At 65.4% G+C, this 56,424-nt stretch carries 50 protein-coding genes and 1 tRNA gene (2 of these 51 only partly in view); 14 read left to right on the top strand and 37 right to left on the bottom strand.

Features of this window, described 5'->3' with window-relative positions; genetic code table 11:
* Positions 1–3,102: the 5' portion of a DUF3683 domain-containing protein gene (locus AC07WS_RS04370; protein ID WP_494727856.1), read on the bottom strand. It extends 906 nt beyond the left edge of the window; only the first 3,102 of its 4,008 coding nucleotides appear in the window; its start codon is at positions 3,100–3,102; its stop codon lies beyond the left edge, outside the window.
* Positions 3,103–3,326: 224 nt separating this feature from the next.
* A complete protein-coding gene (locus AC07WS_RS04365) occupies positions 3,327–3,818 on the bottom strand; it encodes a YqaA family protein (RefSeq protein WP_494727855.1) in 492 nt (163 codons plus the stop codon).
* 268 nt (positions 3,819–4,086) lie between these two features.
* Between AC07WS_RS04365 and ilvA the strand changes: the two genes are divergently transcribed.
* The 5 genes from ilvA to rapZ all read left to right on the top strand — a co-directional run bounded on the left by ilvA (position 4,087) and on the right by rapZ (position 9,388).
* Positions 4,087–5,622, top strand: a complete 1,536-nt coding sequence (gene ilvA / locus AC07WS_RS04360) for a threonine ammonia-lyase, biosynthetic (protein WP_494727854.1) — start codon at positions 4,087–4,089, stop codon at positions 5,620–5,622.
* A 62-nt stretch (positions 5,623–5,684) separates the two neighbouring features.
* Positions 5,685–6,518 (top strand): NADPH-dependent 7-cyano-7-deazaguanine reductase QueF, encoded by an 834-nt coding sequence (queF, locus tag AC07WS_RS04355; protein WP_494727853.1) that lies wholly within the window; start codon positions 5,685–5,687, stop codon positions 6,516–6,518.
* A gap of 330 nt (positions 6,519–6,848) precedes the next feature.
* On the top strand, positions 6,849–7,331 hold the full coding sequence (locus AC07WS_RS04350; protein WP_161087239.1) for a PTS sugar transporter subunit IIA: 483 nt from the start codon (positions 6,849–6,851) through the stop codon (positions 7,329–7,331).
* Positions 7,332–7,397: 66 nt separating this feature from the next.
* On the top strand, positions 7,398–8,333 hold the full coding sequence (gene hprK, locus AC07WS_RS04345; RefSeq protein ID WP_008444515.1) for an HPr(Ser) kinase/phosphatase: 936 nt from the start codon (positions 7,398–7,400) through the stop codon (positions 8,331–8,333).
* A 194-nt stretch (positions 8,334–8,527) separates the two neighbouring features.
* The gene (gene rapZ / locus AC07WS_RS04340) at positions 8,528–9,388 is read left to right on the top strand and encodes an RNase adapter RapZ (RefSeq protein WP_494727852.1); all 861 of its coding nucleotides are present in this window, start codon (positions 8,528–8,530) and stop codon (positions 9,386–9,388) included.
* A gap of 6 nt (positions 9,389–9,394) precedes the next feature.
* Here rapZ and AC07WS_RS04335 read toward each other — a convergent pair whose 3' ends face one another.
* The 10 genes from AC07WS_RS04335 to AC07WS_RS04290 all read right to left on the bottom strand — a co-directional run bounded on the left by AC07WS_RS04335 (position 9,395) and on the right by AC07WS_RS04290 (position 16,952).
* On the bottom strand, positions 9,395–9,769 hold the full coding sequence (locus AC07WS_RS04335) for a VOC family protein (RefSeq protein WP_494727851.1): 375 nt from the start codon (positions 9,767–9,769) through the stop codon (positions 9,395–9,397).
* A 96-nt stretch (positions 9,770–9,865) separates the two neighbouring features.
* Complete coding sequence (locus tag AC07WS_RS04330; protein ID WP_494727850.1) at positions 9,866–10,330, bottom strand: Lrp/AsnC family transcriptional regulator; 465 nt, start codon at positions 10,328–10,330, stop codon at positions 9,866–9,868.
* A 6-nt stretch (positions 10,331–10,336) separates the two neighbouring features.
* Positions 10,337–11,422: an enoyl-CoA hydratase/isomerase family protein gene (locus AC07WS_RS04325; RefSeq protein WP_494727849.1), complete on the bottom strand. Its 1,086-nt coding sequence runs from the start codon at positions 11,420–11,422 to the stop codon at positions 10,337–10,339.
* Between the two features lie 91 nt (positions 11,423–11,513).
* Positions 11,514–11,873 carry a ribosome hibernation-promoting factor, HPF/YfiA family gene (gene hpf, locus AC07WS_RS04320; protein WP_117014394.1) on the bottom strand — a complete coding sequence of 120 codons (360 nt, stop codon included), beginning with the start codon at positions 11,871–11,873 and terminating at the stop codon, positions 11,514–11,516.
* A gap of 77 nt (positions 11,874–11,950) precedes the next feature.
* Positions 11,951–13,429: an RNA polymerase factor sigma-54 gene (locus AC07WS_RS04315; protein ID WP_494727848.1), complete on the bottom strand. Its 1,479-nt coding sequence runs from the start codon at positions 13,427–13,429 to the stop codon at positions 11,951–11,953.
* 5 nt (positions 13,430–13,434) lie between these two features.
* The gene (gene lptB / locus AC07WS_RS04310) at positions 13,435–14,187 is read right to left on the bottom strand and encodes an LPS export ABC transporter ATP-binding protein (RefSeq protein ID WP_020704452.1); all 753 of its coding nucleotides are present in this window, start codon (positions 14,185–14,187) and stop codon (positions 13,435–13,437) included.
* 2 nt (positions 14,188–14,189) lie between these two features.
* Positions 14,190–14,789: a lipopolysaccharide transport periplasmic protein LptA gene (gene lptA, locus AC07WS_RS04305; protein WP_494727847.1), complete on the bottom strand. Its 600-nt coding sequence runs from the start codon at positions 14,787–14,789 to the stop codon at positions 14,190–14,192.
* A gap of 28 nt (positions 14,790–14,817) precedes the next feature.
* The gene (gene lptC, locus AC07WS_RS04300; protein WP_494727846.1) at positions 14,818–15,411 is read right to left on the bottom strand and encodes an LPS export ABC transporter periplasmic protein LptC; all 594 of its coding nucleotides are present in this window, start codon (positions 15,409–15,411) and stop codon (positions 14,818–14,820) included.
* A 12-nt stretch (positions 15,412–15,423) separates the two neighbouring features.
* Positions 15,424–15,954 (bottom strand): KdsC family phosphatase, encoded by a 531-nt coding sequence (locus AC07WS_RS04295; RefSeq protein WP_494727845.1) that lies wholly within the window; start codon positions 15,952–15,954, stop codon positions 15,424–15,426.
* Positions 15,954–16,952, bottom strand: a complete 999-nt coding sequence (locus AC07WS_RS04290; RefSeq protein ID WP_494727844.1) for a KpsF/GutQ family sugar-phosphate isomerase — start codon at positions 16,950–16,952, stop codon at positions 15,954–15,956. The genes AC07WS_RS04295 and AC07WS_RS04290 overlap by 1 nt, the downstream gene beginning before the upstream one ends.
* A gap of 127 nt (positions 16,953–17,079) precedes the next feature.
* Between AC07WS_RS04290 and AC07WS_RS04285 the strand changes: the two genes are divergently transcribed.
* Positions 17,080–19,062, top strand: coding sequence for a monovalent cation:proton antiporter family protein (locus AC07WS_RS04285; protein ID WP_494727843.1), 1,983 nt, complete (start codon positions 17,080–17,082; stop codon positions 19,060–19,062).
* A 188-nt stretch (positions 19,063–19,250) separates the two neighbouring features.
* Here AC07WS_RS04285 and AC07WS_RS04280 read toward each other — a convergent pair whose 3' ends face one another.
* The 6 genes from AC07WS_RS04280 to AC07WS_RS04255 all read right to left on the bottom strand — a co-directional run bounded on the left by AC07WS_RS04280 (position 19,251) and on the right by AC07WS_RS04255 (position 26,393).
* Complete coding sequence (locus AC07WS_RS04280; protein ID WP_494727842.1) at positions 19,251–20,432, bottom strand: GGDEF domain-containing protein; 1,182 nt, start codon at positions 20,430–20,432, stop codon at positions 19,251–19,253.
* 80 nt (positions 20,433–20,512) lie between these two features.
* Complete coding sequence (locus AC07WS_RS04275; RefSeq protein WP_494727841.1) at positions 20,513–21,364, bottom strand: MOSC domain-containing protein; 852 nt, start codon at positions 21,362–21,364, stop codon at positions 20,513–20,515.
* Positions 21,365–21,453: 89 nt separating this feature from the next.
* Positions 21,454–23,034 carry an NYN domain-containing protein gene (locus AC07WS_RS04270; protein WP_494727840.1) on the bottom strand — a complete coding sequence of 527 codons (1,581 nt, stop codon included), beginning with the start codon at positions 23,032–23,034 and terminating at the stop codon, positions 21,454–21,456.
* 109 nt (positions 23,035–23,143) lie between these two features.
* A complete protein-coding gene (locus AC07WS_RS04265; protein WP_494727839.1) occupies positions 23,144–23,953 on the bottom strand; it encodes a response regulator in 810 nt (269 codons plus the stop codon).
* Positions 23,950–25,668, bottom strand: a complete 1,719-nt coding sequence (locus tag AC07WS_RS04260; RefSeq protein WP_494727838.1) for a hybrid sensor histidine kinase/response regulator — start codon at positions 25,666–25,668, stop codon at positions 23,950–23,952. Before AC07WS_RS04260 ends, AC07WS_RS04265 begins: the two co-directional genes overlap by 4 nt.
* Positions 25,665–26,393: a Crp/Fnr family transcriptional regulator gene (locus AC07WS_RS04255; protein WP_494727837.1), complete on the bottom strand. Its 729-nt coding sequence runs from the start codon at positions 26,391–26,393 to the stop codon at positions 25,665–25,667. The genes AC07WS_RS04260 and AC07WS_RS04255 overlap by 4 nt, the downstream gene beginning before the upstream one ends.
* Before the next feature lie 214 nt (positions 26,394–26,607).
* On the opposite strand from AC07WS_RS04255, the gene AC07WS_RS04250 reads away from it, so the two are divergent.
* Positions 26,608–26,814, top strand: a complete 207-nt coding sequence (locus AC07WS_RS04250) for a hypothetical protein (protein ID WP_494727836.1) — start codon at positions 26,608–26,610, stop codon at positions 26,812–26,814.
* A gap of 297 nt (positions 26,815–27,111) precedes the next feature.
* On the opposite strand, the gene ychF is transcribed toward AC07WS_RS04250, so the two are convergent.
* Complete coding sequence (gene ychF, locus AC07WS_RS04245; protein WP_494727835.1) at positions 27,112–28,203, bottom strand: redox-regulated ATPase YchF; 1,092 nt, start codon at positions 28,201–28,203, stop codon at positions 27,112–27,114.
* Positions 28,204–28,430: 227 nt separating this feature from the next.
* Between ychF and AC07WS_RS04240 the strand changes: the two genes are divergently transcribed.
* Positions 28,431–29,561, top strand: coding sequence for a sensor histidine kinase (locus tag AC07WS_RS04240; RefSeq protein ID WP_494727834.1), 1,131 nt, complete (start codon positions 28,431–28,433; stop codon positions 29,559–29,561).
* Positions 29,558–30,304 carry a LytR/AlgR family response regulator transcription factor gene (locus AC07WS_RS04235; protein WP_494727833.1) on the top strand — a complete coding sequence of 249 codons (747 nt, stop codon included), beginning with the start codon at positions 29,558–29,560 and terminating at the stop codon, positions 30,302–30,304. The genes AC07WS_RS04240 and AC07WS_RS04235 overlap by 4 nt, the downstream gene beginning before the upstream one ends.
* Before the next feature lie 97 nt (positions 30,305–30,401).
* Here AC07WS_RS04235 and AC07WS_RS04230 read toward each other — a convergent pair whose 3' ends face one another.
* Positions 30,402–31,730, bottom strand: coding sequence for an MFS transporter (locus tag AC07WS_RS04230; RefSeq protein WP_494727832.1), 1,329 nt, complete (start codon positions 31,728–31,730; stop codon positions 30,402–30,404).
* A 142-nt stretch (positions 31,731–31,872) separates the two neighbouring features.
* Here AC07WS_RS04230 and AC07WS_RS04225 point away from each other — a divergent pair, with 142 nt between their 5' ends.
* Complete coding sequence (locus tag AC07WS_RS04225) at positions 31,873–33,693, top strand: DUF885 domain-containing protein (protein WP_494727831.1); 1,821 nt, start codon at positions 31,873–31,875, stop codon at positions 33,691–33,693.
* A gap of 94 nt (positions 33,694–33,787) precedes the next feature.
* Here AC07WS_RS04225 and AC07WS_RS04220 read toward each other — a convergent pair whose 3' ends face one another.
* The 8 genes from AC07WS_RS04220 to AC07WS_RS04185 all read right to left on the bottom strand — a co-directional run bounded on the left by AC07WS_RS04220 (position 33,788) and on the right by AC07WS_RS04185 (position 41,295).
* Positions 33,788–35,074, bottom strand: a complete 1,287-nt coding sequence (locus AC07WS_RS04220) for an amidohydrolase (protein WP_494727830.1) — start codon at positions 35,072–35,074, stop codon at positions 33,788–33,790.
* A 127-nt stretch (positions 35,075–35,201) separates the two neighbouring features.
* Complete coding sequence (pth, locus tag AC07WS_RS04215; protein ID WP_494727829.1) at positions 35,202–35,783, bottom strand: aminoacyl-tRNA hydrolase; 582 nt, start codon at positions 35,781–35,783, stop codon at positions 35,202–35,204.
* Positions 35,784–35,924: 141 nt separating this feature from the next.
* A complete protein-coding gene (locus tag AC07WS_RS04210) occupies positions 35,925–36,560 on the bottom strand; it encodes a 50S ribosomal protein L25/general stress protein Ctc (protein ID WP_494727828.1) in 636 nt (211 codons plus the stop codon).
* A 163-nt stretch (positions 36,561–36,723) separates the two neighbouring features.
* Positions 36,724–37,674 (bottom strand): ribose-phosphate pyrophosphokinase, encoded by a 951-nt coding sequence (locus tag AC07WS_RS04205; protein ID WP_494727827.1) that lies wholly within the window; start codon positions 37,672–37,674, stop codon positions 36,724–36,726.
* Positions 37,675–37,839: 165 nt separating this feature from the next.
* Positions 37,840–37,916 (bottom strand) — tRNA-Gln (locus AC07WS_RS04200).
* A gap of 76 nt (positions 37,917–37,992) precedes the next feature.
* Positions 37,993–38,871, bottom strand: a complete 879-nt coding sequence (gene ispE / locus AC07WS_RS04195) for a 4-(cytidine 5'-diphospho)-2-C-methyl-D-erythritol kinase (RefSeq protein ID WP_494727826.1) — start codon at positions 38,869–38,871, stop codon at positions 37,993–37,995.
* A gap of 8 nt (positions 38,872–38,879) precedes the next feature.
* Complete coding sequence (locus AC07WS_RS04190; protein WP_494727825.1) at positions 38,880–39,503, bottom strand: outer membrane lipoprotein LolB; 624 nt, start codon at positions 39,501–39,503, stop codon at positions 38,880–38,882.
* A 10-nt stretch (positions 39,504–39,513) separates the two neighbouring features.
* Positions 39,514–41,295, bottom strand: coding sequence for a tetratricopeptide repeat protein (locus tag AC07WS_RS04185; RefSeq protein WP_494727824.1), 1,782 nt, complete (start codon positions 41,293–41,295; stop codon positions 39,514–39,516).
* Positions 41,296–41,441: 146 nt separating this feature from the next.
* On the opposite strand from AC07WS_RS04185, the gene mutM reads away from it, so the two are divergent.
* From mutM to mutY, 3 genes are read left to right on the top strand one after another with little or no spacing between them, the layout of a single operon-like run.
* On the top strand, positions 41,442–42,275 hold the full coding sequence (mutM, locus tag AC07WS_RS04180; RefSeq protein WP_494727823.1) for a bifunctional DNA-formamidopyrimidine glycosylase/DNA-(apurinic or apyrimidinic site) lyase: 834 nt from the start codon (positions 41,442–41,444) through the stop codon (positions 42,273–42,275).
* Between the two features lie 12 nt (positions 42,276–42,287).
* The gene (locus AC07WS_RS04175) at positions 42,288–44,216 is read left to right on the top strand and encodes a dynamin family protein (RefSeq protein ID WP_494728047.1); all 1,929 of its coding nucleotides are present in this window, start codon (positions 42,288–42,290) and stop codon (positions 44,214–44,216) included.
* Between the two features lie 14 nt (positions 44,217–44,230).
* Complete coding sequence (gene mutY / locus AC07WS_RS04170; RefSeq protein WP_494727822.1) at positions 44,231–45,361, top strand: A/G-specific adenine glycosylase; 1,131 nt, start codon at positions 44,231–44,233, stop codon at positions 45,359–45,361.
* Here mutY and AC07WS_RS04165 read toward each other — a convergent pair.
* The 9 genes from AC07WS_RS04165 to AC07WS_RS04125 are packed head-to-tail and all read right to left on the bottom strand — an operon-like array spanning position 45,358 to position 55,983.
* The gene (locus AC07WS_RS04165; RefSeq protein WP_494727821.1) at positions 45,358–45,768 is read right to left on the bottom strand and encodes a hypothetical protein; all 411 of its coding nucleotides are present in this window, start codon (positions 45,766–45,768) and stop codon (positions 45,358–45,360) included. The two genes, mutY and AC07WS_RS04165, sit on opposite strands and share 4 nt — an antisense overlap.
* Positions 45,769–45,823: 55 nt before the next feature.
* Positions 45,824–46,960: a deoxyguanosinetriphosphate triphosphohydrolase gene (locus AC07WS_RS04160; protein ID WP_494727820.1), complete on the bottom strand. Its 1,137-nt coding sequence runs from the start codon at positions 46,958–46,960 to the stop codon at positions 45,824–45,826.
* Positions 46,961–46,972: 12 nt separating this feature from the next.
* Positions 46,973–48,616, bottom strand: coding sequence for a bifunctional shikimate kinase/3-dehydroquinate synthase AroKB (gene aroKB, locus AC07WS_RS04155; protein WP_494727819.1), 1,644 nt, complete (start codon positions 48,614–48,616; stop codon positions 46,973–46,975).
* 5 nt (positions 48,617–48,621) lie between these two features.
* Positions 48,622–50,811, bottom strand: coding sequence for a beta strand repeat-containing protein (locus tag AC07WS_RS04150; RefSeq protein WP_494727818.1), 2,190 nt, complete (start codon positions 50,809–50,811; stop codon positions 48,622–48,624).
* 53 nt (positions 50,812–50,864) lie between these two features.
* Positions 50,865–53,054 (bottom strand): type IV pilus secretin PilQ, encoded by a 2,190-nt coding sequence (locus AC07WS_RS04145; protein WP_494727817.1) that lies wholly within the window; start codon positions 53,052–53,054, stop codon positions 50,865–50,867.
* A complete protein-coding gene (locus tag AC07WS_RS04140) occupies positions 53,051–53,596 on the bottom strand; it encodes a pilus assembly protein PilP (RefSeq protein ID WP_494727816.1) in 546 nt (181 codons plus the stop codon). Before AC07WS_RS04140 ends, AC07WS_RS04145 begins: the two co-directional genes overlap by 4 nt.
* On the bottom strand, positions 53,593–54,261 hold the full coding sequence (locus tag AC07WS_RS04135; protein ID WP_494727815.1) for a type IV pilus inner membrane component PilO: 669 nt from the start codon (positions 54,259–54,261) through the stop codon (positions 53,593–53,595). The genes AC07WS_RS04140 and AC07WS_RS04135 overlap by 4 nt, the downstream gene beginning before the upstream one ends.
* Before the next feature lies 1 nt (position 54,262).
* On the bottom strand, positions 54,263–54,907 hold the full coding sequence (locus tag AC07WS_RS04130) for a PilN domain-containing protein (RefSeq protein WP_494727814.1): 645 nt from the start codon (positions 54,905–54,907) through the stop codon (positions 54,263–54,265).
* Entirely contained in the window at positions 54,907–55,983 is a 1,077-nt protein-coding gene (locus AC07WS_RS04125; RefSeq protein WP_494727813.1) for a pilus assembly protein PilM, read from the bottom strand. Before AC07WS_RS04125 ends, AC07WS_RS04130 begins: the two co-directional genes overlap by 1 nt.
* 338 nt (positions 55,984–56,321) lie before the next feature.
* Here AC07WS_RS04125 and AC07WS_RS04120 point away from each other — a divergent pair, with 338 nt between their 5' ends.
* Positions 56,322–56,424 carry the beginning of a penicillin-binding protein 1A gene (locus tag AC07WS_RS04120; protein WP_494727812.1) on the top strand. It continues 2,258 nt past the right edge of the window, so 103 of the gene's 2,361 nt are visible here — the first part of the coding sequence; the start codon lies at positions 56,322–56,324; its stop codon lies off the right edge, out of view.

Raw genomic sequence — 56,424 nt, 5'->3', positions numbered from 1 at the left:
CTTGTTGATGAAGTGGATCACCTGCTCGCGCACCTTGGGCTTGCCCACGCTCGGCGGCGGCGCCTTGGTCTGCTTCTTGGCGAACTTCTTCAGCAAGTCGTTGCCCAGGCGCTGGGCCTTGTAGCCAATGCCGACCATCGCCGCGCGGGTAGCGTTGATGGTGGCCGGATCGGTGGCGTTGAGGAAGAACATCGCCGCCGACTTGCCGGGATTGAAGCTCTTCTTGTCCATCTTGCGCAGCAGGTTGCGCATGTTCATCGACACGTCGCCGAAGTCGATGTTGACCGGACATGGGGTCACGCATTTATGGCAGATCGTGCAGTGGTCGGCCACGTCCTCGAATTCTTCCCAGTGCTTGATCGAGATGCCGCGGCGGGTCTGCTCTTCGTACAGGAAGGCTTCGATCAGCGACGAGGTCGCCAGGATCTTGTCGCGCGGCGAGTACAGCAGGTTGGCGCGCGGAACGTGGGTCGAGCACACGGGCTTGCACTTGCCGCAGCGCAGGCAGTCCTTGACGCTGTTGGCGATCTCGCCGATATCGCTTTGCTGCATGATCAGCGACTCGTGGCCCATCAGGCCGAACGACGGCGTGTAGGCGTTGGACAAGTCGGCTTCCATGCCGGCCAGGTTCAGCAGCTTGCCCTTGTTGAAGCGGCCTTCCGGGTCGACGCGCAGCTTGTAGTCGCGGAACGGGCCGATCTCTTCCTCGGTCAGGAACTCCAGCTTGGTGATGCCGATGCCGTGCTCGCCCGAGATCACGCCGTTGAGCGAACGCGCCAAGGTCATGATGCGGGCGACGGCCTGGTGCGCCAGTTGCAGCATCTCGTAGTGGTCCGAATTGACCGGCAGGTTGGTGTGGACGTTGCCGTCGCCGGCGTGCATGTGCAGCGCCACGAACACGCGGCCGCGCAGCACGCGCTTGTGGATGGCGGTCGCCTCGTCCAGGATCAGCTTGTAGGCTGCGCCGTTGAAGATCTGGCGCAGCTGGGCGCGGATTTCCTGCTTCCACGTGACGCGGATGGTGCGGTCCTGCACCACGTCGAACAAGGTCGCGTCCGGCTGGGTCTTCAGGCGCTCCTCGAACACCGGCAACAGGCGGTCCAGGCCCAGCTCGGCCAGTTGCGCGGTGACGGCAGTCAGCGGCTTGTCGAGCTCGGCCAGCAGGAAGGTCCAGCGCGCCTTCACCTGGGTCAGCAAGGCTTGCGCCTGCTGCTCGCGGTCGCCCAGCATTTCAGCGTCGCCGACGGCGTCGTCTGCGTCGTCGCTCTTGCCGATCGGCAGATTGCCGGCGGCGAAGAACTGCTGCAGCTCGTCGGTCAGCTGCAGCTTGTTCTTGATCGACAGTTCGATGTTGATGCGCTCGATGCCGTCGGTGTACTCGCCCATGCGGTTGAGCGGGATCACCACGTCCTCGTTGATCTTGAAGGCGTTGGTGTGCTTGGCGATGGCGGCGGTGCGGGCGCGGTCCAGCCAGAATTTCTTGCGCGCTTCCGGGCTGACGGCCACGAAGCCTTCACCCACGCGGGTGTTGGCGATGCGCACCACCTCGGAGGCGGCCATGGCGACGGCGTTCTCATCGTCGCCGACGATGTCGCCGAACAGCGCCATCTTCGGCAGCACGCCGCGCTTGGACTTGGTGGCGTAGCCGACCGCGCGCAGGTAGCGCTCGTCCAGATGCTCCAGGCCGGCCAGGCGCAGCGTGCTGAACTGCTCGCCCTTGGCCGGCAGGCCGTCCAGGTAGTCCTTGATCTCGACGATCGATGGAATCGCGTCGCGCGCCTGGCCGAAGAACTCCAGGCAAACGGTGCGAGCGAACTTCGGCATCTTGTGCAGGATCCAGCGGCCCGAGGTGATCAGGCCGTCGCAGCCCTCCTTCTGGATGCCCGGCAGGCCGGCCAGGAATTTGTCGGTGACGTCCTTGCCCAGGCCTTCCTTGCGGAACTTGCGGCCTTCGATTTCCAGCAGCTCGGTCTTGAACGGCTCGCCTTTCGACTCGCCGCGCGCGGTCGGATGGGTCCACTCCAGCTTGAAGCGGGCCAGCGGCGTGTCGTGGATCTTCGACAGGTTGTGGTCGAGGCGGGTCACTTCCAGCCAGTCGCCGTTCGGGTCGACCATGCGCCACGAGGCCAGGTTGTCCAGCGCCGTGCCCCACAGCACGGCCTTCTTGCCGCCCGCGTTCATCGCGATGTTGCCGCCGATGCAGGAGGCGTGAGCCGAGGTCGGATCGACCGCGAACACGAAGCCGGCCTTCTCGGCAGCCTCGGACACCTTGTTGGTGATGACGCCGGCGCCGGTGTGGATGGTCGCGTATTCGCGGTCCAGGCCGGGCAGCACCTTCATTTCCACCGGGCCCATGTTAAGCAGCTTCTCGGTGTTGATCACGGCCGACATCGGCGTCAGCGGGATCGCGCCGCCGGTGTAGCCGGTGCCGCCGCCGCGCGGGATGATGGTCAGCCCCAGCTCGATGCAGCCCTTGACCAGGCCGGCCATTTCTTCCTCGCTGTCCGGGGTCAGCACCACGAACGGGTACTCGACGCGCCAGTCGGTGGCGTCGGTCACGTGCGAGATCCGCTTCATGCCGTCGAAGCAGATGTTGTGCTTGTCGGTGTAGCGGCCCAGCACCTTGTAGGTGCGCTTGCGCAGATCGTAGACCTGCTTGAATTCCTCGCCGAAGTCGGCCACGGCCTTGCCGGCGGCGCGCAGCAGCTTGGCGACGTTGGTGCTGCGCTCGCGCGCGGCCTCATCGCCGGTGTCGTCGACCGTCAGGCGGCGCTTGTCCACCTCGGCCAGACGGTGATGCAGCGCGTCGATCAATTCCTGGCGGCGCTTGGGGTTGTCCAGCATGTCGTCCTGCAGGTAGGGATTGCGGCGGACGGCCCAGATATCGCCCAGCACCTCGTACAGCATGCGCGCCGAACGGCCGGTCTGGCGGGCGCCGCGCAAGGCATCCAGCAAGCTCCACGACTCCTCGCCCAGCAGCCGGATGACGATCTCGCGATCGGAAAACGACGTGTAGTTGTAAGGAATTTCACGAAGGCGCGTGGCCTCGGGACCGTGGGGCGTTTCCGCCAGCAAAGCTTGGATTTGTGCAGGGGCATTCATTGTGAGATTGGACTTGTAGACTGAACCCGGGAGGGTCATTTTAGCGTATTGCGGCGCACCACGCCGGAACAGCCTTAGACGGCCAAGGGGCTATCGAGCTGTCGACAACCCACCAAAAATTTGCAAATTCCGGATTTTCTTGGCAATAACGGATAAATAGCCGGTATAAAACTGAACGAAATTCACACGCCGAGGCTTATGGCAATATGATAGCTTGCACCAAATTAGCCGAGCAATTGGCCGATCCGGTGCCAAACCCCGTCCGGCACGTACAACAGCAGCGAGGTCATGGTCAGGTAGCGCAGCAGTTTCCCGACCGCCATGTAGGCGATGCTGGGCCAAAACGGCAGCTTGAGCCAGCCGCCCAGCGTGCACAGCGGATCGCCGATACCGGGCAGCCAGGCCAGCAGCATGGTCTTGGCGCCGTAGCGTTCCAGCCAGTGGAACCAGCGGCTCTTGCGTTCCCTGGCGAAGGATTGCTTGGCCTGGTAGCCCATCCAGTAATCGATGGCGCCGCCCAGCGTGTTGCCGATGGTGGCGACGCCGATCACGCTCCAGAACATGGCCGGGTTGGCCTTGACGACGGCAAACACCGCCGGTTCCGATCCCAGCGGGACCAAGGTGGCCGAGACCAGGCTGATGATGAAGACCGATGTCAGGCCCACTTCCGGCGCCGCCAACAGGTGCAGCAGCCAGGCGATTGCAGATTCGATCATCGGTTTCTTTGAGCGGAAGGAAAGGTGTCCATTATAATGAGTCGCACACCGCATGATTGAACAGTCCGGTCGCCCGCCCATCCGCGCGCGGCCCGCGCCCCTGCTTCACCCGGTCACACGCCGGATAGTTAGCACTGAATGAGCAAAGCTTGTGGGGTCAAGTCTGACATTCGGACACGGGCTCTTCCGTAACGTTCCCGTTACAGAAGAGCCCGTGTCCGAATGTCAGACTTGACCCCAGCCCCCGGAATGACTACGTTTGCAGACCATGACTATCGACTATCTGAAGAAAATCCTGACCGCGCGCGTCTATGACGTCGCTACTGAAACCCCGCTGGAACTCGCGCCGACGCTGTCGCAGCGCTTCGAGAACCGAATTTACTTCAAGCGCGAGGACATGCAGAGCGTGTTCAGCTTCAAGATCCGCGGCGCCTACAACAAGATGGCCCACCTGAGCGAGGCCCAGCGCAAGCGCGGCGTGATCTGCGCTTCGGCCGGCAACCACGCCCAGGGCGTGGCGCTGTCGGCGGCCCGCATGGGCTGCCGCGCGGTCATCGTGATGCCCACCACCACCCCGCAGGTGAAGGTGGAGGCGGTCAAGGCGCGCGGCGGCGCCGATGTCGAGGTGGTGCTGCACGGCGAGTCCTATACCGATGCCTACAACCACGCGCTGCTGCTGGAGCAGGAACAGAAACTGACCTTCGTCCATCCGTTCGACGATCCCGATGTGATCGCCGGCCAGGGCACCATCGGCATGGAAATCCTGCGCCAGCATTCCGGCCCCATCCACGCGATCTTCGTGCCGATCGGCGGCGGCGGCCTGATCTCGGGCATCGCCGCCTACGTCAAGCAGATCCGCCCGGACATCAAGATCATCGGCGTGCAGAGCCTGGACTCCGACGCCATGGCGCGCAGCGTCAAGGCCGGCGAGCGCGTGACGCTGGCCGACGTCGGCCTGTTCGCCGACGGCACGGCGGTGCGCCTGGCCGGCGAGGAAACCTTCCGCCTGGTGCAGCAGTATGTGGACGACATCATCCTGGTCGACACCGACGCCATCAGCGCGGCCATCAAGGATGTGTTCAGCGACACCCGCTCCATCCTGGAGCCGTCCGGCGCGCTGGCCATCGCCGGCGCCAAGGCCTATGTCGAGCGCGCTGCGCTGACCAAGGATCCGGTCAAGAACGAGACGCTGATCACCATCGCCAGCGGCGCCAATATGAACTTCGACCGCCTGCGCTTCGTGGCCGAGCGCGCCGAGCTGGGAGAGGCGCGCGAGGCGGTGTTCGCCGTCACGCTGCCGGAACAGCGCGGCAGCTTCAAGCGCTTCTGCGCGCTGGTCGGCCCGCGCAACGTCACCGAGTTCAACTACCGCATCAGCGACAAGGACGAGGCCCATGTGTTCTGCGGCGTGCAGATCGCCGACCGCGGCGAGTCGGGCGCGCTGGCGCGCACCTTCGAACAGCACGATTTCAAGACGCTGGACCTGACCCACGACGAGCTGGCCAAGGCCCACATCCGCCATCTGGTGGGCGGCAAGAGCGCGCTGGCCAAGGACGAGTTGCTGTATCGTTTCGAATTCCCCGAGCGTCCGGGCGCGCTGATGCGCTTCCTCAATTCGATGGCGCCGAACTGGAACATCTCGCTGTGCCACTACCGCAGCCAGGGCGGCGACGTCGGCCGCATCCTGATCGGCCTGCAGGTGCCGCCGGAGGAAATGGACCAGTTCGCGCAATTCCTCACCACGCTGGGCTACCGCTACTGGGACGAGAGCGCCAATCCCGTGTACAAGCTGTTCCTGGGCTAAGCGCAGCACGACGGCATGGTTTGCGCTACCATGCCGTCCTTCACCGAATCACACAGACCGCCATGACCAACACCGTCGACTTGTCCCCGCTGGGAAAAACCTCCGCCTACCGCACCGACTACGCGCCGGAGCTGCTGTTCCCGATCGCGCGCCAGGGCAAGCGCGACGAACTGGGCCTGACCGGCACCCTGCCCTTCTTCGGCGTCGACATCTGGAACGCCTACGAAATCTCGTGGCTCAACGCGCGCGGCAAGCCGCAGGTGGCGATCGCCCGCATCACGGTGCCGGCCGATTCGCCCAACATCATCGAGTCGAAGTCCTTCAAGCTGTATCTGAACTCCTTCAACCAAACCCGCCTCGACAGCGTGGTCGCGCTGAAGAGCCTGCTGCAGCAGGATTTGTCGAACGGCTTCGGCGCCACCGTCCACCTGTCGCTGACCCAGCCGGAGGAATTCGGCATGGTGGAGATGGGCGAGCTCGACGGCCTGCTGCTGGACCGGCTGGACATCGACGTCGACCACTACAGCCCGGCGCCCGAGCTGCTCAAGGCGGCGCTGGACGAGGAGCCGGTCGAGGAGAAGCTGATCTCGCACCTGCTCAAGTCGAACTGCCTGGTCACCGGCCAGCCGGACTGGGCCAGCGTGCAGATCCACTACGCCGGCCCGCAGATCGACCAGGAAAGCCTGCTGCGCTACCTGATCGGCTTCCGCGAGCACAACGAGTTCCACGAGCAGTGCGTCGAGCGCATCTTCACCGACATCCTGCGCCAGTGCCAGCCCCAGCAGCTGTCGGTGTACGCCCGCTACACGCGGCGCGGCGGGCTCGACATCAACCCCTGGCGCAGCAACTTCAGCAGCGCCCAGAAGCCGTCCAATCTTCGTGGCGCACGTCAATAGGTCTGGCACTTTTTCCAATCAAACCGGAAAAATCAGGCGTATGATATACAGATGGCGTCCGGTCTGGCGCCATACGGCCACACCGGCCTGAAAACGCGCAAATAATCGGAAATTCGCCCCAGACCCTGGCGAAAAACCGGCGTTTTCCGTGATTTCTATTCAGAAATAGCGATTCCTTTCTTTGCTGCAAATACAGCCCAGCCCGCGCGCCGGCTGGCTGACATAAACACAACGACCGGCGCGAGCGATTTCATGTTACATGGCGCAGAAACAAGCCTATAATTCTGCTCGCATGCCACCTTTGTGCGTTGCAACATTTTATGTCGCGTTATGAATAACCTTAGCAAAATACTCTCACTGGAAAACGTGCAGCTCGATCTGGAAGTGTCCAGCAAGAAGCGCGCTTTCGAGCAGGCCGGCCTGATCTTCGAAAACAACTGCGGCATCGCCCGCTCCACCGTGTCGGACAACCTGTTCGCGCGCGAGCGCCTGGGTTCGACCGGACTGGGCCATGGCGTCGCCGTGCCGCACGGCCGCATCAAGGGCATGAAGAGCCTGAAGACGCCGCTGGCCGCCTTCGTGCGCCTGGCCGAGCCGATTCCGTTCGAATCGCCCGACGGCAAGCCGGTCAACCTGCTGTTCTTCCTGCTGATCCCGGACCACGTCACCCAGCAGCACCTGGAGATCCTGTCCGAGATCGCCGAGATGTTCTCCGACGACGCCTTCCGCACCGCGCTGAGCACGGATGCCGATCCGAAATCGGTGCATGCGCGCATCATCAACTGGGTGCCCAGCCTGCAAGCGGCAGGTTGAGATTTTCTTGGTCGTCAGACAATAGGTTAAACTAAGCTCCAGTTCATCCTCCTGTAAAGACGACCCATGCTGCAAACTCCGCTGACGATACAACGCCTCTACGACGACAATCGCGAAAGTTTGCAGCTAGGCTGGTTCGCCGGCTTCCCCGGCGGCGAACGCCTGATCTCCGGCGACGTGGCCTCGGCCGCCGATCAGGTCGGCCACCTGAACACCATCCACCCGGGCCGCATCCAGGTCTTCGGGCACCAGGAAATCAACTACTACCAGCGCCTGAAGTCGCTCACGCGCGCCCACGTCATCGGCGAGCTGATCGCCGGCGGCCCGCCGGCGCTGATCATCGCCCAGGGGCTGGAGACGCCGCCCGACATCCTCGCCATCTGCGACGAGAAAAACATCCCGCTGTTCTCCACGCCGCTGCCGGCCGCGCAGGTGATCGACTTCCTGCGCGTCTACCTGTCCAAGAAGCTGGCCCAGCGCATCATCATGCACGGCGTGTTCATGGACGTGCTGGGCGTGGGCGTGCTGATCACCGGCGACTCAGGCCTGGGCAAGAGCGAGCTGGGCCTGGAGCTGATCTCGCGTTCGCACGGCCTGGTGGCCGACGACGCGGTGGAGTTTTCGCGCATCGCGCCCAACATGATCGAGGGCCGCTGCCCGGCGCTGCTGCAGAACCTGCTGGAGGTGCGCGGGCTGGGGCTGCTGGACATCAAGGCCATCTTCGGCGAGACCGCCGTGCGCCGCAAGATGCGGCTGAAGCTGATCGTGCACCTGGTGCGGCGCGGCGCGGCCGACGAGGAGGTGGAGCGCCTGCCGTTCCAGTTCCCGACCGAGGACGTGCTGGGCCTGCCGATCCGCAAGGTGGTGATCCCGGTGGCGGCCGGCCGCAACATCGCGGTGCTGCTGGAGGCCGCCGTGCGCAACACCATCCTGCAACTGCGCGGCATCGACACGCTGCAGGAGTTCATGGAACGGCAACGGCAGGCCATGAGCGGCGATTGATGGCGCCAAGGAGCCTGCCCATGCATGGGCAGGCCGTTCCGCAGGCTCGGGGCGATGCCCCGCGAATTCCCTGCTCCACCGCCAGCGACAAGCGATGAGCGGCGACTAAGCCCCATGGCTTTTTCGCATCATTGCGAAAACTAAAAGCGCTCAGGATGGGCAAGCTTCGCCGGCCTGCGGTATCATCCCGGGCTATGCGCATCGTACTCATTACCGGTATTTCCGGCTCCGGCAAGTCCGTCGCCCTGAACGTCCTGGAGGACACGGGACACTATTGCGTCGACAACCTGCCGCCCGCCCTGCTCGCCAGCCTGGTGGACACCCTGGTCGAGGACGGCCTGGAGGCGCTGGCCGTGGCGGTCGATGCGCGCAGCGCCCAATCGCTGGCCACGCTGCCGGCCGCCGTCGAACGCCTGCGCGCACAGGGCCACGACGTCAAGGTCATGTTCCTTACCGCGAACACGCATTCGCTGGTGGCGCGCTTTTCGGAAACGCGGCGCAGCCATCCGCTGTCGCACGAGCTGCGGCCGGGGCAGAACCCGGCGGCGCGCCGCACGCTGATCGAGTGCATCTCGGAAGAGCGCGAGCGGCTCTCGGCCATCGAGCAGCTGGGCCATGTGATCGACACCTCGGAGCTGAGCGCCAACAAACTGCGCGCCTGGGTCAAGGACCTGGTGGCGATCGAGCGCGCGCCGCTGATCCTGTTCTTTGAATCGTTCGCCTTCAAGCTGGGCGTGCCGCTGGACGCGGACTTCGTGTTCGACGTGCGGGCGCTGCCCAACCCCTACTACGACCTGACCCTGCGCCCGCTGACCGGGCGCGACGCGCCGGTGATCGAGTTCCTCAACGCCCAGCCAAGCGCGCTGGACCTGATGAACGACATCCGCGTGTTCATCGAAAAATGGCTGCCGTCCTTCAAGACCGACAACCGCAGCTACCTGACGGTGGCGGTGGGCTGCACCGGCGGCCAGCACCGCTCGGTCTACATGGCCGAGCAGCTGGCGGCCTACTTCCAGCAATCCGAACGCGTCATCCTGCGCCACCGCGAGCAGTAGTCCTGGTCATCGGCTCCAGTGCACCACTTCGATGGTGTGGCCGTCCGGGTCTTTGATCATGGTGCCGAAATAGCGCTCGTTGATGTCCGGCCTCGGGCCGGGCTCGCGCAGTGCGGTCGCGCCCGATCCCATCGCCGCGTCGAAGAATTCCCGCGCAGCCTGCTGGCTGGGCGCCGTGACCGCGACATGGCTGCGGTCGCCGGCCAGCGCGCCCTCGCCTGCCGACGGGTACAGGCAGAAACTCCAGACGCCGTCTGCGCCGTAGATCACCTGCGTGGCGTCGCTGTGCTGCAAGGTATAGCCCAGCGGCGCGAAGCAGGCTGTATAGAAATCCGTGGCGCGCGGGAGTGCGCGGGTGCCGATGGAAACATGGTCGATCATGATGCGGTCCTCCTGAATTGGGAAGGCCCATCATACCCAGCGGCCGTGAGACAAAATTGCAAAATCGCCCGCTCCGGTGCAAGAATTATTCTATCTTCACAAAGGCACTTTGGTCTCGAACTTGGCGCAGTTCATGGCCAGCAAACTCTTGTAGTTGCTGACGTTGTTATTCGACGTGAACACGCGCCGTGTGAACGCCTGGAACGCTTCCATCGACACCGCCGTCACCACCAGCATGAAGTCGAACTCGCCCGCCACCTCGTAGCAGGCCATGACGTCGGCCTCCTCGCGCATCAGCGATTCGAACATCTTCAGCAGCGAGGTGTTCTGCTGCTCCAGCTGCACCGTGACGAAGGCGGTCAGCGGACGGCCGGCGCGCACGCGGTCCACCAGCGCCACCTCCTTGACCAGCACGCCGCTGGCGCGCAGCTGGGCGATGCGGCGCTGGCAGGTGGCGGCGGACGCGTGCACCTGCTCGGCGATGCGCCGCAGCGGGATCGCCGCATCCTCCTGCAGCAGGTTCAATATCTGGATATCGAGTCGGTCCAGTTCGACGGTCATCGGCGCTCAGTCCAGGTGGCGCAGCGGGTGGGCGTAGTCGGGCCACACCGGCTCGAAGAAACGCCGCACCATGGCGGCGTCCACCTCGTCCAGCGACGCCGGCTTCCACTGCGGCGCGTTGTCCTTGTCGATGACCAGCGCGCGCACGCCTTCGATCACTTCGCCGTCCTCGAAGTTGTGGCGCACCAGCGTGCGCTCCATGCGCAGACAGCCGGCGACGTCCAGCGCGGCGCCGCGCTCGATGAGCTCGTGGGTCACGCACATCATCAGCGGCGAGCGCGTGGCCATCACCTGCAGCGTTTTTTGCGCGAAGGCGCTGTCGTCCGTCTTGAGCGAGGCGACGATGGCCGGCACCGAGCCGGCGCCGAAGTGGCGGTCGATGGCGGCGCGTTCGGCGGCCAGCTTGCTGTCGCCCGCCGCGTCCTTGAACGGCGCGGCGAAGGCGGCGATGGCGGCCCGCAAGCCGGCGCCCGGCGTCGCGTCAAGCAGGGCCGACAGCGCCGCCATCTCACTGCCCGGCACGAAGTGGTCGGCCAGGCCCGCGTGCAGCGCGTCGGCCGCGCCGATGGTCACGCCGGTCACGCCCAGATAGCAGCCCAGCTTGCCCGGCGCGCGCGACAGGAAGTAGCTGCCGCCCACGTCCGGGAACAGGCCGATGTTCACTTCCGGCATGGCCATCTTGGTCCGCTCGGTGACGATGCGCACGCGGCAATCGGGGCCGCCCTGCGCCACGCCCATGCCGCCGCCCATGACCACGCCGTCCATCAGCGCGATGTAGGGCTTGGGATAAAAATGGATCAGGTGGTTGAGCGCGTACTCCTCGGTGAAGAAATCCTCCACCAGCGCGCTGCCGCCCTGCGGCGTGGCGCGGCCGGCGTCGTAGAAGAAGCGGATGTCGCCGCCGGCGCAGAAGGCCTTCTCGCTGCTGCTGCGGATGACGACGGCCGCGATGCCGCTGTCGTCGCGCCACGCCATCAGCGCCTGCGTGATATCGCGCACCATCGCCAGCGATAAAGAGTTCAAGGCCTTGGGCCGGTCCAGCGTGATGTAGCCGGTTCCGTTGCTGACGCTGGTGTGGACGTATTCGCTCATGAGGTCGCAGGATAGTGGTGAAAACCCTATTCTATGCGGGCGCAAAAAAGGGCGCCAGTGCGCCCTTAGTTTGATGGTGCCGAGGCCGTTGTTATAGGGCGGCGGCAGCGGGTTCGTAGCTATCCGGGAGATGCTTGATCGCATCGTGGCCGTGCTCTTGGACCTTGGCTTTGTACTTCATGACCTGCCGATCCAGCTTGTCGACCAAGGTGTCGATGGCGGCGTACAGGTCCTGGGACAGGCTTTCCACGTAGACGGTCTTGCCCGACATGCGCAGGTTGATTTCAGCCTTCTGGCGTTTCTCTTTCTCTTTAAGGTTATCTACAGTCAGGATGACAGCAATATCAATCACTTGATCAAAGTGGCGGGTGACGCGTTCCAGCTTGCTCTGCACGTATTCACGGATGGCCGAGGTCACTTCGAGATGATGTCCACTGATGGTGAGATTCATACACACTCCTAAAGATGATGTCGCTTCTTACGGTTAGTGCGGGGCCCATTGCTACCGGGCGCGCAGGAACCAAGGAACTACAAAGACTTGCGGAGACTGACTGGCGGGATCTTCAACGCTTCGCGATATTTGGCAACAGTTCGTCGCGCAATCACCATGCCTTGTTCTCCCAGCATGTCCGCAATCTTACTGTCGGATAAAGGATTTTTCGGGTCTTCTGCTCCTGTCAATTGCACAATGAGTGCGCGTATCGCCGTCGAACTTGCTTCCCCCCCCGCTTCGGTGGCGACATGGCTACCAAAGAAATATTTCAACTCAAACATGCCATGCGGGGTCAGCATATATTTTTGAGTTGTTACGCGAGAAATAGTGCTCTCGTGTAGACCCAGTGTATCAGCAATTTCGCGAAGCACAAGGGGGCGCATGGCAACCGCGCCATGGGAGAAAAAGTTCTTTTGTCGTTCTACTATCGCTTGTGCGACGCGCAAAATCGTGTCGAAACGCTGGCGCATATTCTTGATCAGCCACTTCGCTTCCTGCAGCTGCGCGCCCATCGCGCCCTCGCCTTTTCCCTGCTTGAGCAGGTTGGCGTACATGGCGTTCACGCGCAGGCGCGGCATGACGTCGTTGTTGAGGCTGACCTGCCAGCCGTTGCGCGCTTTTTTGACGATCACGTCCGGCACCACGTAGTCCGACACGTCCGACGCGAACGCCGAGCCCGGATGCGGATTACACTGGCGGATGACGGTTTGTGCTTCGCGCAAATCCTCGTCGTCGCACACCAACGCCTTCTTCAATTTGTTGAAGTCGCGCTGGGCGAACCAGGTCAAATGATTTTCCACGATGGCCAGCGCCATGCGCCGCGTCACCATCGGTATGCCCGGCAGGCGCTTGATCTGCAGCGCCAGGCATTCGGACGCGTTGCGCGCGCCCACGCCCATCGGGTCGAAGCTTTGCAGCAGCGACAAGGCGGTGCGCAGCTCGTCGAGGTCCACCTCCAGCTCCTCCGGCAGGCGGGCGTGGATCTCGTCCAGCGATTCCTCCAGGTAGCCGTTCTCGTCCAGCGCGTCGATGATCAGCTCGACCAGCGCGCGGTCGCGCATCTCCAGCACCGTCACGCGCATCTGCTCCATCAGGTGCTCGCGCAGCGTGCAGTGGCTGGCCTCCAGTTGCGGGCGCGAATCCTCGTCGTCGGGCGCCTTGCTGCGGCCGGCGTCGCTCCAGTCGACGTCGGCGTCGCTGCTGGTGCTTTCGGTGTCGGCGGCCGGGCCGTCGTAGTTGTCGGCGTCGGCGGCAGGGGCTTCCTGGGCGTTGGGCGGGCCTTCGGGCGGCGCGTCGCCGACCGGGGCTTGTTGGCTGATGGCGCCGTCCGACAGCAGCCGCAGCGAGCGGTCCAGCGGGTCGTCGAGGCGCTCCAGCAGCGGATTATCGGTCAGCAGCTGTTCCAGTTCCTGATGCAGCTCCAGCGTCGACAGTTGCAGCAGCCGGATCGACTGCTGCAGCTGAGGCGTCAGCGCGAGGTGCTGCGACGTGCGCAGTTGCAAAGACTGTTTCATGGGTTTTACATACGGAAGTGTTCACCCAGATACACGCGACGCACCGATTCGTTGGCGATGATGTCGTCTGGCCGGCCTGAAGCCAATACCGTGCCCTGGTTGATGATATATGCGCGGTCGCAGATGCCCAGCGTCTCGCGCACATTGTGATCGGTAATGAGGACGCCGATGCCGCGTTCCTTGAGGAAGCGCACGATGCGCTGGATCTCAATCACGGCGATCGGGTCGACCCCGGCGAATGGTTCGTCGAGCAGCACGAAGCGCGGGTTGGTCGCCAGTGCGCGCGCGATCTCCACGCGGCGGCGCTCGCCGCCCGAGAGCGACAGCGCCTGGTTCTCGCGCAGCTTTTCGATCTGCAAATCGGCCAGCAGGGTATTGAGCCGTTCATCAATGGCAGCCTTGGATAAAGGCTTGCCGTCCACTTTCTGGATTTCGAGGACGGCGCGGATATTTTCTTCCACCGTCAGCTTGCGGAACACCGACGCTTCCTGCGGCAGGTAGGACAAGCCGAGCGAGGCGCGGCGGTGGATGGGCAGCGAGGAGATGTCGGTGCCGCTGATGTCGATGCTGCCGGCGTCCGACGGCACCAGGCCGACGATCATGTAGAACGAGGTGGTCTTGCCGGCGCCGTTGGGGCCGAGCAGGCCCACCACTTCGCCGCATTCGACCTGCAGCGAGACGTCATGCACGACCTGGCGCTTGCCGTAGGTCTTTTGCAGGCCGCGTACGATCAGGGTGCTACCGCAGGATGGTTCCATGCTCACTTCTCCGTGGCCGGCGGCGTGGACGCGGCCGGCGTGCTTGCAGGCGCGGTGGCCGGCGCGGCCGGGCGGATGGTCGGCTGGATCACCATGGTGCCGCGGCCGGCGCCCGGCTTGCTCTCGCCGGTGACGGTGTTCTTCACGGCGAACTGTTCCTTGCGGCTGTCGTAGGAGATGAACTCGCCGTTGACCTCGTCGCTGAGGCGGCCCGCTTCGAGGCGGCGCACCTTGGCCTTGGAGAACAGTTTGACCAGGTCGGTCTTGTTGCTGTACTCGATACGTTCGGCCTCGCCCTCGACCCACTGGTCGCCGGCGCCGTCGCGCTTCTGGCGGAAGGTGGCGGGCGTGCCGGGCGTGCTGGTCAGCACGACGAAGTCGTAGCCTTCGGGGTCGGTGGTCATCACCGCCTTGGGCGACTTCAGCAGCAGCGTGCCGCGCGTCAGGATCACATTGCCGATCAGCGTCTTGACCTGCTTGACGTCGTCGATCTGCAGATCGTCGTACTGGATCGTGGTCGGCTTGGTGGAGTCGGCCTTTTCCGCGTGGGCGGCGCAGGCCGCCATCAGCAGCACGGCGGCCGAGAACATCAATTTTTTCATCATCATTCCATTCATCATCGTTGGTTCTTCAATGGCCGGGGCGCGGCGGCAGCACCAGCTGCCCGCGTCCGCCCAGCTGCACTTCGCGGGTGGCGTTGTTGGCCTTCATGCCGACGCCGTTGGCGGTGGCGTTGCCGATTTCCAGCGCCACCGGCGCGGTGGTTTCCATCCGTTCCTCGTCCGGGTACACCGTCAAGGTCGAGGTCGTCATGCGCAGCGCCTGCGCCTTCGGCGTGGCCGGGCGCACCACGTCCACATTACCATTGAGCTTGACGCGCGTATTGCCCTGGTCGACATGGGCGGTGTCGGCATGCATATTCATCGGCGGCTGGTCGGCGGACAGGCTGTGCACATAGGGCTTGTCGATGTCGGAGGCGTCGTCGATCGGCCGGTGGGTCAGCTTTTCGCCGGAGATGATGTAGGCCGGCTGGCCGGTCTTGTTCATGCGTACCAGGCTGAAGCGGTCGATGATGTAGTCCGGCTCGTTGCGGTGCTGGTCGGCCTGCGCTTCCTGGCCGGCCTGGTTGACCACCTGCACCAGCCAGAAGCTGCCGACGGCGACAAACACGCCGACCACCATCACGATGGTCAACTGCCAGCGGTGGGCTGTTCGCTTATGCATGCTCGCTCCCCGTCAAACCAGGAACTGCGCCATCACGCGCTCGTAGCTGCCCTGCGCGTGCAGCAGCAGCTCGCACACCTCGCGCACCGCGCCGCGGCCGCCGGCGGCCACCGTGGTGTGGTGGGCGCGCTCCAGCACCTCGGCGCGGCCGTTCGGCACGGCCACCGCGAAGCCGACGCGCGTGAGGATGGGCAGGTCGACCACGTCGTCGCCGATGAAACCGACCTGCTCGGCGGTGAGGCCGGTCTTTTCCAGCAGCGCGTTGAACGGCGTCAGCTTGTCGTGGCCGCCCTGGTGCAGGAAGCCGATGCCGAGGTCGGCCGCGCGCCTGATCACCTGCGGCGAGGTGCGCGCGCTGATGATGGCGGTCTGCACGCCGGACTCCTGCAGCAGCTTGATGCCCAGGCCGTCGTGCACGTTGAAGGTCTTGAGCGCCTCGCCGTCGGCGCCGTAGTGCAGGCTGCCGTCGGTCAGCACGCCGTCGACGTCGAAGATCATCAGCTTGACGCGCGCGGCGCGTTCCACATACGTTAAGTCCGTCATCAGATCACCTTGGCGCGGGTCAGGTCGTGGATGTGCAATGCGCCGACCAGCTTGCCGTCGGCGTCGGTCACCAGCATCTGGTTGATGCGGAACTGTTCCATGACGGCGACCGCGTCGACCGCCAGCTTTTCCGGCGAGATGCTGCGCGGGTTGGCGTGCATGACGTCGCGGATCACGACCTTGGTGAAGTCCTGAACCTTCTCGATCATGCGGCGCAGGTCGCCGTCGGTGAACACGCCGATCGGCTTGTCGTCGGCGTCGACCACGGCGGTCATGCCCATGCCCTTCTGCGTGATCTCCAGCAGCGCGTCGGTCAGCTTGACGTCGGCGGTAACCTTGGGCACGGCGTCGCCGCTGCGCATGACGTCGCGCACGTGGGTCAGCAGGCGGCGGCCCAGCGCGCCGCCAGGATGGGAGCGCGCGAAGTCCTCCTCCTTGAAGCCGCGCAGGTCCAGCAGCGCGACCGCGATGGCGTCGCCCAGCGCCAGCGTGACGGTGGTGGAGGTGGTCGGCGCCAGATTCATCGGGCAGGCTTCCTTGGCCACGGCCACGTTCAGGTGGACGTCGGCGATGTCGGCCAGGCTGGAGCCGGGCTTGCCGGTCATGGCGATGACCTTGCTGCCCATGCGCTTGACCACCGGCAGGATGGTCATCAGCTCGGCGCTTTCGCCGGAATAGGAAATGGCGATGAAGGCATCGTCGGCGGTGACCATGCCGAGGTCGCCGTGGGCGGCCTCGGCCGGATGCACGAACAGCGCCGGCGTGCCGGTCGAGGCCAGCGTGGCGGCGATCTTGCGGCCGATGTGGCCGGACTTGCCGATGCCGGACACGACCACGCGGCCCTTGCAGTTCAGCAGCAGCTCGATGGCTTGCACCACGCTGTCGTCGGCGTCCAGGCGGGCGTTGAGGGCGGCGATGGCCTCGGCCTCGTTCTGCAGGGTGTCGCGGGCAAGGCGCAACGCATGCGCGGCCATATTTGCGTCAAAAGCTTTCAGCATTGTTTTTTCATGGGTTACACTCATGCCCAAGTATAGCCGAATTGAGAAAGCAAAAAACTTGCCAGTAACAACATAAGGGCCGCTACAGCCCACAAACAACGAAATAATATTTTCTGGCTATGTTGATATGACGTTTACACCTTTGGAATTGACCTTGTTGCTGCTGGGCAGCGCGGTGCTGGGCGTGGTGGCCTTCCGCATGATGCATCTGCCGCCCATGCTGGGCTATCTGGCGGTCGGCATCCTGATCGGCCCGCACGCGCTGGGCCTGGCCGAGTCGAGCGAGGCCTTCCACTCGCTGGCCGAGTTCGGCGTGGTGTTCCTGATGTTCTCCATCGGGCTGGAATTCTCCCTGCCCAAACTCATGGCCATGCGCCGCATCGTGTTCGGGCTGGGCATGGCGCAGGTGGTGCTGACCATCGCCGCCACCATGGTGTTCGGCTGGGCCATCGCGACCCAGCTGCCGCCGGCCATCCACATCGGCTGGCAAGCCTCGTTCGCGCTGGGCGGCGCGCTGGCCATGTCGTCCACCGCCATCGTCTCCAAGATGCTGACCGAGCGGCTGGAGCTGGAAAGCGCGCACGGCCGCAAGATCATCGGCATCCTGCTGTTCCAGGACCTGGCCGTGGTGCCGCTGCTGATTTTGATCCCGTCGCTGGGCCAGCGGCCGGACGCGCTGGTCGAGACGCTGGCCTGGGCCGGCCTCAAGGCCGTGATCGTGCTGGCCTTGCTGCTGTTCTTCGGCCAAAAGCTGGTGCGCGGCTGGTTCACGGTGGTGGTCAAGCGGCGCTCGCAGGAACTGTTCATGCTCAACCTGCTGCTGATCACGCTGGGCGCGGCCTGGATCACCGAGCGCGCCGGCCTGTCGCTCGCGCTGGGCGCCTTCGTGGCCGGCATGCTGATCTCCGAGACCGAATACAAGCACCAGGTGGAGGAGGACATCAAGCCCTTCCGCGACGTGCTGCTGGGGCTGTTCTTCATCACCATCGGCATGCTGCTCAACGTGCGGCTGGTGATGACGCACTGGTGGCTGGTGCTGGTGCTGCTGGCGGGGCCGGTGCTGCTCAAGTTCGCGCTGATCGCCGGGCTGGCCAAGCTGTTCGGCGCCTCGGACGGCGTGTCGATGCGCACCGGCCTGGCGCTGGCGCAGGCCGGCGAGTTCGGCTTCGTGCTGCTGAACCTGGCGGGCGGCAGCCATCTGATGGATCCGCTCATCATCCAGGTGGTGCTGGCGTCGATGGTGCTGTCGATGCTGGTGGCGCCGTTCATCATCGCCAAGTCGGACCGGATCGTGATGAAGGTCTCCAGCAACGAATGGATGATGCAGTCGCTGGCGCTGACCAAGATCGCCAGCCGCACCATGTCCACCAACAAGCACGTGATCGTGTGCGGCTTCGGCCGCAGCGGGCAGAGCCTGGCGACCTTGCTGGCCGAGGAAAACATCGACTACCACGCGCTGGACCTGGATCCGGAGCGGGTGCAGGAGGCGCAGACGGCAGGCCGCAACGTCTCCTACGGCGACGCCGCGCGGCGCGAGAGCCTGGTGGCGGCCGGCATCTACCGCGCCAGCGCGGTGGTGATCACCTACGCCAGCACGCCGTCGGCGCTGAAGGTGCTGCACCTGGTGCACGAGCTGGCGCCGACCTTGCCGGTGATCGTGCGCTCGCACGACGATACCGACCTCGACCGCCTGAAGGCGGCCGGCGCGGCGGAGGTGGTGCCGGAGCTGATGGAGGGCAGCCTGATGCTGGCCTCGCACGCGCTGGTAATGCTGGGCGTGCCGTTGCGGCGGGTGGTGCACCGGGTGCAGACGGCGCGCGAGGAGCGCTACGCCTCGCTGCGCGGCTACTTCCACGGCGCCAGCGACGCCGGCGAGGAGGCGGATATGGAGCGGCTGCACTCGGTCACGCTGCGCGATAGCGCGGCCGGCGTGGGCAAGTCGCTGGGCGAGATCGACGTGGCCGGCGCGGGTGCCGAGGTGAGCGGCATCCGGCGCGGCAAGGGCCGGCTGGAGGTGGCGCCGGAGCTGGTGCTGGAGGCGGGCGACGTGGTGGTGCTGCGCGGCACGGCCGAGGCCGTCAACCGCGCCGAGCAGCGCCTGCTGCGCTAAAACAGTGGGGTCAAAACAGTGGGGTCAAGTCTGACATTCGGACACGGGCTCTGCCGTTGGCTGGGGGTCAAGTCTGACATTCGGACACGAGCTCTGCCCTAGCACAGCGCTACGGCAGAGCTCGTGTCCGAATGTCAGACTTGACCCCAGCTTTGTGGCGGCGCTACGGCAGAGGCCGTGTCCGAATGTCAGACTTGACCCCCGCCTTCGGCGCGGCTCACTACGCGGTTGCGGCCGGTTTCCTTGGCGACGTACAGCAGCGTGTCGGCCTGCGCCACCCAGGCGCGCGCGACGGCCGCCGGGTCGCCCTCGGCTTCGCCGGGATTCAGGCAGGCCACGCCGATCGATACCGTGACCGACAATTGCAATTCCTGCGACAGCGCGATCATGCTGCCGGCCACGCTGGCGCGGATGCGCTCGGCCACGAAGGCGGCGCTTTCAAGGTTGGCGTCGATCAGCAGCACGACGAACTCCTCGCCGCCGAAACGCGCCAGCGCGTCCGAGGTGCGCAGCTCGCTCTTGATGCGGGTCGCCACTTCGCGCAGCACGTCGTCGCCGCCGCCGTGGCCGACCGTGTCGTTGACGCGCTTGAAGTGGTCGATGTCGATGTACATGAACGAGATCGGATACTGCTGGCGCCGCGCACGGGCGATCTCTTCCAACAGACGCCGGTCGATGTAGCGCCGGTTGTACACCCCCGTCAGCGAATCGGTCAGGCCGATGTACTTGAGCATCTCGTTGCTGATGACGTTTTCCAGGCAGATGGCGATGATCGACGCCATGTGCTCGATGAAGTCCGTACCCAGGCTCGGCGTGAAACGGGTCGGGTCGCAGCTGCCCAGGTTCAGGCTGCCGATGATGCGCTTGTTGCGCAGCAGCGGCACCAGCGCCACGCTTTGCAGCCCGGCCGGCGGCTGCGGGAACGGCGTCGCATGGCGCTGCGCGTCGTACATGCCCAGCAGCGGCTTGGGCGCCGGCGTGTAGACGGTGCGCTGGCCCAGGTCGAAGCCGAGACCGTCCAGCGATTCCACAAAGATCAGCTCGGGGAATTCCTCGAACACCACGTCCAGCTTGAGCATGACGGTGCGGATGTCGGCGTCCTCGTCGACCAGGGTCAGGGTCACGCTGTCGAGCTCGGAGATCACCGGCAGCACGCGGAAGATGGTGCCTATCAGTTCGGGAAAATTGGCGGCGCTGACGATGTCCAGGTCGAAGGCCTGGTGGCGCGTCATGATGGAGTGGTTGCGCTCGGCCTGCTCCAGCAGGTAAGCCATGCGCGCCCGCAGGGCCTGGTTTTCGGCCGCCAGATCCACCGCGCGCGCGGCGTGGTCAGTCTGCGGCGATAACTTGCCTGTTGCAGTTTGCGTCATATTTACCCTTACCCATCAGCTGGTTTCATATCCATTGCCACATTACGCCAACTTTTGCTGATTGGGAATGCCTGGCCGCGTTAAAACGCCAGCGTGACGACGATTTCCTGCCCCACCCGCACCTGCTGGCCCTCGCCGGCGATCAGGATGCTGTTCATGCCGAAACACAGGGCGCCGTCCAGCTCGGCCTTGGCGCGGTAGCTTTGCATGATGTCCAGCGGATCGGGACCGAACTGGCCGGTGGCCTGGTCGACCGACGGCATCGGGCAGCGCGAGCAGGGCTTGACCGGTTTCAGCAAGGCGTCGCCCAGCTGGAACGATTCGACGTAGTCTTCCTCGAACGCTTCGATGCCGGCCACGACCAGGTTGGGGCGGAAGCGGTTCATCGGCAGGGGATCGCGGCCGGCGCGGCGCAGCTTGTCGTTCAGGTCGTCCAGCGAGGCGGCGCCGGCCACCAGCAGCGGGTAGCCGTCCGAGAACATGGTGGTGGCGGCCACGCCGTTGGTCCACTTCTGGCTGACGGCGCGCTCGGCCTTGGCGTGGAAGCGCGCCAGCCGGCACGGCACGCCGATCGCCTGGCTGAACCATTCGGCGGTCAGGTCGTCGCAGTCGTAGGCCAGCACGGTGTCGTCCCAGACCTGGGTGGTGAGGGTGGGCGCCAGATAGGGGTCGGGCAGGTCGAGCGGGATTTCCAGCCGCAGCATGCCGGGCGCGCGCAGTTCCAGCGTGCTGCCCTTGAGGCTGGGCGTGATCAGCGCCATGCGCGGATGGTCGCGCTGGGTCAGGCAGACGCCGGCGCCGTCGACCACCATCCATTCGCGGTCGTAGATTTGTCCGGTCATCAGGCCGGTGACGGTCAGCGTGGCCTCCTGCAGCGGGATGCCGGCGCAGGATTTGATCGGATACAGCGTGATTTCGGAGAGAATAGGCATGCTCGGCACCGTCGTTAGGCAGATGAAAACATTGCCATTATACGATCAGCCGGGGCGGGCCGCTGACGGCCCGCCCTGCCCGTCCGGGATTACTCCTCGGCCTTGGCTGCCGCGGCCTTGGGCGGACGCGGCGCGCGTGGCGCCGCCGGCTTGCGGGCCGGCTTGGCGGCCGCCTTGGCCTTGGCAGGCTTGGCGGCCGGCGCGGCTTCGGCGTCGGCCGGTGCCGGGGCTGGCGCCGGGGCTTCGACCGCCGCCGCCGCGGGCGCTGCCGGCTGCTCGCCGGCCGCCGCCACGCCCTTGCCGCCGCGCGCATTCTTGCCGCCCTTGGCGCCCTTGGCCGAAGCGGCCTCCTCGGCCTTCGGCTTGGCCGCCTCTTTCAGCTTGCGTGCAGGCGGTTTCTGGCCGCTTTTCTTCTTGGCCGGCGCCTCGATGGCGACCACCGGCTCGCTGGCCGCGACCGGCAACTCAACAGCCGCCTCGATGACCACCGGCGCCTCGGCGACAGGCTCGGCGCGCTCCTGGCGCTCAGCCTGCTTGCGTCCGCCACGATTGCCGCGTCCACGGCCACGGCCGCGCTCGGACTCTGCCGCCGGTTCCGCCGCCGCTTCCTGCTGACCAGCCACTTGTTCCGGCTCGACATAGGCCGGCGCTTCCTGTTCGGCCTCGTCCTCGGCAGGCTGGGCGACGCGCGCCTGCTGCGCCAGGCGCTCGGCCTGACGTTCGGCAAAGCGCTCGGCCGCCGTGCGGCCACGGCCACGGCTGCGGCGCGATTCCTGCTTGCCGCCATCCTGCGCCTCGCCCTGCGCGCCGTCCGCCGGCGCCTCGCTCACCTGCAGGCCCGGGGTCGGCACGCCGGTGCCGCGGTACACATACGCGCCGGACTTTTCATCGCGGCCGAATTCCAGCAGGCCGCGCGCCTTGCATTCCTCGATCAGGTTGCCGAAGGTGCGGAAGCCATAGTAGGACTCGCTGAAGTCCGGCTTGCGGCGCTTGATCGCCTCCTTCAGCACGGAGGCCCAGATCTTGCCGCTGTCGCCGCGCTCGGACACCAGCGCCTCGAAGGTGTTGGCGGCGATTTCCACCGCCTGGTTGCGGCGCTTGTCCATTTCTTCGCGGCGCATGCGCTCCTCTTCCGGCGAACGCTTGACCACCGGCTTGGCCTCGTTGTTCGCTTCGCGCTTGGCGCGGCGGCTCTCGCGCACCAGGTCGTCGTAGAAGATGAACTCGTCGCAGTTGGCCACCAGCAGGTCCGAGGTCGACTGCTTGACGCCGACGCCGATCACCTTCTTGGCGTTCTCGCGCAGCTTGGACACCAGCGGCGAGAAATCGGAATCGCCGGAAATGATGACGAAGGTGTCGACGTGCGACTTGGTGTAGCACAGGTCGAGCGCGTCGACCACCATGCGGATGTCGGCCGAGTTCTTGCCGGACTGGCGCACGTGCGGGATTTCGATCAGCTCGAAGTTGGCCTCGTGCATGGGCGCCTTGAACGCCTTGTAGCGGTCCCAGTCGCAGTACGCCTTCTTGACCACGATGCTGCCCTTGAGCAGCAAACGTTCCAGCACCGGCTTGATGTCGAACTTGTCGTAATTGGCGTCGCGCACACCGAGCGCCACGTTTTCAAAATCGCAGAACAGCGCCATGCTGACGTTATCGTTGGAAGATGCCATGAAGAGTATTTTTCTAGTGAGGAGTGAGGCGGGTGCGGAAGGCAGACGCTTGCAATCCGACGATTATACCCAACAAAGCCCCGCGCGCGACTAAGCGCACGGCCCGCGCCTATTTTCGGGTGAACATGGCCGCCATCGCGGTGACGTCGCGGCCGACGCCGCGGTAGCCGGCGAAGCGGCCCGTGTCGTCGAACATGGGTTCGCCGCTCACCTGCAGATATTGCACCACGCCGCCCAGGGTGCGGCTGTAGACGAAGTCCAGGAAGGCCTTGCGCTCGGCGATGTTCGACTCCAGCAGCGCGCGCTCGGCGACGTCCCAGCCGCCGGCATCGCCGCCGCCTATGCCCACCATGTCCGCCACCGGCCCGGCCCAGTGGCTGAGCACGCCGTCGGCGTCCTGTTCCCAGTACCAGTCGCTCGACAGTTCGGCAAAGCGCTGGAAGCGCGCCTCGCTGGCGCGCAGCTGCGCCGTGCGCTCCAGCACCGTGTATTCGAGCTGCTGGTTGTAGCGCTGCAGCTGGCGATGCAGCAGGCGCACTTCCAGCAGGTTGCGGATGCGCGTCTCCACCTCGACCAGCTCGAACGGCTTGCCGACGAAGTCCTTGGCGCCGGCCTGCAGCGCGCGCAGCTTGTGGTTGGGCTGGGCCGTCACCACCAGCACCGGCACGTAGCCGTCCGGCTCGACATCCTTGAGCGCCTCCAGCACGGCGAAGCCGTCCATGCCGGGCATTTGCAGGTCCAGCAGGATCAGGTCGTAGTGGTGCTGCTGGTGCAGCCCGCACACGGCGAACGGGTCCATCGTGCTGCTCACGCGGGTGTAGCCGGCGTTGGCCAGCATCCGTTCCAGCAGCAGCACGTTGGTTTCCTGGTCGTCGACGATCAGGATCTCGGCGCCAAGTATTTCAGAGGGGTCTATCATGATGCGCTTCCGTTGGTGCTGGGGTGATGGTGGCCGTGTTCGGTGGCAAACGCCAGCGCCAGGTCCAGCGCGCCCATGAACTCGACCACATTGATCGGCTTGGTCAGATAGCGGAAGAAGCCCGCTTCCACGCCTTTTTCTATGTCGCGCGGCATGGCGTTGGCAGACAGCGCCATCACCGGGATGTGCGCCGTGGCGGCGTCGTCCTGCAGGATCTTCAGGCAGCCGTAGCCGCTCACGCCGGGCAGGTTGATGTCCATCAGGATCACGTCCGGCTGGTAGGCGCGCGCCAGCTGGATGCCGCCGTGGCCGTCGATCGCGGTCAGCAGCTTGAGGTCGCTGCGGCGCTGGATCAGCTGCTCCACCAGGCTCAGGTTGGCCGGGTTGTCCTCGATGTACAGCAGCGTCTTCTGCGTCACGCCGTCCTGGCCGTCCAGCGCGGCCGACGCGCCGTAGGCCGCGGTCTCGAGCACCGGCTCGTTGCTGGCGGCCAGTTCGATCCAGAACGTGGTGCCGACGCCGATCTCGCTGTGCACGCCGATGGCCCCGCCCATCAGTTCCGTCAGCTGCTTGGTCACCACCAGGCCGATGCCGGTGCCCTCTTCCGCGCCGTCCTCCTGCCCCAGCCGGTTGAAAGGCTGGAACAGCTGCGCCATCTGTTCCGTGCTCAGGCCGGCCCCGGTATCGCTCACGCTGATGCGCACCATGCCCTCGCTGCCGGCCGCGCATTCCACCGTCACCTTGCCGCCGCGCCGGTTGTACTTGATGGCGTTGGACAGCAGGTTGATCATCACCTGCTTGACCCGCGTGCGATCCGCGTGCACGAAGAACGGCTCGCTGAGCGAGGCGAAGAACAGGCGGATGCCGCGCTTTTCCGCCTGCGGGCCGATCAGCGCCTGGCAATCCCGCAGCACCTCGGACAAGCCCATCGATTCCTGCGACATGGTCACCTTGCCCGATTCGATCATCGCCAGGTCGAGGATTTCATTGATCAGTTGCAGCAGGTACCAGCCGCCCTTGAGGATCTGGTCCAGCGAGCGCTGCTGCGAGGGGCTGGGCGGCGGCTTGTCCGACGCCAGCAGTTGCGCAAAGCCCAGCACCGCGTTGAGCGGCGTGCGCAGTTCATGGCTCATCGCCGACAGGAATTCCGACTTGGCGCGGTTGGCCGTTTCCGCCAGCGCGCGCGCGGCCTCCAGCTCCACATTGGTTTCCTGCAGCGCCAGCTGCTGCTCGCGCAGGCGCTGATCCAGCAGCGCCTGTTCGTGCTCGACCTGCTTGCGGGCCGTGTTGTCGGTCCCCATCAGCAGATAGCCGATGACTTTTTCCTCGGCGTCGCGCAGCGGGCTGACCGAGACGATGGCGGGAAAGCGGCTGCCATCCTTGCGGATATAGGTCAGCTCGTAAATATCCTCGATGCCGCGCGAGGCCTTGAACACCAGCGCCTCGAAGCCCGGCAGGATGGTCACGCCGGCCTCGATGCTGAGCGCGGCGGCGCGCGCGATCACTTCCTGCGCGTCGGAGATGCCGGCCGGCGTGATCTGGTTCACCACCTCGGCCGCGCTGTAGCCCAGCATGCGCTCGGCGCCGACGTTGAAGATCTGGATCACGCCCTGCGCGTCGGTGGCGATGCTGGAGAAATTGGCGCTGTTGTGGATCGCCATCTGCAGCGCGTCGGCCTTGAGCAGCGGGCCCTCGGAATGTGGGATGACGGTCATTGCGCCCCCTGGCGTTGGCGCACGTCCGACATCAGACGGGCGAATTCCTTTTTGACGACGTCATAGCATTCGCAGACGTCGCCTTCCAGGCCGATGCGGTCCAGCACCGAGATATGGCCGCGCCGGTTGCTGATGTAGCCCTTGGCCTGCAGGCGGCCGGCCGCCACCGTCACCCCTTCGCGCCGCACGCCCAGCATGGTGGCGATCAACTCCTGGGTCATGGTCAGCTCGCTGGTGGGCAGGCGGTCCAGCGTCAGCAGCAGCCAGCGGCACAGTTGCTGCTCCAGCGTGTGATGGCGGTTGCAGATCGCCGTCTGCGACATCTGCGTGATCAGCGCCTGGGTGTAGCGCAGCAGCAGGCGCATGACCGGGCCGGCGCGGTTGAACTCTTCCATCAGGATGTGCGACTTGAGGCGGTAGCCATGGCCCGCGGTCTGCACCACGGCACGGCTGGGCGTGGTGTTGCCGCCCATGAACAGGGAGATGCCGAGGATGCCCTCGTTGCCGACGCCGGCGATCTCGGACGAGCTGCCGTTCTCCAGCACATAGTGCAGCGAGACGATGGCCGAGGTCGGGAAATACACGTGATCGAGCTTGCCGCCGGATTCATACAGCACGTCGCCCAGCCGCATCATGATCGGTTCAAGGTAGGGCGACAGGCGGGCGAACTCCGCGTCCAGCAGCGCGGCCAGCAGGTGGTTCTGGTTGGGGTCGTTGAGACGCATGAAACGGTCCTTGTTCCAGTCGTCAACTAGGCGGGGGCGGGGACGGCTAACGAAGGCCGTCACACAGGGTAACACAGTAGGGCGAAAAACCCGGCCGGGCAGGCGATTCAATAGTGCCCGGCTATGCCGTCCGGGCTCACCGTAGAAAGCGGCTGCGGGGCGCGAACCGCAATCGTGCTAGTCTGAGGCCACCGACCCATTCGAAAAAGGCTATATGTCAACCTATCGTCCCGAGGGACTGGAAGCATTCCGCGACTACGAAGCCGCGCTGGCGGAAGAGCATGCGATGGCGCACGAACTGGCGCAATGCGCGAAGGTCGAGGTGTACAACCTGCTGGCCGCGGACCTGTTCGACCGCGTGACGGCGGCGCGCGCCAAGACGCAGGCGGCGTTCAAGATCGTCGAGGGATACAAGAGCTGAGGCGGATCGCCTCGGCGGAGGGTGCGCTGGATGCCGCGCTTGATGAACACCTGGGTAATCAGCCCTTCGCAGGGTGTGCGCGGTGTGCCGTCGGGATTCTTGTCGCCGCGCGGCCCCCACATTTGATGGTCAATGGCGACGTCCGGCCTGAGCAAGCGGATATCGCATGGCTACTCTCCGGCTATCGTTGCAAATAACGCTACATTGATAGCCTGGTCAGTATCTTGCGTTAGTCAAGCGCGATGAGTCGAAAAAAAGCCCTGTATCGACAGGGCTTCTTCAGATTGCTGCGGTAGCTTAGACGTTGAACAGGAAGTTCAGCACATCGCCATCCTTGACCACGTATTCCTTGCCCTCGGCGCGCATCTTGCCCGCTTCCTTGGCGCCGCTCTCGCCCTTGTAGTGGATGAAGTCGTCATACGCGATGGTTTGCGCGCGGATGAAGCCGCGCTCGAAGTCGGTGTGGATCACGCCGGCCGCTTGCGGCGCGGTGTCGCCCACGTGGATGGTCCAGGCGCGCACTTCCTTCACGCCGGCGGTGAAGTAGGTTTGCAGGCCCAGCAGCTTGTAGGCGGCGCGGATCAGACGGTCCAGGCCCGGCTCTTCCATGCCCATGTCGGCCAGGAAGGCGGTCTTGTCGGCGTCGTCCAGGTCGGCGATCTCAGCTTCGATCGACGCGCAGATGGCGACGATGGGTGCGTTCTGGGTGGCGGCGTAGGCGGTCAGCTGGTCCAGCAGCGGGTTGTCCTTGAAGCCGGAATCCGACACGTTGGCCACGTACATGGCCGGCTTGGCGGTGATCAGGCACAGCGGCTTGATCAGGGCCATTTCGTCGGCGTCCAGGCCCATGGCGCGCACCGGCTTGGCTTCGTTCAGGTGCGGCACGATGCGCTCCATGATGGCCAGCAGCTTGGCGGCGTCCTTGTCGCCGGAACGGGCTTTCTTGTTTTCGCGGTGGATGGCTTTCTCCACGGTGCCCAGGTCGGCCAGCGCCAGCTCGGTCTGGATCACTTCGATGTCGTCCAGCGGGCTGACCTTGCCGGCCACGTGGATCACGTTGTCGTCCTCGAAGCAGCGCACCACGTTGACGATGGCGTCGGTTTCGCGGATGTGCGACAGGAACTGGTTGCCCAGGCCCTCGCCCTGCGACGCGCCCGCCACCAGGCCGGCGATGTCGACGAACTCGACGATGGCGTTGACCATGCGTTCCGGCTTGACGATCTCGGCCAGGCCAGCCATGCGCGGATCCGGCACTTCGACCACGCCGACGTTAGGCTCGATGGTGCAGAACGGATAATTCTCGGCCGGGATGCCGGCCTTGGTCAGGGCGTTGAAGAGGGTGGACTTGCCGACGTTGGGCAGGCCGACGATGCCGCATTGGAGACTCATGAAAAACCTTTAATTATCAATTTCGCCGGCAAGCGGCTGATGAAAAACGGCCAGCGAGGGGCGTTTTCTGGATATTCGTGCTTTTTAAAGCGTTCAAGGGTCAATTGTACCTCCCTCGCACCGACTCTTCAAAAAAACCGGCCATGTACTGGCATTCCGTCGGCAATACCGTCGATCCATCGCATTCCCCTCCAGCCCGCGCCGTTCTCCCGGCTACAATGGCCGCCATGAATACCAGCTCCCCTTTCCAACTGGCCTGGCGCTCGTTCTGGACCTTTAAAAAGCAGCGCCCCGAACCGCTCTGGGCGCAACTGGCGGTCGGCGCCGCCCTGGCGCTGCCGATCGGCTTCTGCATGATGCTCATTAACGGCCTGCTGACCGGCCGGGTCGGCGACCCCGGCTGGTGGCGCGCCTCGCTGCCGTTCAACCTGTTCATCTGCCTGGCCGTGGCCTACAGCATGCTGGCCATCACCCGCGCCGTCGAAAAGCTGCTGCCGGCCGCCACCATCGAGCAACTAGCCAAGGCCGCCGACTGGCGCGCCGCGCTGGTGATCAACGCCATCGCCGTCGGTGGCGTGGTGTGCGGCGCCGCGTTCAGCCTGAGCCTGTATGCCCGCTTCACCGGCTGGGACGCCTGGGGCGCCTTCCTGGGCGCCAGCGTGGCCCAGACCGAGTTCCTGGCCTTCGTCATGGTGGTGGCTGCGGCCAACTGGTTCTGGTGGCGCCTGCGGGTCAGGCAGGACACGCTGCTGCGCCAGGCGATGGAGGCCCAGCTGCGCCTGCTGCAGGCGCAGATCGAGCCGCACTTCCTGTTCAACACGCTGGCCAATGTGCAAAGCCTGCTCGAGCGCGACACCCCGCGCGCCCGGCTGATGCTGGAAACCTTCACCGACTACCTGCGCGCCAGCCTGGGCCAGCTGCGCCACACCGACAGCACGCTGGCCGCCGAGCTGGCGATGGTGCGCGACTACCTGACCCTGCTCCAGATCCGCATGGAGGACCGGCTGCGCTTCGAGATCGACGCCAGCGACGAGGCGCTGGCGGCCACCCTGCCGACCCTGCTGCTGCAGCCGCTGGTGGAGAACGCCATCGAGCACGGGCTGGAACCGAAGATCGAAGGCGGCCGGGTGCTCGTGCGCGCCCGCGTGGCGGACGGCCAGCTCACCATCTGCGTCGACGACGACGGCCTCGGCCTCGACGCGCCGCGCCGCCCGCGCCAGCGCGCCGGCGGCATGGCCCTGCCCAACATCCGCGAGCGGCTGCGCACGCGCTACGGCGCCGAAGCCACGCTGACGCTGACGCCGCAGGCGGCCGGCGTGCTGGCCTCGCTGTCCCTGCCCTACCGGACGCTGGCATGACGCGCGCCCTGATCGCCGACGACGAGCCGCACCTGGCGCTGTACCTGAAGGAGCAGCTGGAGCTGCTATGGCCGGAACTGGAGATCGTCCACCTCGCCCGCAACGGCGTCGAGGCGGCCGCGCGCATCGAGGAGCTGGAGCCGGAGCTGGCCTTCCTCGACATCCAGATGCCGGGCCTGAGCGGGCTGGAAGTGGCGCAGGGCATCGAGGGCGACACCCGCGTGGTGTTCGTCACCGCTTACGACACCTACGCGGTGCAGGCCTTCGACCATTGCGCGCTGGACTACCTGCTCAAGCCGCTGAAGACGGAACGGCTGGCGCGCACGATCGAGCGCGTCAAGGCGACGCTGGCGGCGCCGCCGGACGCCCGCCTGTCGCAGGCGCTGCAGCAGTTGACGCGCGGGCCGGCCGCGCCGGCGCGGCTGCGCTTCGTGCGCGCCGGCCAGGGCGAGTTCGTGCACCAGATCGCCGTCGGCGACGTGCTGTACTTCCACGCCGACGACAAGTACACCGTGGTGCAGACCGCCGGCGCCGAACATTTGATCCGCACCACCATCGCCGAGCTGTCCGAGCAGCTTGATCCGGAACAGTTCTGGCAGGTGCACCGCTCGACGCTGGTCAACCTGGACTACCTGGCCGGCACCCGCCGCGACGAGGGCAGCCGCCTGTTCCTGCGCATCAAGGGGCACGGACGCGAGCTGCGCGTCAGCCGCGCCTACGTGCACCTGTTCCGGGCGATGTAGGCGGTTCGTCGCGTGGCGCGCGCCGCGCTCGCTGTGCCACGGGTCGCGCCGGAGCGGCCCTTCCTGGCGCTGCGCGACCGCGCGTCCGCCGCCGCGGTCACACCTCCTCCGACAACTCCTTGACGAACAAGGCCGCCACCATGCCGATGCCGCACACGGCGATGACATAGTAGGCCGGCGCCAGCGGATTATTCTTCAGCATCAGCGCCACCACCACCGGCGTCAGGCCGCCGAAGATGGCGTACGCCAGGTTGTACGAGAACGACAGTCCCGAGAAGCGCACCTGCGCCGGGAAGGCCTTGACCAGCACGCAAGGCACGGCGCCGACCACGCCGACGGTGAAGCCGACCAGCGCATACAGCGGCAGCAGCAGGTCCGGCCGCGCGTGCAGCGTGGTGTAGAACGCATAGGTGCTGATCGCCAGCAGCAAGGCGCCGCCGAACAGCGTGACGCGCGAGCCGATGCGGTCGGCCAGCACGCCGGCCACCACGCAGCCGACCGCCAGGCAGAAGGTCGCCACGGTGTTGGCCACCAGCGAGGTGTGCGGGTCGAAGCCGTAGATTTTCTGCAGCAGCGTCGGCGTCATCAGGATGACCACGACGATGCCGGCCGACAGCATCCACGTCAGCAGCATCGACACCACGACCGCGCCGCGATGGCTGCGCAGCACGCTCTTGAGCGGCATCTCGGCGGCCAGCGCCTTGCGCTGCTGCAGCTCGGCAAACACCGGCGTCTCGTGCAGCCAGCGGCGCAGGTACATCGCGCCCAGGCCGAACACGCCGCCCAGCAGGAACGGCAGGCGCCAGGCGCCGTCGGCCACCTGCTCCGGCGTGAAGGCGGTGTTGACGCCGGTCGCCACCACCGAGCCGAGCAGGATGCCGAAGGTCAGGCCGGCCGTCAGCGTGCCGCAGGCGTAGCCGATGTGGCGCGCCGGCACGTGCTCGGACACGAACACCCAGGCGCCCGGCACCTCGCCGCCCACCGCCGCGCCCTGCATCACGCGCAGCAGCAACAGCAGCAGCGGCGCGGCCAGGCCGATGCTGGCGTAGGTCGGCAGCGCGCCCATCAGCAGGGTCGGCACCGCCATCAGCAGGATGGACATGGTGAACATGCGCTTGCGGCCCAGCAGGTCGCCGAAGTGGGCCATGATGATGCCGCCCAGCGGACGCACCACATAGCCGGCGGCGAAAATGCCGAAGGTTTGCAGCATGCTCAGCCAGCCCGGCATCGAGGGCGGGAAGAACAGCTTGCCGATCACGGCGGTGAAGAACACAAAAATAACGAAGTCGTAGAACTCCAGCGCGCCGCCCAGCGCGGCCAGCGACAGGGTCTTGTAATCCTGGCGGGTGAGCGGGCGGGCCGGCGCGGCGCGGTGATCCATGCCGGGGCTGGGGGCGATGGCTGCTGCGTGTTCGTTTATCTGCATGTCTGGTCTCGCTTTTGTTGGCGTTTTTATGGGCTGCCGGTTCGCGGCATCCATAGAATACGCAATTTTTCCGGCGCTGAGTAAACCGGATCGACAAGTGCTAGACTGCTGGGCGAAATTCCATCTCAACCTCGAGGACACCATGCCATCTGCCCGCCCGCTCGCCGCGCTGACCACCACCACCCTGATTGCCGCATTGCTGATGGGAGCGCCGCCGGTGCTGGCGGCCGCCAGGCCCGCGTCCACGCAGCAGGCGGCGCAGGCGCAGAAGCAGCTGGCCAGGCTGGCGGCGGCCTTCCACACGGCGCGCTGCAAATACGACCCGCTGCTGTTCGCCACCGCCAACGGCGACGGCCGCTACGACGACCAGCTCGGCATGAGCATCTCGCCCAAGGTGCGCGCGCAGCAGTTCACGCTGTACCGCCAGATGCAGAAGCAGCTGATGACGGTGCGCCGCGACCAGCTCGGCCAGCAGGACCAGCTGACCTACGACCTGCTGTCGTACGAACTGAACAACGCGCTGCAGCTGGAGTCCTTCCCGGAACACCTGCTGCCGCTGAACCAGCTCGACAACGTGCCCAGCGTGCTGGCCAACTACGCCGACGGCACCGGCTCGCAGCCGCTGGGCACGGTCAAACAATACCAGGCCTACCTGAGCCGCCTGAACCAGTTGCCGGCGTGGATAGACCAGGCCATCGCCAACATGAAGCTGGGCATGCGCAGCGGCGTGGTGCAGCCGAAGGCGATCACGGTGGCGATGCTGCCGCAGTTCCAGAACCTGCGCAGCGCGACGCCGGAGACCAGCATCTACTACTCGCCGGTGACGCGCTTCCCGGCCGGCTTCTCCGACGCCGACAAGCAGAAGCTGAGCGCCGCCTACCTGCACACGGTGGAGGCGAAGATCGCGCCGGCGCTGAACCGCCTGGTCAGCTTCCTGGAGCACGAATACCTGCCGGCCAGCCGCGCCAGCAGCGGCTGGAGCGCGCTGCCGAACGGCGCCGCTTGGTACGCCGCGCGCATCAAGGACAGCACCAACCTGCCGCTGACGCCGGACGCGGTGCACGCGCTGGGCCTGAAGGAAGTGGCGCGCATCCAGCAGCAGCTGGCCGCGCTCGGTCCCAAGCTGGGCTACGACGGTCCCGAAAAGCAGTTGCCGCAATGGGTGGCGGCGCAGGAGAAGTTCAGGATCTTCACGACCGACGAGCAGGTGCTGGACGCCTACCGCGACATTTACGCCACCGTGCAAACCAAGCTGCCGACCTACTTCAGCCTGATCCCGAAAGCCAAGCTGGAGCTGCACCTGGAGCCCGAGCTGACGCGCGCCACCGCGTCCGACCACTACACGCCGTCGGCGGCGGACGGCTCGCATCCGGGCGTGTTCTGGCCGGTGGTGAACGATCCGAAGAAATACAGCCGGGTCGACATGGTCAGCCTGTTCCTGCACGAAGGCGTGCCCGGCCACCACCTGCACGCGGCGCTGCTGAAGGAACTGGACTTGCCGGACTTCCGCAAATTCAGCACCGAGAATCCGAACAGCGCGGCCTACACCGAAGGCTGGGCGCTGTATTCGGAGACGCTGGGGCGCGAGATGGGTTTGTATGAAGATCCGGTGGCCTACTACGGCCACCTGAACGCGGAGATGCTGCGCGCCGCGCGGCTGGTGGTCGACACCGGCATCCACGCCAAGGGCTGGAGCCGCGAGCAAGCCATCGCCTACCTGTCCGACACGCTGGGCTGGAGCGAAGCGCGCGCCCGGAACCAGATCGAGCGCTACATGGTGTGGCCGGCACAGGCGCTGAGCTACAAGATCGGCTCGTTGAAGATCCTGGAACTGCGTGCGCGCGCGCAGCAGGCGCTGGGCGACAAGTTCAGCTACCAGAAATTCCACGAAGTCGTCATCGGCGACGGCACGCTGCCGCTGCCCATCCTCGAAGCCCGCGTCGACCGCTGGATCGCCAAATAAAATTGGGGTCAAGTCTGACATTCGGACACGGCCTCTGCCGTAGCGGGCCGCTACGGCAGAGGCCGTGTCCGAATGTCAGACTTGACCCCCGTGTTTATTTGAGGACGTTCATGACGGCCAAGGTCATCGCCTGGGCGGCGGTCTTGATCGACGGTTCCGGCACCGGCGCGTAGTACGGCGAGTGGTTGAAGGCAATCGGCTTGCCGCCCGGCTTGGCCGCCTCGGCCACCGCCTTCGGATCGTACACGCCGGTGAAGAAGAACATGCCCGGCACGCCCTCGTTGACGTAGGCCGAGAAATCCTCGCTGGCCGTCATCGCCGGCATGCGCGCGACATTGGCGTCGCCGAAGGCTTTTTTCAGCACGCCCTCGGTGCGCTTGACCAGCGCGTCGCTGTTGTCGATGGCGGCGCCGCCTGCGATCAGCTCGACATCGGGCGCTGGCGCTTCGGCCATCGCGGCCGAGGCGTTGGCGACGCGGCGCACGCCGGCCAGCAGTTTCGCCCGTACTTCCGGGCTGTACGAGCGTATCGTGCCGCGCACGCGCACCGAGTCGGGGATGATGTTGCCGACCGTGCCGCCGTTGATCGCGCCGATGGTGACCACGCCGAATTCCTTGGGATCCTTCTCGCGGCTGATGACGGTCTGCACATCGACCACGAAGCGGGCGGCGATGGCGATCGGGTCGAGCGCCTTGTCCGGCGCCGAGCCGTGGCCGCCGCGGCCCTTGAAGGTGATCTCGAGCGAGTCCGAGTTCGACGACACCGGCCCGCTGTTGTAGCCGATGGTGCCGTAGGCCAGCGGCCAGCTGTGCAGCGCGAAGGCGTAGCCCGGCTTGGGGAAGCGTTTGAACAGGCCGTCGTCCAGCATGGCCTTGGCGCCGCTGACGGTTTCCTCGGCCGGCTGGCCGATGAACATCAGGGTGCCCTTCCACTGCGACTTGAGCGCCACCAGCGCGCGCGCCGCGCCCAGCCATGCGGTCATGTGGACGTCGTGGCCGCAGCTGTGGGCCACCATCGTATCCTTGCCGTCCAACAGCGCGTGCGCCTTGCTGGCATAGGCGTAGCCGGATTTCTCCTCCATCGGCAGGCCGTCGAGCTCGGTGCGCACCAGCACGGTCGGGCCGGCGCCGTTCTTGTAGAGCGCGACGATGCCGGTCTTGCCGACCTTCTCCGTCACCTCGAAGCCGATCGCGCGCATCTCGGCGGCCAGCTTGGCGGCCGTGCGTTCTTCCTGGAAGGCGATTTCGGGATGGGCGTGCAGATCCTTGTAGATCGCGTCGAGTTTGGGATACATGCCGTTGATCTGGCTGGAGACGGCGGAGGCGTCCTGCGCCTGGGCGGCGTGGACGAGCAGTAAGGCGGCAAGCGGGAGCAGCTTCATCGGCGGTTTCCTTGGTGGTTGGACTGGGGTCAAGTCTGACATTCGGACACGAGCTCAGCGGCGTCACGCGGGACCACGGCAGAGGCCGTGTCCGAATGTCAGACTTGACCCCAGAGTCTACACCGGCTCAGGCTGTATGCAACTTCATCGTGGCCGCTTCGAACTTGCCTTCGACGATATGCGGCATCACCAGCAGCGACTTGTCGATCGCTTGCTCGATCAGTTCCTGGTCTTCGCGCCGTGGACGGTGCAGCACGAAGTCCGCCACCTGCTGCTGCAGGCTCAAGGTGCGCGGGTGGCCGATGCCCAGCCGCAGCCGCCAATAATCCTGCGTGCCGAGCGCGGCGGTGATGTCCTTCAGGCCGTTGTGGCCGCCCGACGAGCCCCCTTTCTTCAGGCGCGCCGTGCCGGGCATCAGGTCCAGCTCGTCGTGCACGACCAGCACCTGGTCCGGCGTGATCTTGAAGAAGCGGCACAGCCCGCCCACCGACTGGCCGGAGCGGTTCATATACGTCTGCGGCTCCAGCAGGTAGACTTCCTGCCCGGCGATGACGCCCTTGGCCATCAGCGCGTTGTATTTGGTCTCGCGCTGCAGGCGCGCGCCGATGTCGTTGGCGAGATTGTCCACCAGCCAGAAGCCGGCGTTGTGGCGGGTTTGTTCGTATTCGGGGCCTGGATTGCCGAGGCCGACGATGAGACGTATAGGCATGACGTGTGGTCGGTAAAAGAGAGACTTGATTATCGCTGAAAACACTTGAAATAAAAAAACCCGCCTGCACTGAGCGCGATCTTGAGCGCGTTCAGGCTGGCGGGTTTTTGCCATGCTGCCGCCCGAAGGCGGCGTCAGTGATTACTTCTTGGCCTTGGCGGCTGGCTTGGCTTCAGCAGCTGGAGCTTCAGCGGTAGCAGCGGCTTCAGCAGCAACGTGGCCGGCCGGTACCGAAGCGGTAGCGATGGTCAGGTTGGCGCCGTGGGTCACAGCGGTCACGCCGGCTGGCAGGGTCAGTTCGCCGATGTGCAGCGAGTGGCCGACGTCGATGTTCGACAGGTCGACGGTGATGAACTCTGGCAGGTCTTTTGGCAGGCACGAAACTTCGATTTCGTTCAGCACGTGGCTGATGGTGGCGCCGTGCAGTTTGACTGCTGGGGACACGTCAGCGTTGGCGAAGTGCAGAGCCACTTTCATGTGCACTTTCTTCGAAGCGTCAACGCGCTGGAAGTCAGCGTGCAGAACCAGTTGCTTGTATGCGTGGACTTGGAAGTCGCGCAGCAGCACTTGCTGGGTCTTGCCGTCGATTTCCAGATCCAGGATCGACGAGTGGAAGGCTTCTTTTTTCAGCGCGTGGTACAGCGCGTTGTGGTCCAGCGAGATGGTCACTGGCGCTTCGGTACCGCCGTAGATGATGCCTGGGGTTTGGCCCGAATTGCGCAGGCGGCGGCTCGCTCCGGAACCTTGCAATTCGCGTTTGAATGCAACAACTTTCATGTGTAACTCCAAAAATAACAGGGCTCGCGCCCCGTGTTATGAAGCCCCCGCGACCAGGGTGCTTCGAAAATGAGCTGACTGCGCTCATGAAACCGGGAAGTACAACGGCGCGCAGGGCATTTTTCGCCCGGCGCGCCGTTAAAAACTAGCTAAATCGTTTATCTCAGTCGATAAACAGGGAGATCACGGAATCGCCCTTGATGATGCGTTTGAACGTCTCGGCCAGCAGCGGTGCGCAGGTCAGCTGGCGGATCTTGCCGCAAGCCTTGGCCGCGTCGGACAACGGGATCGTGTCGGTCACGACCAGCTCGTCCAGCGACGAATTGGTGATGCGCTCGATCGCCGGGCCGGACAGCACCGGGTGCGTGCAGTACGCGATGACTTTCTGTGCGCCGCGCTCTTTCAGCACTTCGGCGGCCTTGACCAGCGTGCCCGCGGTGTCGACCATGTCATCCATGATCACGCAGTTGCGGCCTTCGACTTCACCGATGATGTTCATCACTTCGGACACATTGGCCTTCGGACGGCGCTTGTCGATGATGGCCAGGTCGCAGCCCAGGCGTTTTGCCAGGGCGCGCGCGCGCACCACACCGCCGACGTCCGGCGACACCACCAGCAGATCCTGGTAGTTCTTCTTCTGCAGGTCGCCCAGCAGAATCGGCGAAGCGTAAATATTGTCAACCGGGATATCGAAGAAGCCCTGGATCTGGTCTGCGTGCAGATCCATGATCAGGACGCGCTCGACGCCCGCTTCTTCCAGCATGTTGGCGACCACCTTGGCCGAGATCGCGACGCGCGCCGAACGCGGGCGGCGGTCTTGACGGGCATAGCCGAAGTAAGGAATGGCAGCGGTGATACGGCCAGCGGACGCGCGTTTCAGGGCGTCGACCATCAGGATCAACTCCATCAGGCTGTCGTTGGTTGGAGCACAAGTCGATTGCAGAACGAAGACGTCTTTACCGCGGACGTTTTCGTTAATCTCAACCATCACTTCGCCGTCCGAGAATTTCGAAACGTTTGCCTTGCCGAGAGGGATGCCGAGATTTTTAGCGACCCCTTCTGCCAATGCAGGATTAGCGTTGCCGGTAAAAACCATCAGGTTTTCGAAAGCCATTGGGAGTCCCAGAGATAGTCGATGAAAATTTTTGAAAAGTCGCCAGCGGAAGCCGCGTGGCGCTGTACTTGAAACTTAGTTGAATGGTTCGCTCTGGGGCGATGCCATCTTTGCCTTATCCGGCCGGAGACAAACTACGCCTCGACGGGTCCAGATACAAACGAATGGCAGGGGAACAAGGATTCGAACCTTGGTATGCTGGAATCAAAATCCAGTGCCTTAACCAGCTTGGCGATTCCCCTACGCAACTGACTGCTTGTCGTTACATGGCCGGTATTTTACAGCCATTTTCACGCTAAGCCAAATTTTTTTACCGCCTCACAACTTTGCGATGATCGGGTGGCGATCCAGCGCTTTGGCCTTCCAGGATTTCCACTTCGCCGGCACTTTTTCAAGCACCGCATCCGCTTCTTCCTCGGTTGCCACCGCACTGAACACGCAAGCACCGGAGCCAGTCATCCTGGCATCACCGTAAGCACTGAGCCATTCTATCGCCTCTGCCACCGGCGGGAATAACTTCGTTGCTACCTGCTGCAAGTCGTTCTTTCCAAACCCTTTAAAACCGTTTCGTTTTTCGAGGTGGCTGGAAAAGTCCGTTATTATGACGACCGGAGTGTCCCTTGTCAAATGTTCTGAGCAAAAAATTGCAGCCGTCGGCACGGCGACGCCCGGTTCGATGACGACATACCAACAATCCGGCGCCCGCACCGGCCGCAGGGCCTCGCCCACGCCCTCGGCAAACGCGGTCTGGCCGAAGATGAAGAACGGGATGTCCGCGCCCAGCGGCAGGCCCAGCGCCATCAACTCCTCCTTGCTTAGACCGGCCTGCCACAAATAGTTCAACGCCATCAGCGTGGTGGCCGCGTCGGACGAGCCGCCCCCCAGGCCGCCGCCCATGGGCAGCACCTTGTCGATGGCGATGTCCACGCCGCGCGGCAGCGCGCCTTGGCGGCGCAGCACCTCGGCCTGCAGCAGGCGGGCGGCGCGGATGATCAGGTCGCTGTCCTCCGGCACGCCGGGCAGGTCCGTCACGCGGCGGATCTGCTGGTCGTCGCGCAGGTCGAAGTGCAGCGTGTCGCCGTGGTCGATCAGCTGGAACACGGTTTGCAGCAGATGGTAGCCGTCGGCGCGGCGGCCGTTCACGTGCAGGAAAAGGTTGAGCTTGGCCGGAGCCGGGCAATTCTTCAGAGAGTTCATGGTGCTTCTTATTCTGTGGCCGGACGGATGGCGATGCGTATCGTCAAATCATCCACCTGCCCCGCGCCCAGGCGCGTGAGGTCGATGCGTTTCGGTTGCGGCACGGGGGCTTTGTCGTCTTGCCAGGTGACGTATTCGACCTTCCAGCCGTCGCGCGTGACCACCGTGTCGTTGGCCGGCGAGGCGACGAAGCGCTTGCCGCCGGCGTCGGTGGCGTAGCCTTGCAGCCATTCGCGCAGGCCGGACACCGGCAGCGTCCAGCCCAGCGTCTGCGTGGTCAGCGCGTCGAGGTCGGGCGCGGTGCGCGGCGGCTTGCCGGCTTGCTTGAGCGTGGCCGCTGCCGGCGTGACGCTGATGACGGCGATGATCTGGCCGAGCGGCGAGATCAGCGTGACCTCGGTGGCGGCCCTGCTCTGCTGCCAGGTGAAGCTGCCGGTCATCGGTTCGCGCTTGCCGTCGCGGGTGTAATTGATGGCGATGCCGCCGCCCAGTTCGATGTTGTCGCGATATGGCGCGACCACCGCGGCCGAGCGCGGCGCGGAGGTGGTGGCGCAGCCGGCCAGCACGGACGCGGCCAGCGCGGCGGCCAGCACGGCGGCCGGGGCGCGGCGGCGCAGGTTCAATAAAGTCATCGGGTATCGCTTACAGGCTTTGGTTCAAACGGGCGAGCGTGCTTTTCAGCGCGTCGTTCTTCGGGTCTTTGGTCTGGGCTTCCTGCCACATCTTCTGGGCGCCGGCCTTGTCGCCCTTGACGAACAGCACCTCGCCCAGATGCACGGCGATCTCGGGATCGCTGCGCAGGGCGTAGGCGCGGCGCAGCATCGCCTCGGCCTCGTTCAGGTTGCCCATGCGGTACTGCACCCAGCCCATGCTGTCCATGATGAAGGGATCGCCCGGCGCCATCTTCATGGCCTTGTCGATCAGCGAGTACGCCTCCGGCAGGCGCTCGTTGCGCTCGGCCAGCGAGTAGCCCAGCGCGTTGTAGGCGTGCTGGTTGTCGGGCGCGGCGATCATCACCTGGCGCAGCGCCTTTTCCATCAGCTCCAGCTGGCCCAATTTCTCGGCCACCAGCGCGAAGTCGTACAGCAGGTCGGGATTGTCCGGGTAGCGCTTGACGGCGTTTTCCAGCACCGCGTAGGCGGCGCGGTGGTCGCCGGCGTCGCGCAGGATCTGCGCGTCGGCCTGGAATATCTGCGCCTGGTCGGCGGCCTCGGATGGCTTCAGCTCGGCCAGCTGCTTGCGGGCTGCGTCGACGTCGCCCTTGCGGGCCGTCAGCTGCGCCATCTTCATGCGCGCGGCCAGGTAGATTTTCTCGTCGGCGCCGTCGACCTTGTCCAGCCAGTTGTAGGCCGCGTCCAGGTCGTTGCGCTGCTCGGCGATCTGCGACAGTATCATCAGCACCTTGGACGGATCGCGCTCGTCGTTCGGATGGTCGGCCAGCACCTTGACGAAGTCGGTGAAATACTTCTCCGCGTTCGGGACGTCGTTGGCCTGCATCGCCATCACGCCCAGCGCGTACAGCGTGGCCATATTGTCCGGCTGGTCCTTCAGCAGGATCAGGAACTGCTGGCGGGCCAGCTCGGTCTGCTTGGCGTCGGCCAGGATGCGGGCGTAGGCGGCGCGCACCTCGCGCGACTTCGGATACTTGTCCAGGAAGGTGGACAGCACCTTGAGCGCGGCGTCGATATCGCCCGACACCTGCGCCGTGGTCAGGATGGCCAGCTCGGAATCGGGCTTGATGCGCAGCGCCTGTCCGGCCTCGGTGCGGGAGCGCTCGGCGTCGCCCAGCGCGAAGGCACCCTGCGCCAGGATCAGGTGGCTTTCCAGCGTGTCGCTGTACGGCGCCAGCACGCGGTCCTCCAGCGCGAAGGCGGCGGCCTTGTCCTTGGCGCGCAGCAGGAACTGCTGCATCTGGAACATGGCCAGCGGCCGCGCCTGCACCGGCGCGGCCTTCAGCCGTTCGACGAAGATCTGCTCCGCCTCGCTCAGATCGTCGTTGACGACGGCGAAGCCGAGGAAGTATTGGGTGGCCTCGTCCGAGTCCGGTGCCAGGCCGCGCCACAGGCGGATGGCCGACAGCGCTTCCGGTCCCTGCTTGGCGGTCAGCGCCATCTCGGCGGCGCGGCGCGCCAGGCGCGGATCGCGCGTCTGCTGGGCCAGCGCCAGCATGGTGATGTACGGCCCCTGCCAATTGCCCTGCTTGAATTCCAGCTCGGCCTTGGTGATGCGGAACAGCATGTCGCTGGTGAGATCGACATTGGGCAGCGCCTCCTCGGCCGGCGCCGGTGCGGCGGCGACCGGCGCGGCGCCCTCCCCGGCCGCATCGGCAGGCGCGGCGGCGGCTGGCTCCGCCTGTTTTTGCGGCGCGACGGCGCACGCGGACAGCAAGGCAGAGAGGGTTACAATGGCGAAAGCGTTTTTCAAGGGAAGATCCTGGCAAGTCGGCAAAAGGTACGGAAGCAATCGGATTTTACGCTCAACACACCGATCGCGTCTTTTGACTAGTGTAACCAAATATTCCGCCGCAGCCAGAGTGTGTCCGCTCATTATTTCGACTCATAACCATCCAGATGCCAGAATTACCAGAAGTTGAAGTCACCCGGCGCGGCGTCGCGCCGCACATCGAGGGACGCACCGTGCATCAGGTGGTGCTGCGCCGCGAGGGCCTGCGCTGGCCGTTTCCGGCGCAGCTGCCGCAGCTGCTGGCCGGCCACCAGGTGCTGCGCACCGGCCGCCGCGGCAAGTACCTGCTGCTGCATTTCGACCATGGCACGCTGATCATCCACCTCGGCATGTCGGGCCACCTGCGCATCATGCCGGGCGGGATAGTCCCGGAGAAACATGATCATTTCGACCTCGTGGTCGAGACCCCGGACGGCCTGCAAGTGCTGCGCATGAAGGACCCGCGCCGCTTCGGCGCGGTGCTGTGGCACGACCACGCCGACGGCCTGCTGGAGCACCACGCGCTGCTGCGCGAGCTGGGCGTGGAGCCGCTGGAGGCGGGCTTCACCGGCAAATTGCTGTACGATCAAACCCGGCAGCGCAGCGCGCCGGTCAAGCAGGTGCTGCTGGCCGGCGACATCGTCGTCGGCGTCGGCAATATTTATGCTTCGGAAAGCTTGTTCCGGGCCGGCATCAACCCGAAGACGCCGGCCAGGCGCATCAGCCTGGCCCGCTACGAGAAGCTGGCGCAGGCCGTGCGCGAGATCCTGGCCGAAGCCATCGTCCAGGGCGGCAGCACGCTGCGCGATTTTATTAGCGTCAACGGGCAGTCCGGGTATTTCCAGCAGAGTTATTTCGTCTATGATCGTGCGGGTGTCCCCTGCAAGGTGTGTGCGGCGCCGATACGGCAGATCAAGCAGGGGCAGCGGTCCACGTTCTACTGTGTGAATTGCCAAAAATAAGGGCGGAACATGATGGCCAGGGATTTCGAACAGTACAGCGCCTGGAGGCAGGGCGTGGTCACCGCGTTGAAAAATTATCAATCGTGGGTGGCCGGAGCGTCCCTGACCGACGCCGCCACCGACCAGCGCATCGTGCGCACCTTGGCGCGCCTGGCCGACGATAAATTGTCGGTGGCCTTCGTCGCCGAATTCTCGCGCGGCAAATCGGAATTGATCAACGCCATTTTCTTCGCCGACTACGGCCAGCGCATCCTGCCGTCCGCCGCCGGCCGCACCACCATGTGCCCGACCGAGCTGATGTACGACGCCAGCTACGCGCCGTCGATCCGCCTGCTGCCCATCGAGACGCGGGCCGAGAACCTGTCCACCAGCGACTACCGCGACCAGCCGGCCGCCTGGACCGTGCTGCCGCTGAACCTGGACGCGGGCACGGACATGCACGAGGTGTTCAAGCAGGTCAGCATGACGCGCCACGTGCCGGTGGAGGAAGCCAAGCGCTACGGCCTGTACGACGAGGAAGACCCCGACATGCCGGTCACGCTGGACGACGCCGGCATGGTCGAGATTTCGCTGTGGCGCCACGCCATCATCAACTTCCCGCATCCGCTGTTGAAGCAGGGCCTGGTGATCCTCGACACGCCCGGCCTGAACGCGATCGGCACCGAGCCCGAGCTCACGCTCAACCTGATCCCGAACGCGCACGCGGTGCTGTTCATCCTGGCCGCCGACACCGGCGTGACCAAGAGCGACATCGAGGTCTGGCGCAACCACATCGGCGCCGGCGCCGGCCGGCTGGTGGTGCTCAACAAGATCGACAGCATGTGGGACGAGCTGCGCAGCGAGGCCGAGGTCAACGTCGAGATCGAGCGCCAGCAGGCCAACGTGGCGCACGTGCTGGCGCTGGAGCCGCGCCAGGTGTTCCCGGTGTCGGCGCAGAAGGCGCTGGTGGCCAAGATCACGCAGGACGCTGCGCTGCTGGAACGCAGCCGCCTGCAAACGCTGGAGGATGCGCTGTTCAACGAGCTGATCCCGGCCAAGAAGGAAATCGTGCGCAAGCAGCTGGGCGAGGAACTGCAGGCGCTGAGCGCGGCGCAGCTGGCGATGGTGAACGCGCGCAGCCGCGGCATCGTCGAGCAGCTGCACGAGCTCAAGAGCCTGCGCGGCAAGAACCAGAGCGTGATCGCCCACATGATGCGCCGCATCGACGTCGAGAAAAAGGAATTCGACGCCAGCCTGTTCAAGCTGCAGGCCACGCGCGCCGTGTTCACGCGGCTGTCGACCGAGCTGTACACCTGCATGGGCATGGACATTGTGCGCGACGACATCGAGCAGGTGCGCGAGGAGATGCAGCGCAGCCGCTTCTTCACCGGCGTGCGCGAGGCGGTGCGCAACTACTTCGAACGCATCCGCGCCAGCCTGGGCGCGGCCGAGCACAAGACGCTGGAAATCAGCGAGATGATGGGCGTGATGTACCGCCGCTTCTCCAACGAGCACGGGCTGACGCTGGCGCTGCCGATGCCGTTTTCGCTGGACCATTACCGCGACGAGATCGCGTCCATCGAGGCCATCTACTACAAGCAGTTCGGCACGGCGACCCTGCTGACCACCAGCCGCGTGGTGCTGATGGAGAAGTTCTTCGACACCATCGCCTCGCGCGTGCGCGGCTGCTTCCGCGCCGCCAACAATGACGCCGAGGCGTGGCTGAAGGTGATCATGGCGCCGCTGGAGGCGCAGATCCGCCAGCACAAGGATCAGTTGAAACACCGGCTGGCGTCGATCCAGCGCATCCACGATGCGACCGACAGCCTGGAACAGAAAATCGACGCGTTTGAAGGCAGCCAGCAGGAGCTGGAGGAGCAGAAGGCGCGGCTCAATGAATTGGCGGGGCAGATCAGCATCGCCATCAACGCGGAATTCGTGGCGCTGGACGCCGCCGCTTAAAGTACGGGAACAGAATGAAGGTTGTGGAAGTAGAGAATTTTGCGGACCCCAGTTTCTCGGCCGATCTGATCGGCTGGCAAAAAGTGCATGGACGCCATGTGCTGCCGTGGCAGAACACGCGCGACGCGTATCTGATCTGGCTGTCGGAAATCATGTTGCAGCAAACGCAGGTGTCGGCGGTGCTGGGCTATTACGCGCGCTTCCTGGAGCGCTTCCCCACCCTGCGCGATTTGGCGGCGGCGCCGGTCGAGGATGTGATGGCGCAATGGAGCGGACTGGGCTACTACACGCGGGCGCGCAACCTGCACAAGTGCGCGCAGCGGGTGGTGGCGGAGTATGACGGCGTTTTTCCTTCCGATCCGTCGCTGCTGGCGGAGTTGCCCGGCATAGGCCGTTCGACGGCGGCGGCGATCTCGGCGTTTTCCAGCGGCACGCGGGCGGCCATCATGGACGGCAACGTCAAGCGGGTGTTCGCGCGCGTGTTCGGCATCGACACGTATCCCGGTGAGCGCAAGACCGAGGAGGCGATGTGGCGCCGCGCCGAGGCGCTGTTGCCGGAGCAAGGCATCGAATCGTACACGCAGGGCTTGATGGACATGGGCGCGACGCTGTGCACGCGCAGCAGTCCGTCGTGCGAGCGTTGCCCGATGCAGGCGCGCTGCGTGGCGTTTTCCACCAACCGCACCAGGGACCTGCCGGTGCGCAAGCCTAAGAAGGCCAGCCCCGAGAAACACGCGGTGATGCTGGCGATTATCGACGGCGGCCAGGTGCTGCTGGAGCAGCGTCCGCCAAGCGGGATATGGGGCGGTTTGTTGTCGCTGCCGGAATTGGATGGCCATCTGCTGGCCGAGGATGACGAGGTGGAGGCGGTCGATGACGATGCATTGATGCTGGCGGTGGGCAAGTTCGGCGAGATGGAATCGCACGAGCGGCTGTCGACGGTGACGCATGTGTTCACGCACTACAAGCTGCACATCGCGCCCTACCGCGTGACCTTGGCGCGGCGGCAGGCGATGGCCGCCGAGTCCGGCCACGTCTGGTACGACGCCGCCAAAATCCCCGACGCCCCGCTGCCGGCGCCGATCAAGAAACTGCTATTGGAATTGGTAGGCGACAGCAAGGCCGCGCAGCAAAGGATGTTCTAAGGCCAGAGTTTAACGACACTAACCACCACGCTGGAAATTGAAACGAACGCAGCGACGGCCCATACCGTCATGCGCGTTTCCAACTTCGCCAAATACAACTTCAAATCGGCGATATCCCCCTTGGTCGCGTAATTGGCCTGGATGGCGGAGACCTTGGCCTCAAGTTTGGCCAAGTCATCCTTGGTCGCAAAAATGGACTGAAAGGCGGAAACCTGGGCCTCAAGTTTGACAAGGTCTTCCTTGGTAGCGTAATTTGACTGGATGACCGAGACCCTAACCTCAACCTTGGCAACGTCTTCCTTCGTGGCGTGACGCGGCAGCGTGGATGCCGTGTCCGCGACAAGGACGGCGACCTCTTTTTCCACCGAGGTCAGCCGCCGATCCAGTTGGGTGATTTGCTCGTCCATCCATCCATCATGCGCCGAACACCGTTGATGCTCAAGACCGCACGATTGAGCCCACTCAAAGCTCTTCGAGCGAGAAAAGCCGGCGGTGTTCGCGGATGGCGTAGCGGTCGGTCATGCCGGCGATGTAGTCGGCGATCTTGCGCGCCTGCTTGCCGACGTCGCCCGATCTTTCCTGATAATCCGGCGGCAGCAGCACCGGCTCGGCCATGAAGGCGTGGTACAGCTCGCGCACGATGCGGCTGGCCTTCACCCGCATCCGGTTGACCTTGTAGTGACGGTAGAGATTCTCGCGCAGGAAGCGCTTGAGCTCGGTCGCGTCCTTGCGCATCGGATCGGAAAAACGGATCAGCGGCGGCGCCGCGCGCACCTCGTCCAGACTCTTCGGCGCGGCATCCGCCAGCAGCGCGCTGGAGGTGACGATCAAATCGTCGGCCAGCGCGGTGATCAGGCGGCGCAAGGTCTCGTAGATCGCGCGCCGTCCCGACAGGCCCGGGAAGGTCTGTTGCACGTCGCGCCACAGCCGCTCAAAGAACGCCACCTGCTCCAGCTGCTCGATGCTGATCAGGCCGGAACGCAGGCCGTCGTCGATGTCGTGGCTGTTGTAGGCGATCTCGTCGGCGAGGTTGGTCAGCTGCGCCTCCAGCGACGGCTGGGTGCGGTCGATGAAGCGCTGCGCCACCGGCCCCAGCAGGCGCGCATTGTTCAGCGAGCAGTGCTTGAGGATGCCCTCGCGGGTCTCGAACATCAGGTTCAGGCCGTTGTAGGCGCCGTAGTGCTCCTCCAGCTCGTCCACCACGCGCAGGCTCTGCAGGTTGTGCTCGAAGCCGCCGTGGTCCTGCATGCATTCGTTGAGCACGTCCTGGCCGACGTGGCCGAAGGGCGTGTGGCCCAGGTCGTGCGCCAGCGAGATGGCCTCCACCAGGTCCTCGTTCAGGCGCAGGTTGCGCGCCAGCGAGCGGCCGATCTGCGCCACCTCCAGGCTGTGCGTCAGCCGGGTGCGGAACAGGTCGCCCTCGTGGTTGAGGAACACCTGGGTCTTGTATTCCAGCCGGCGGAAGGCCGAGGAATGGATGATGCGGTCGCGGTCGCGCTGGAACTGGCTGCGCGAGGCGTGCGCGGTCTCGTCGAAGCGGCGCCCCACGCCGCCCGCCGAATGGGCCGCGTACGGGGCGAGGAATTCGTCGGGCAGCATGGCGGCCCCCGCTTAGACGCAGGCGGCCAGCGTGGCCAGCAGCAGCGCTTGCGGCGCGTTGGTGATGCTGGGCGCGCCCAGCGGCTTCAACAGGATGAACTTGATGGCGCCGCCCTCGTTCTTCTTGTCCACCTCCATCAGCTCCAGCCAGCGCGCCACGCCCAGGTCGGGCGCCTTGACCGGCAGGCCGGCCGCCGCCACCAGCGCGCGCATGCGCGCCACAGTGGCCTCGTCGACCAGGCCCATGCGGTGGGACAGGTCGGCCGCCATCACCATGCCGCAGCCGACCGCCTCGCCGTGCAGCCATTCGCCGTAGCCCAGGCCGTTCTCGATGGCGTGGCCGAAGGTGTGGCCGAAGTTCAGGATGGCGCGCAGGCCGCCCTCGCGTTCGTCCTGGCGCACCACGTCGGACTTGATCTCGCACGAGCGGGCGATGGCGTAGGCCAGCGCGCCCTTGTCGCGCGCCATCAGCTTGCCGATGTTGGCCTCGATCCAGTCGAAGAAGGCGGCGTCGATGATGGCGCCGTGCTTGATCACCTCGGCCAGGCCGGCCGACAGCTCGCGCGCCGGCAGGGTTTCCAGCGTGGCCGTGTCGGCGATCACCGCGCGCGGCTGGTAGAACGCGCCGATCATGTTCTTGCCCATCGGATGGTTGATGCCGGTCTTGCCGCCCACCGAGGAGTCGACCTGCGACAGCAGCGTGGTCGGCACCTGGATGAAGTCGACGCCGCGCATATAGCTGGCAGCCGCGTAGCCGGTCAGGTCGCCGATGACGCCGCCGCCCAGCGCGACCAGCGTGGTCTTGCGGTCGGCCTTGGCGGCCAGCAGCGCGTCGAAGATCTGCATCAGGCTGGACCAGTTCTTGTACTCCTCGCCGTCCGGCAGCACGATGGAGGTGACCTGCTTGCCGGCCTGGCGCAGGCCGGCCTCGACGCGCTCCAGGTACAGCGGCGCGATGGTGGTGTTGGTGACGATGGCGACCTTGTCGCCGTGCACGTGACGGGCCAGCAGCGCGCTGTCCTGCAGCAGCGCCGGGCCGATCGAGATGGGATAGCTGCGCTCGCCCAGCTCGACGTTTAACAGGATGGTGGATTCTTCGTTCATCGTTGGTTCGGCTTGTGTGACGCAGTTGGGCGAAGCCTCGCAGGCCCGGGTCTCCAACTGGGTCAGGATGGATTGAACCATCGATTGTACGTTAGGTCGCCCGGTATCGATGACGATATCGGCGATTTCCATGTACAGGGGATCGCGGGCCGCCATCAGCTCTTCGAGTTTTTTGCGCGGATCGGCCGTCTGCAGCAATGGCCGGTTCTTGTCGTGCGCGGTGCGCTGCAGGATGCTGTTGACGGTGGCGCGCAGGTAGATCACGGTGCCGCGCGCCTTCAGGTAGGCGCGGTTGTCCGGGTTCAGGATGGCGCCGCCGCCGGTGGCCAGCACCAGTTCCTGCTGGGCGGTCAGCTCGCGGATGACGTCCGCCTCCCGCCGGCGAAAGCTTTGCTCGCCTTCAATTTCGAAGATCCACGGGATCGAGGCGCCGGTGCGGGCTTCGATCTCGTGGTCGGAATCGATGAAACGCAAACCCAGCTTGCGGGCCAGGATGCGGCCGATGGTGGTTTTTCCTGCCCCCATCAGGCCGACTAGAAACACATTTGGCATGAACGTTAATTGGAGTTGCTACACGAAGTTGAGGTGCCGTACGGGCTGCTGACGCCCGGCGGCGGCTGTGTTTTGGTCGCGTAATCCACCGCGGCGCCCGGCAAGTGTACCAGAGCCGTGTAGGAAGACTCAGTGCCATTTGCCTGGCCGCGGATGGTCAGGTTCAGATCGAGCCAGTTGGCGCGGTCCTTGAAGTAGGTCAGCGAGACCAGGCCCTGGCCCTTGGCGTCGGTGGTCACGCTCGGCGTGACGGTGACCGGTATGCCCGGGGTGAGCTTGCCGTCGCCGTTGAAATCCTCGCCCGGGTCCAGGATGCCGTTGTTGTTGAGGTCTTCGTTGGCGCAGCCCAGGTGGGTCAGCGGCTGCCAAGGCCCCTGCGGATCGGGGTAGAACAAGGTGCCCTTGAAATACGCCAGCGGCAACGCCGAGGCCGTCAGCTTGACGCCGGGCACCGCGTTGCCGGCCGCGTCGGTCACCAGCACGGCAAAGTCGAGCTGGTACAGCGTGGTGTTATCGGGCGGAATGATCACGGTGTTGCCGGTGCCGGCGCTGATGAACAGCGATTTCTGCGACACCGTCAGATTGGCGACGGCGCTGGCGCCGGAACCGCCGATCAGCTTGGCCTGCACCTGCACGCCGTTGAGCGCCGACGGATTGCTGCCGGCGACAAAGCTGACGGTGGCCGCGCCGTCGGCGCCGGTGATCACCACGTTCGGCTGGGTCAGCGTGCCGCCGCTCGGATCGGCAACGATGGAGAACGCCACGGTGGCGTTCTTGACCACGTTGTTTTGCGCGGTGCCGTCGCGCACCACCGCGCGCAGCGTGGTCTGCTGGGAGGTGCTGCCGGCCGGATTGACGCCGATCACGGCCGGATCGGCCTGCACCGAGACGGTGGCGATATTGGTCAGCGGGGCGACAAACTCCAGGTCGGTCTGGGTGTTGAGGATGCCGGAGGTGGCCGTCAGCGTGGCCACGCCGGGGCCGTTGGCGTTGACGTAGGCGGTGGCGGCGCCGTTGACCAACGGCATGGTCCCGCTGAGCTTGGTGGTGCAGCGGGCATCGCTGTACACGTCGCCGCGCGAGGTGTTGACCGTGACGTTGCCGACCGGGCCGCCGCTCACGGCGACCTGTTGGCAGCCGCCGATGTCCGCGACGGTCTCCACGTTGCCGTTGAGGTCGAGCACCTTGATGGCGAAGGTCGAGGAGTTGATGACGATGCCGACCGTGGCGATCTCGCCGCCGGCGCGCACGGTGATCTGGTCGGCCGAGCCGCCGGCCGCGGCGTAGGTCAGCACCAACTGGCCGGCCGAGTTGGTGACGGCGCTGCCGCCGCCCTTGACGGTGAGCGCGTTGGCGTTGGAGCCGAAGGTCACCGCCTTGCCGCTCAAGCCGTTGCCGGCCGAGTCGACCAGCTTGACGGTGACGTCGGCGCTGGCGCCGACGTTGATGGTCGGCTGGGCGTTGATGGTCAGCTTGTTGCCGGCCACGTTGACCACCGCCGTCACCGGCGTCGCCCCCGGCGCGCTGGCCGTGACCTTGATCGCGCGCGAGGTCGGATCGCCGCCCGTGCCCAGCTTCTCGGTCACCAGGCCCTGGGCGTTGGACACCCGGTTGGTCACGGACAGGCTGCCCGAGTCGGCCTTGAGGTCGACCGTCACGCCGGCCATGGCGGCGTTGTTGGAGTCGCGCACCAGCACGATCACATCGACTTCATTGCCGGCCGTGCCGACCGAGGCCAGCGTGCCGGCGGAGGTGGTCAGGGTCAGACTGGGCACCGCGCTGACCACGTCGACCTTGATCTCGCTCGACTTGACCGCGCCGCCGTTGGCGCTGGCGGTGATGGTGATGGTGCGCGGGGTGGAATCGCCCTTCACGCTGAGCTTTTCGACCACTTGGCCGGAGGCGTTGGTCACCCGGTTGGTGCTGCTGATGGTGCCGGAGCTGGCCGTGAAGTTGACCGTCTCGTTCGGCAGCGCATTGCCGCCGGCATCCTTGACGATGGCCGTCAGGGTGACCTCGGTGCCGTCCAGGCCGGACGAGGCGATGGTGGCCGCGCTGGCCGTCAGCACCACGCTGGCCGCCTTGGACGGCGTCACGCCGTTGCCGTTGGCGCCGGCCGAGCCGCCGCCGCCGCCGCAGGCGGACAAAACACTGGCGCACGCCAGCATGGCCAGCCATCCGGTGATTTTTTTCATAATGCGAGTTCCCATAGTGTGCGTAAAGTAAGCCTGCGATGCGGTGCTGCGGCCTAGCGGGTCGACAGCCGCTCGGCGACGATCTTCGGCGTGATAAAGACCAGCAGTTCCGTCTTGTCGTTGGTGCGGCTGTTGCTGCGGAACAGATAGCCGAGCACCGGCACGTCGCCCAGCAGCGGCACCTTGTCGGTGGTGTTGCGCTCGGTCTGCTGGTAGATCCCGCCCAGCACCACCGTGCCGCCGTTCTCGACCATGACCTGGGTCTTGACGTGCTTGGTGTCGATGGCGAAGCCGGCGCGGGTTTCCTGCCCCACGCTGTCCTTGTTGACGTCGACGTCGATGACGACGTTGCCGTCCGGCGTGATCTGCGGCGTCACCTCCAGCCGCAGGTTGGCCTTGCGGAACATGATCGAGGTGGCGCCGCTGCTGGTGGCCACCTGGTAGGGCAGCTCGATGCCCTGCTCGATCAGCGCGATGGCCTTGTCGGCGGTGATCACGCGCGGGCTGGAGATAATCTTGCCGGTGCCGTCCGCCTCCAGCGCGGACAGCTCGAGGTTGAGGAAGCGGTTGGCGGCCGACGAGAACAGGCTGACCGCCAGGTTGCCGGCCTGGGCGCCGTTGATGGCGCCGGCCGGCAGGTTGATGAACTGGGTGTTGGTGTAGCTGTCGTTGCCGGCCTTGATCTGGCCGGTCGTCTCGCCCACGCCGGTGATGTTGCCGCCGATGGCCACGCGGGTGTTGCTGGTGCCGAGCTGGTAGCCGGAGTCGCCGCCGCGCTGGGTGCGCAGGTCGGCAAAGCCCAGCTTGGCGCCGAGGTTGCGGGTGAAGGTGTCGCTGGCCTCGACGATGCGGGCCTCGATCAGCACCTGCTTGGAGGCGATGTCGGTCTTGGCGATCAGCTTGCGGATGTCCTCCAGCTTGGAGGCGATGTCGGTGATGAACAGCTGGTTGGTGCGCGGCTCGATGATGGCGCTGCCGCGCTTGGACAGGATGCGGTTCTTGCTGTCGCCGCCGCCCTCCAGCCCGAACACGGTCTTGAAGGCGTCGGCCTTCTGGTAGTTCAGCTGGAAGATTTCGGACTTGAGCGGCTCCAGGTCGGCGATCTGGGCGCGCTGCTCCAGCTCCAGCTTTTCCTTGGTCAGCAGTTCCTCCTTGGGCGCGATCCACAGCACCGAGCCGTTCTTGCGCATGTCCAGGCCCTTGGCCTGCAGCACCACGTCCAGCGCCTGGTCCCACGGCACCTCCTTCAGGCGCAAGGTCAGGTTGCCGCTGACGCTGTCGCTGGTGATGATGTTCAGGCCGGAGATGTCGGCGATCGCCTGCAGCGCCGCGCGCACCTCGACGTTCTGGAAGTTGAACGACAGCTTCTCGCCGCGGTAGCCCTGGGTGCCCTGGGTCAGCTTGTTCGGGTCCTCCTTGATCGGCTTGACGTCGATCACCAGCTGGGTGTCGCTCTGGTAGACGGTCTGTTCCCACAGGCCGCGCGCCTCGATCGTCATGCGCGTGTTGTCGCCCTGCGGCACGGTGGTCACCAGCGCCACCGGGGTGCCGAAGTCGCTCACGTCGAGCCGGCGGCGCAGGCTTTCCGGCACGCCGGTCTTGAGGAAGTCCACCACCACCCCGGTCGGGGTCTGGCGCACGTCCACCGCCACCTGGCTGTTGGGCAGGTCGACCACCACCCGGCCCTCGCCGTTGGCGCCGCGGCGGAAGTCCATGTCGCGCAGCAGTTGACGGCCGGCCGGCGCGGCGCCCGAGCTCGCGCTCGGGCCCACCGGCAGGCCCTTGGCGTCGACCGCCTGGGCCAGGCCGCCGGAGCCGTCGATGGTCAGGATGACGGCGTTGCCGTCGATGGCGGTGGCGTAGTTCAGGCTGCGCTTCAGGTTGAACACCAGGCGCGAGCGCTCGCCGGCCTGCACCACGTTCACGCCGCGCAGCTCGCCCAGGTTGAGGTCCTGCACGGTCTTGCCGGTGGCGTTGGCGGTGGCGCCGAAGTCCAGCGCGATGCGCGGCGGATTGGTGATGGCAAAGCCGATCGGCAGTCTGGCCGGCGGGTTCTTCAGCGCGATCTTGACGATCACGTTGGAACCCTGCTGGTTGGCGGTGATCGCTTCGATGGCGTTGGACGGCGGCGCTTCCGGCGCGCCCTGGGCACGGGCGGCGCCGGCCAGCTGCATGAGGAGGGCGAGCACCGCCATCCAGCTGGCGACGGCCAGGGCGCGCCGGGGCGTGATGTGAGCGGTCATTTGGTGTTCTCCTTGCTTTCCTGCAGTTCCAACTTGGACATGCGTTCGACCCAGTCGCCGCCCGCATCCTGTACGATTTCCTTGACGCTGACGCTGTTGTCGTTGATGGCGGTGATCAGGCCGAAGTTCTGGCCCACGTGCTGGCCCGCCACCACGTGGTACAGGCCGCGGTCCACCTGCAGCAGCGCGTACAGCACGCCCTTCTGCTGCACGGTGCCGACCATCTTGACGGTGTCGAGCGGGAAGCTCTCCAGCAATTCCTTGCGCCGCTCCACGTCCGGCTTGATGCCGTTGCTGCCCCTGGCCGAGGCCTTGGCCAGCTCGGCGAGCAGCTTGTTGGGGTTGAAGGGGTCGATGGCGTCGGCCTGGGCGTAGGCGAAGGGGATGAAGGTCTTGGGTTCGGCCAGGGGCGGCACCGCCACCTTGGCTTGCGCGTCGACCTGCTTCATCCACGCGCGCACTTCCTGCACATCGCTGTCGCCGCAGCCGGCCAGCAGCGCCAGCAAGGGGGCCAGCAACATCGCGGGGGTCAGGGTTCTCATGATTTTTTCGCCGCTTTTTTCTTGTCGGCGGCGGCCTTGCGCTGCGCGCTGACCTCCTCCGGATCCAGGTAGCGGAAGGTCTTGACCACCGCCTCCAAGGTCAGCACGCCGTCCTTGCCGGCGTTCAGGCTCATGTTGTTGAGCGTGACGATGCGCGACAGGTTGGCCATGTTGCCGGCGAAGGCGCCGATGTCGTGGTAGCTGCCGGTGACGCGGATGTCGATCGGCAGCTCGGCGTAGTAGTCCTTGACCACCACCTGGGCCGGCTTGAAGGACTCGAACTGCAGGCCGCTGCCGGTGCCGGCGCGGCCGATGTCCTTGAGCAGCGCGTCCATCTCGGCCTTGCTCGGCAGCTGTTTCTGCAGGCGCTCGACATACTGGTCGACCTGCACCTTCTGCGCCCGCAGCGCCTCCAGGTTGACCGCCTGGGCGGTCTTGAACTTGTACTGGTCGCGCAGCTTGATCTCGGCCTGGGCGCCGGCCTCCTGTTCGTCGAACTGCGAGCTCCAGTAGCCGAAATAACCGGCCGCCACCACGGCGGCCATCACGCCCACGCTGCACAGCACGCGCGGCGCCAGCGGCCACTGGCCCGGATGGCGCCCGCCGAGGTTGCGGAACTGGCCGGCCAGCTGCTCGCCCAGCGCGTTGATGTCGAGCCTGGCCATATTATCCGCGCTCCTGGCTCTTGGCCTGTTGTGCGGCGGCCGGGACGCCGCCCTTGCCCTTGGCGCCGGTGGCGGCCGCATCCTTGTCGCGCGGGCGCTTGATGTTGACCGACAGGTTGAACTCCACCACCTTCTTGGCGGTCTTGCCCTGGCCCAGTCCGGTGGACTTGACTTCGATCAGTTCCGGCCGCTCCAGCCATGGCGACACGCCGGCCAGGTTGCCCAGCAGTTCGGACACCCGCTCCTGCGATTGCGCGTAGCCGCCGATGGCCACCTTCTGGCCCTCCTGCTTGAAGCCCTTGAGGTAGACGCCGGCCGGGATCTGCTTGACCAGTTCGTCGAGCAGGTAGACCGGCTGGTTGCGGTCGCCCTGCAAGTCCTCCACCGCCTGCTGGCGCGCCTTGAGCGCCTCGATCTCCTGCTTCAGCGTGGCGATCTCGGCGATCTTCTTGTCGAGGCCGGAGATGGCGGTCTTGATCACCTGGTTGCGTTCGTTCTGGATGGAGATTTCGCGGGCGTTGTAGCCCCCCACCAGCAGCACCACGCCGACGCCGACGATGGCGCCCAGCGCCAGCAGCGCGAAGAAGGCGGCCTTCTTCTGCTTGCGCTTTTCTTCGCGGTGGGGCAGCAGATTAATTTTGATCATCAGCCGAACCTCCGCAGGGCCAGGCCGCAGGCGACCAGGTAGGCCGGGGCGTCGCTGCGCAGCTGCGACTCGCGCACCGTCGAGCCCAGCTGCATGCCCTTGAACGGCGAGATCACGGCGCTGGAGATCTTGGTGCGGCTGGCCACCATTTCCAGCAGGCCCGGCAGCAGCGCGCAGCCGCCGGCCAGGAACAGCTGGTCGACCCGCGTGTACGGCGTCGAGGTGTAGAAGAACTGGATGGCGCGCGTCACTTCCAGCGCCGCGCTTTCCAGGAAGGGCGTCAGCAGCTCGGCGTGGTAGTTGTCGGGCAGGTCGCCGGATTTCTTGCGGGCCTCGGCCTCGTCGTAGCTCAGGCCGTAGGTGCGCACGATGTCCTGGGTCAGCGCGTTGCCGCCGAAGGGCTGCTCGCGCTCGTAGACGGTGGCGCCGTCGAGCATCACGGAGATGTGCGTGACCTGGGCGCCGATCTGGAACAGCGCCACCACCTGGCCGGCGCCGGCCTCCGGCAGCTGGGCGGTCACGCGGTCGAGCGCGGCGCGGGCGGCGTAGGATTCGATGTCCATCACGGTGGCCTTCAGGCCCGAGGCCTCGGCGATGGCCACGCGGTCCTCGACCTTTTCGCGGCGCGAGGCGGCCAGCATCACCTCGATGTCCTCGGCCGAGTTGGCGGCCGGGCCGATGACGTCGAAGTCCAGGCTGACCTCGTCGAGCGCGAACGGGATGTACTGGCTGGCCTCGGATTCGACCTGCACTTCCAGCTGGTCTTCCGACATGCCGGCCGGCAGGATGATTTTCTTGGTGATGACGGAAGCGGGCGGCATGCCCAGCGCCACCAGCTTGGTGCGGGTGCCGCTTTTCTTCCAGACCCGGCGCACGGCGTCGACCACCTGGTCCATGTTCTCGATATTGCCGTCGACCACGGCGCCGCGCGGCAGCGGTTCGGCGGCGTAGCGCTCCAGCCGGATCTCGCCCTTGCCGCCCTGCGCCAGCTCGACCAGGCGCACGCTGGAGGTGCTGATGTCGATGCCCACCAGCGGCGGATTGCCCTGTCCCAGCAGCGCCTTGACAGCTATCATACGAGCCACCCGGCGCCATGGCAGGCGCCCGTGCTTCTTTGCCGCCGAATCAATATTCGAACAGTATGCATTTAGGAACTCGTTTGAAAACCAGCGTTTAGACCGCTTATCTATGACCGTACATTAAATCCTGCCTATATAAGTGTAAAGGTATTTCTATTGTGCACAATTGCATGGGTGTGAGGGTTTCACCACACTTTTCCGGCGCCGCGTGGCCGCAAAAACAACTCAGTTGCTTTGTTGCTTACGGGTAAAGATTCCTGTCCACGGGCAGTGCGCGCCGCGACCCTTGCCTCGCTTATAATGGCCCGCAAACATAAACTGAGAGATCGCACTGCATGGCTTCTTCTTCCAATTCGGCTCCTCCCCCCTCGAATCCGCCCGGCGCCGCCGGCAAACCGGCGGGCAAACCCGCCACCCGCTTCTTCCTGCTGGCCGGCC

Source organism: Duganella sp. GW821-FHT01E12 (assembly GCF_059422325.1).
The sequence above is the reverse complement of the archived record's forward strand: the minus strand, read 5'-3'. Positions and strand labels throughout refer to the sequence as shown.

Bases quoted from the DNA above. Each gene is read 5' to 3' on its own strand.
- lptC (WP_494727846.1), bottom strand. From the start codon at position 15,411: ATGCATAAGCGAACAGCCCACCGCTGGCAGTTGACCATCGTGATGGTG.
- AC07WS_RS04255 (WP_494727837.1), bottom strand. From the start codon at position 26,393: ATGCGTCTCAACGACCCCAACCAGAACCACCTGCTGGCCGCGCTGCTG.
- AC07WS_RS04265 (WP_494727839.1), bottom strand. From the start codon at position 23,953: ATGATAGACCCCTCTGAAATACTTGGCGCCGAGATCCTGATCGTCGAC.
- AC07WS_RS04140 (WP_494727816.1), bottom strand. From the start codon at position 53,596: ATGAGAACCCTGACCCCCGCGATGTTGCTGGCCCCCTTGCTGGCGCTG.
- aroKB (WP_494727819.1), bottom strand. From the start codon at position 48,616: ATGCCAAATGTGTTTCTAGTCGGCCTGATGGGGGCAGGAAAAACCACC.
- AC07WS_RS04330 (WP_494727850.1), bottom strand. From the start codon at position 10,330: ATGACCGTCGAACTGGACCGACTCGATATCCAGATATTGAACCTGCTG.
- AC07WS_RS04335 (WP_494727851.1), bottom strand. From the start codon at position 9,769: ATGATCGACCATGTTTCCATCGGCACCCGCGCACTCCCGCGCGCCACG.
- AC07WS_RS04235 (WP_494727833.1), top strand. From the start codon at position 29,558: ATGACGCGCGCCCTGATCGCCGACGACGAGCCGCACCTGGCGCTGTAC.
- AC07WS_RS04125 (WP_494727813.1), bottom strand. From the start codon at position 55,983: ATGATAGCTGTCAAGGCGCTGCTGGGACAGGGCAATCCGCCGCTGGTG.
- AC07WS_RS04230 (WP_494727832.1), bottom strand. From the start codon at position 31,730: ATGCAGATAAACGAACACGCAGCAGCCATCGCCCCCAGCCCCGGCATG.
- ilvA (WP_494727854.1), top strand. From the start codon at position 4,087: ATGACTATCGACTATCTGAAGAAAATCCTGACCGCGCGCGTCTATGAC.
- AC07WS_RS04165 (WP_494727821.1), bottom strand. From the start codon at position 45,768: ATGGACGAGCAAATCACCCAACTGGATCGGCGGCTGACCTCGGTGGAA.
- AC07WS_RS04290 (WP_494727844.1), bottom strand. From the start codon at position 16,952: ATGCTGAAAGCTTTTGACGCAAATATGGCCGCGCATGCGTTGCGCCTT.
- AC07WS_RS04220 (WP_494727830.1), bottom strand. From the start codon at position 35,074: ATGAAGCTGCTCCCGCTTGCCGCCTTACTGCTCGTCCACGCCGCCCAG.
- AC07WS_RS04285 (WP_494727843.1), top strand. From the start codon at position 17,080: ATGACGTTTACACCTTTGGAATTGACCTTGTTGCTGCTGGGCAGCGCG.
- queF (WP_494727853.1), top strand. From the start codon at position 5,685: ATGACCAACACCGTCGACTTGTCCCCGCTGGGAAAAACCTCCGCCTAC.
- AC07WS_RS04175 (WP_494728047.1), top strand. From the start codon at position 42,288: ATGGCCAGGGATTTCGAACAGTACAGCGCCTGGAGGCAGGGCGTGGTC.
- AC07WS_RS04135 (WP_494727815.1), bottom strand. From the start codon at position 54,261: ATGGCCAGGCTCGACATCAACGCGCTGGGCGAGCAGCTGGCCGGCCAG.
- ispE (WP_494727826.1), bottom strand. From the start codon at position 38,871: ATGAACTCTCTGAAGAATTGCCCGGCTCCGGCCAAGCTCAACCTTTTC.
- AC07WS_RS04365 (WP_494727855.1), bottom strand. From the start codon at position 3,818: ATGATCGAATCTGCAATCGCCTGGCTGCTGCACCTGTTGGCGGCGCCG.
- AC07WS_RS04145 (WP_494727817.1), bottom strand. From the start codon at position 53,054: ATGACCGCTCACATCACGCCCCGGCGCGCCCTGGCCGTCGCCAGCTGG.
- AC07WS_RS04225 (WP_494727831.1), top strand. From the start codon at position 31,873: ATGCCATCTGCCCGCCCGCTCGCCGCGCTGACCACCACCACCCTGATT.
- AC07WS_RS04295 (WP_494727845.1), bottom strand. From the start codon at position 15,954: ATGACGGACTTAACGTATGTGGAACGCGCCGCGCGCGTCAAGCTGATG.
- AC07WS_RS04210 (WP_494727828.1), bottom strand. From the start codon at position 36,560: ATGAAAGTTGTTGCATTCAAACGCGAATTGCAAGGTTCCGGAGCGAGC.
- AC07WS_RS04270 (WP_494727840.1), bottom strand. From the start codon at position 23,034: ATGGCATCTTCCAACGATAACGTCAGCATGGCGCTGTTCTGCGATTTT.
- AC07WS_RS04150 (WP_494727818.1), bottom strand. From the start codon at position 50,811: ATGAAAAAAATCACCGGATGGCTGGCCATGCTGGCGTGCGCCAGTGTT.
- rapZ (WP_494727852.1), top strand. From the start codon at position 8,528: ATGCGCATCGTACTCATTACCGGTATTTCCGGCTCCGGCAAGTCCGTC.
- AC07WS_RS04240 (WP_494727834.1), top strand. From the start codon at position 28,431: ATGAATACCAGCTCCCCTTTCCAACTGGCCTGGCGCTCGTTCTGGACC.
- AC07WS_RS04315 (WP_494727848.1), bottom strand. From the start codon at position 13,429: ATGAAACAGTCTTTGCAACTGCGCACGTCGCAGCACCTCGCGCTGACG.
- AC07WS_RS04160 (WP_494727820.1), bottom strand. From the start codon at position 46,960: ATGCTGCCCGACGAATTCCTCGCCCCGTACGCGGCCCATTCGGCGGGC.
- mutM (WP_494727823.1), top strand. From the start codon at position 41,442: ATGCCAGAATTACCAGAAGTTGAAGTCACCCGGCGCGGCGTCGCGCCG.
- AC07WS_RS04250 (WP_494727836.1), top strand. From the start codon at position 26,608: ATGTCAACCTATCGTCCCGAGGGACTGGAAGCATTCCGCGACTACGAA.
- AC07WS_RS04130 (WP_494727814.1), bottom strand. From the start codon at position 54,907: ATGATCAAAATTAATCTGCTGCCCCACCGCGAAGAAAAGCGCAAGCAG.
- AC07WS_RS04325 (WP_494727849.1), bottom strand. From the start codon at position 11,422: ATGAGCGAATACGTCCACACCAGCGTCAGCAACGGAACCGGCTACATC.
- ychF (WP_494727835.1), bottom strand. From the start codon at position 28,203: ATGAGTCTCCAATGCGGCATCGTCGGCCTGCCCAACGTCGGCAAGTCC.
- AC07WS_RS04350 (WP_161087239.1), top strand. From the start codon at position 6,849: ATGAATAACCTTAGCAAAATACTCTCACTGGAAAACGTGCAGCTCGAT.
- AC07WS_RS04275 (WP_494727841.1), bottom strand. From the start codon at position 21,364: ATGCCTATTCTCTCCGAAATCACGCTGTATCCGATCAAATCCTGCGCC.
- hprK (WP_008444515.1), top strand. From the start codon at position 7,398: ATGCTGCAAACTCCGCTGACGATACAACGCCTCTACGACGACAATCGC.
- pth (WP_494727829.1), bottom strand. From the start codon at position 35,783: ATGCCTATACGTCTCATCGTCGGCCTCGGCAATCCAGGCCCCGAATAC.
- lptA (WP_494727847.1), bottom strand. From the start codon at position 14,789: ATGAAAAAATTGATGTTCTCGGCCGCCGTGCTGCTGATGGCGGCCTGC.
- AC07WS_RS04205 (WP_494727827.1), bottom strand. From the start codon at position 37,674: ATGGCTTTCGAAAACCTGATGGTTTTTACCGGCAACGCTAATCCTGCA.
- AC07WS_RS04280 (WP_494727842.1), bottom strand. From the start codon at position 20,432: ATGACGCAAACTGCAACAGGCAAGTTATCGCCGCAGACTGACCACGCC.
- AC07WS_RS04190 (WP_494727825.1), bottom strand. From the start codon at position 39,503: ATGACTTTATTGAACCTGCGCCGCCGCGCCCCGGCCGCCGTGCTGGCC.
- mutY (WP_494727822.1), top strand. From the start codon at position 44,231: ATGAAGGTTGTGGAAGTAGAGAATTTTGCGGACCCCAGTTTCTCGGCC.
- AC07WS_RS04260 (WP_494727838.1), bottom strand. From the start codon at position 25,668: ATGACCGTCATCCCACATTCCGAGGGCCCGCTGCTCAAGGCCGACGCG.
- lptB (WP_020704452.1), bottom strand. From the start codon at position 14,187: ATGGAACCATCCTGCGGTAGCACCCTGATCGTACGCGGCCTGCAAAAG.
- hpf (WP_117014394.1), bottom strand. From the start codon at position 11,873: ATGAATCTCACCATCAGTGGACATCATCTCGAAGTGACCTCGGCCATC.